Source organism: Streptomyces sp. NPDC097617, from assembly GCF_044761485.1.
Classification (GTDB): Bacteria; Actinomycetota; Actinomycetes; order Streptomycetales; family Streptomycetaceae; genus Streptomyces.
This window is the reverse complement of sequence record NZ_JBIWCL010000010.1, coordinates 55427-111015: the sequence shown is the minus strand read 5'-3', so window position 1 is coordinate 111015 and position 55589 is coordinate 55427. Positions and strand designations below refer to the sequence as shown.

General features: G+C 72.5%; 53 protein-coding genes, 1 tRNA gene and 3 pseudogenes (2 of these 57 running past the window's edge). 29 read left to right on the top strand and 28 right to left on the bottom strand.

Annotated elements, in window-relative coordinates:
• Positions 1–563 carry the 5' portion of a Pls/PosA family non-ribosomal peptide synthetase gene (locus tag ACIQZO_RS18470; RefSeq protein ID WP_403627224.1) on the bottom strand. Its footprint begins 3349 nt before the window's first position, so 563 of the gene's 3912 nt are visible here — the first part of the coding sequence; its start codon is at positions 561–563; its stop codon lies off the left edge, out of view.
• A gap of 250 nt (positions 564–813) precedes the next feature.
• The gene (locus ACIQZO_RS18465; protein WP_403627223.1) at positions 814–1224 is read right to left on the bottom strand and encodes a Fur family transcriptional regulator; all 411 of its coding nucleotides are present in this window, start codon (positions 1222–1224) and stop codon (positions 814–816) included.
• 259 nt (positions 1225–1483) lie between these two features.
• Between ACIQZO_RS18465 and ACIQZO_RS18460 the strand changes: the two genes are divergently transcribed.
• Together ACIQZO_RS18460 and katG are read left to right on the top strand one after the other, a co-directional pair.
• Positions 1484–1666, top strand: a complete 183-nt coding sequence (locus tag ACIQZO_RS18460) for a hypothetical protein (RefSeq protein ID WP_403627221.1) — start codon at positions 1484–1486, stop codon at positions 1664–1666.
• Positions 1659–3890 carry a catalase/peroxidase HPI gene (gene katG, locus ACIQZO_RS18455; RefSeq protein WP_403627219.1) on the top strand — a complete coding sequence of 744 codons (2232 nt, stop codon included), beginning with the start codon at positions 1659–1661 and terminating at the stop codon, positions 3888–3890. Before ACIQZO_RS18460 ends, katG begins: the two co-directional genes overlap by 8 nt.
• 122 nt (positions 3891–4012) lie before the next feature.
• Here the strand turns inward: katG and ACIQZO_RS18450 are convergent, their stop codons facing one another.
• The 3 genes and pseudogenes from ACIQZO_RS18450 to ACIQZO_RS18440 form a co-directional block, all read right to left on the bottom strand.
• Positions 4013–4354, bottom strand: a complete 342-nt coding sequence (locus ACIQZO_RS18450; RefSeq protein ID WP_403627217.1) for a hypothetical protein — start codon at positions 4352–4354, stop codon at positions 4013–4015.
• Between the two features lie 41 nt (positions 4355–4395).
• Positions 4396–4791, bottom strand: coding sequence for a hypothetical protein (locus ACIQZO_RS18445; protein ID WP_403627216.1), 396 nt, complete (start codon positions 4789–4791; stop codon positions 4396–4398).
• A 126-nt stretch (positions 4792–4917) separates the two neighbouring features.
• Positions 4918–5162 (bottom strand): annotated as a pseudogene (locus tag ACIQZO_RS18440) (YjbQ family protein); the annotation flags it as partial.
• 117 nt (positions 5163–5279) lie between these two features.
• Between ACIQZO_RS18440 and ACIQZO_RS18435 the strand changes: the two are divergent.
• Both ACIQZO_RS18435 and ACIQZO_RS18430 read left to right on the top strand, forming a co-directional pair.
• Positions 5280–6095 (top strand): hypothetical protein, encoded by an 816-nt coding sequence (locus ACIQZO_RS18435; protein WP_403627215.1) that lies wholly within the window; start codon positions 5280–5282, stop codon positions 6093–6095.
• 37 nt (positions 6096–6132) lie between these two features.
• Complete coding sequence (locus tag ACIQZO_RS18430) at positions 6133–6309, top strand: hypothetical protein (protein WP_403627213.1); 177 nt, start codon at positions 6133–6135, stop codon at positions 6307–6309.
• A gap of 6 nt (positions 6310–6315) precedes the next feature.
• Here ACIQZO_RS18430 and ACIQZO_RS18425 read toward each other — a convergent pair whose 3' ends face one another.
• Positions 6316–7155 (bottom strand): PaaX family transcriptional regulator C-terminal domain-containing protein, encoded by an 840-nt coding sequence (locus ACIQZO_RS18425; protein WP_403627211.1) that lies wholly within the window; start codon positions 7153–7155, stop codon positions 6316–6318.
• 84 nt (positions 7156–7239) lie between these two features.
• Positions 7240–8583, bottom strand: coding sequence for a phytase (locus ACIQZO_RS18420; protein ID WP_403627209.1), 1344 nt, complete (start codon positions 8581–8583; stop codon positions 7240–7242).
• Positions 8584–8909: 326 nt separating this feature from the next.
• On the opposite strand from ACIQZO_RS18420, the gene ACIQZO_RS18415 reads away from it, so the two are divergent.
• The 3 genes from ACIQZO_RS18415 to ACIQZO_RS18405 all read left to right on the top strand — a co-directional run bounded on the left by ACIQZO_RS18415 (position 8910) and on the right by ACIQZO_RS18405 (position 12537).
• On the top strand, positions 8910–10304 hold the full coding sequence (locus ACIQZO_RS18415) for an MFS transporter (RefSeq protein ID WP_403627430.1): 1395 nt from the start codon (positions 8910–8912) through the stop codon (positions 10302–10304).
• A gap of 101 nt (positions 10305–10405) precedes the next feature.
• A complete protein-coding gene (locus ACIQZO_RS18410) occupies positions 10406–11119 on the top strand; it encodes a response regulator transcription factor (RefSeq protein ID WP_403627207.1) in 714 nt (237 codons plus the stop codon).
• A complete protein-coding gene (locus ACIQZO_RS18405) occupies positions 11116–12537 on the top strand; it encodes an ATP-binding protein (protein WP_403627205.1) in 1422 nt (473 codons plus the stop codon). The genes ACIQZO_RS18410 and ACIQZO_RS18405 overlap by 4 nt, the downstream gene beginning before the upstream one ends.
• A 5-nt stretch (positions 12538–12542) precedes the next feature.
• Here the strand turns inward: ACIQZO_RS18405 and ACIQZO_RS18400 are convergent, their stop codons facing one another.
• Entirely contained in the window at positions 12543–13553 is a 1011-nt protein-coding gene (locus ACIQZO_RS18400) for a TAXI family TRAP transporter solute-binding subunit (RefSeq protein WP_403627203.1), read from the bottom strand.
• 24 nt (positions 13554–13577) lie between these two features.
• A pseudogene (locus ACIQZO_RS18395) lies at positions 13578–13805 on the bottom strand (DUF4389 domain-containing protein); the annotation flags it as partial.
• Positions 13806–14665: 860 nt separating this feature from the next.
• Here ACIQZO_RS18395 and ACIQZO_RS18390 point away from each other — a divergent pair.
• The 7 genes from ACIQZO_RS18390 to ACIQZO_RS18360 all read left to right on the top strand — a co-directional run bounded on the left by ACIQZO_RS18390 (position 14666) and on the right by ACIQZO_RS18360 (position 21025).
• Positions 14666–15490, top strand: a complete 825-nt coding sequence (locus ACIQZO_RS18390) for a hypothetical protein (protein WP_403627201.1) — start codon at positions 14666–14668, stop codon at positions 15488–15490.
• On the top strand, positions 15487–16209 hold the full coding sequence (locus ACIQZO_RS18385; protein WP_403627199.1) for a class F sortase: 723 nt from the start codon (positions 15487–15489) through the stop codon (positions 16207–16209). The genes ACIQZO_RS18390 and ACIQZO_RS18385 overlap by 4 nt, the downstream gene beginning before the upstream one ends.
• Positions 16210–16326: 117 nt before the next feature.
• Positions 16327–16935, top strand: coding sequence for a hypothetical protein (locus tag ACIQZO_RS18380; protein ID WP_403627198.1), 609 nt, complete (start codon positions 16327–16329; stop codon positions 16933–16935).
• Between the two features lie 31 nt (positions 16936–16966).
• Positions 16967–17476: a PhzF family phenazine biosynthesis protein gene (locus ACIQZO_RS18375; protein ID WP_403627196.1), complete on the top strand. Its 510-nt coding sequence runs from the start codon at positions 16967–16969 to the stop codon at positions 17474–17476.
• Positions 17477–17592: 116 nt separating this feature from the next.
• The gene (locus tag ACIQZO_RS18370; RefSeq protein WP_403627194.1) at positions 17593–18852 is read left to right on the top strand and encodes a serine hydrolase domain-containing protein; all 1260 of its coding nucleotides are present in this window, start codon (positions 17593–17595) and stop codon (positions 18850–18852) included.
• A gap of 258 nt (positions 18853–19110) precedes the next feature.
• A complete protein-coding gene (locus tag ACIQZO_RS18365; RefSeq protein WP_403627192.1) occupies positions 19111–19851 on the top strand; it encodes a tRNA-dependent cyclodipeptide synthase in 741 nt (246 codons plus the stop codon).
• Positions 19841–21025: a cytochrome P450 gene (locus tag ACIQZO_RS18360; RefSeq protein ID WP_403627190.1), complete on the top strand. Its 1185-nt coding sequence runs from the start codon at positions 19841–19843 to the stop codon at positions 21023–21025. The genes ACIQZO_RS18365 and ACIQZO_RS18360 overlap by 11 nt, the downstream gene beginning before the upstream one ends.
• A 117-nt stretch (positions 21026–21142) precedes the next feature.
• On the opposite strand, the gene ACIQZO_RS18355 is transcribed toward ACIQZO_RS18360, so the two are convergent.
• On the bottom strand, positions 21143–21997 hold the full coding sequence (locus ACIQZO_RS18355; RefSeq protein ID WP_403627188.1) for an alpha/beta fold hydrolase: 855 nt from the start codon (positions 21995–21997) through the stop codon (positions 21143–21145).
• A 57-nt stretch (positions 21998–22054) separates the two neighbouring features.
• On the opposite strand from ACIQZO_RS18355, the gene ACIQZO_RS18350 reads away from it, so the two are divergent.
• The 3 genes from ACIQZO_RS18350 to ACIQZO_RS18340 all read left to right on the top strand — a co-directional run bounded on the left by ACIQZO_RS18350 (position 22055) and on the right by ACIQZO_RS18340 (position 24739).
• Complete coding sequence (locus ACIQZO_RS18350; protein WP_403627186.1) at positions 22055–22699, top strand: sigma-70 family RNA polymerase sigma factor; 645 nt, start codon at positions 22055–22057, stop codon at positions 22697–22699.
• A 219-nt stretch (positions 22700–22918) separates the two neighbouring features.
• Complete coding sequence (locus ACIQZO_RS18345) at positions 22919–23473, top strand: hypothetical protein (RefSeq protein ID WP_403627185.1); 555 nt, start codon at positions 22919–22921, stop codon at positions 23471–23473.
• Between the two features lie 348 nt (positions 23474–23821).
• Positions 23822–24739 (top strand): hypothetical protein, encoded by a 918-nt coding sequence (locus ACIQZO_RS18340; protein WP_403627183.1) that lies wholly within the window; start codon positions 23822–23824, stop codon positions 24737–24739.
• A gap of 115 nt (positions 24740–24854) precedes the next feature.
• Here the strand turns inward: ACIQZO_RS18340 and ACIQZO_RS18335 are convergent, their stop codons facing one another.
• The 6 genes from ACIQZO_RS18335 to ACIQZO_RS18310 form a co-directional block, all read right to left on the bottom strand.
• Positions 24855–26171 (bottom strand): hypothetical protein, encoded by a 1317-nt coding sequence (locus ACIQZO_RS18335; protein ID WP_403627181.1) that lies wholly within the window; start codon positions 26169–26171, stop codon positions 24855–24857.
• A gap of 276 nt (positions 26172–26447) precedes the next feature.
• Positions 26448–26849 (bottom strand): DUF4440 domain-containing protein, encoded by a 402-nt coding sequence (locus ACIQZO_RS18330; protein WP_403627179.1) that lies wholly within the window; start codon positions 26847–26849, stop codon positions 26448–26450.
• A gap of 9 nt (positions 26850–26858) precedes the next feature.
• Positions 26859–27677, bottom strand: a complete 819-nt coding sequence (locus ACIQZO_RS18325) for a class I SAM-dependent methyltransferase (protein ID WP_403627177.1) — start codon at positions 27675–27677, stop codon at positions 26859–26861.
• A gap of 62 nt (positions 27678–27739) precedes the next feature.
• Entirely contained in the window at positions 27740–28264 is a 525-nt protein-coding gene (locus ACIQZO_RS18320) for a GNAT family N-acetyltransferase (protein WP_403627175.1), read from the bottom strand.
• A 59-nt stretch (positions 28265–28323) separates the two neighbouring features.
• Complete coding sequence (locus tag ACIQZO_RS18315) at positions 28324–29127, bottom strand: methyltransferase domain-containing protein (protein ID WP_403627173.1); 804 nt, start codon at positions 29125–29127, stop codon at positions 28324–28326.
• A 135-nt stretch (positions 29128–29262) separates the two neighbouring features.
• On the bottom strand, positions 29263–31371 hold the full coding sequence (locus tag ACIQZO_RS18310) for a SpoIIE family protein phosphatase (protein WP_403627171.1): 2109 nt from the start codon (positions 31369–31371) through the stop codon (positions 29263–29265).
• Here ACIQZO_RS18310 and ACIQZO_RS18305 point away from each other — a divergent pair.
• A pseudogene (locus ACIQZO_RS18305) lies at positions 31325–32245 on the top strand (phosphatase PAP2 family protein); the annotation flags it as partial. The gene ACIQZO_RS18310 and the pseudogene ACIQZO_RS18305 sit on opposite strands and share 47 nt — an antisense overlap.
• A 48-nt stretch (positions 32246–32293) precedes the next feature.
• On the opposite strand, the gene ACIQZO_RS18300 reads toward ACIQZO_RS18305, so the two are convergent.
• Positions 32294–32968 (bottom strand): response regulator, encoded by a 675-nt coding sequence (locus tag ACIQZO_RS18300; RefSeq protein ID WP_403627169.1) that lies wholly within the window; start codon positions 32966–32968, stop codon positions 32294–32296.
• Positions 32965–34440 carry a sensor histidine kinase gene (locus ACIQZO_RS18295; protein WP_403627167.1) on the bottom strand — a complete coding sequence of 492 codons (1476 nt, stop codon included), beginning with the start codon at positions 34438–34440 and terminating at the stop codon, positions 32965–32967. The genes ACIQZO_RS18300 and ACIQZO_RS18295 overlap by 4 nt, the downstream gene beginning before the upstream one ends.
• 138 nt (positions 34441–34578) lie before the next feature.
• Between ACIQZO_RS18295 and ACIQZO_RS18290 the strand changes: the two genes are divergently transcribed.
• Positions 34579–35199, top strand: a complete 621-nt coding sequence (locus tag ACIQZO_RS18290; RefSeq protein WP_052871472.1) for an L-threonylcarbamoyladenylate synthase — start codon at positions 34579–34581, stop codon at positions 35197–35199.
• Here ACIQZO_RS18290 and ACIQZO_RS18285 read toward each other — a convergent pair whose 3' ends face one another.
• The 4 genes from ACIQZO_RS18285 to ACIQZO_RS18270 form a co-directional block, all read right to left on the bottom strand.
• A complete protein-coding gene (locus ACIQZO_RS18285; protein WP_403627165.1) occupies positions 35200–37362 on the bottom strand; it encodes a bifunctional serine/threonine-protein kinase/ABC transporter substrate-binding protein in 2163 nt (720 codons plus the stop codon). It abuts the gene before it with no gap.
• Positions 37363–37368: 6 nt separating this feature from the next.
• Positions 37369–39525, bottom strand: coding sequence for a bifunctional serine/threonine-protein kinase/ABC transporter substrate-binding protein (locus tag ACIQZO_RS18280; RefSeq protein ID WP_403627163.1), 2157 nt, complete (start codon positions 39523–39525; stop codon positions 37369–37371).
• Entirely contained in the window at positions 39525–40379 is an 855-nt protein-coding gene (locus tag ACIQZO_RS18275) for a hypothetical protein (protein WP_403627161.1), read from the bottom strand. Before ACIQZO_RS18275 ends, ACIQZO_RS18280 begins: the two co-directional genes overlap by 1 nt.
• A 71-nt stretch (positions 40380–40450) precedes the next feature.
• Entirely contained in the window at positions 40451–40858 is a 408-nt protein-coding gene (locus tag ACIQZO_RS18270; protein WP_403627159.1) for a GNAT family N-acetyltransferase, read from the bottom strand.
• Positions 40859–41062: 204 nt separating this feature from the next.
• On the opposite strand from ACIQZO_RS18270, the gene ACIQZO_RS18265 reads away from it, so the two are divergent.
• Positions 41063–41794, top strand: a complete 732-nt coding sequence (locus tag ACIQZO_RS18265; RefSeq protein ID WP_403627158.1) for a beta-glucanase — start codon at positions 41063–41065, stop codon at positions 41792–41794.
• Here the strand turns inward: ACIQZO_RS18265 and ACIQZO_RS18260 are convergent.
• Genes ACIQZO_RS18260 through ACIQZO_RS18250 form a run of 3 tightly spaced genes read right to left on the bottom strand, consistent with a single transcriptional unit; the run spans position 41774 to position 43174 of the window.
• Complete coding sequence (locus ACIQZO_RS18260; protein WP_403627157.1) at positions 41774–42481, bottom strand: ribonuclease H; 708 nt, start codon at positions 42479–42481, stop codon at positions 41774–41776. The two genes, ACIQZO_RS18265 and ACIQZO_RS18260, sit on opposite strands and share 21 nt — an antisense overlap.
• A 39-nt stretch (positions 42482–42520) precedes the next feature.
• The gene (locus ACIQZO_RS18255) at positions 42521–42748 is read right to left on the bottom strand and encodes a hypothetical protein (RefSeq protein ID WP_403627155.1); all 228 of its coding nucleotides are present in this window, start codon (positions 42746–42748) and stop codon (positions 42521–42523) included.
• A 33-nt stretch (positions 42749–42781) separates the two neighbouring features.
• Positions 42782–43174 carry a MerR family transcriptional regulator gene (locus tag ACIQZO_RS18250; RefSeq protein WP_403627153.1) on the bottom strand — a complete coding sequence of 131 codons (393 nt, stop codon included), beginning with the start codon at positions 43172–43174 and terminating at the stop codon, positions 42782–42784.
• Between the two features lie 50 nt (positions 43175–43224).
• Here ACIQZO_RS18250 and ACIQZO_RS18245 point away from each other — a divergent pair, with 50 nt between their 5' ends.
• Positions 43225–44526: an MFS transporter gene (locus ACIQZO_RS18245; protein ID WP_403627151.1), complete on the top strand. Its 1302-nt coding sequence runs from the start codon at positions 43225–43227 to the stop codon at positions 44524–44526.
• A gap of 188 nt (positions 44527–44714) precedes the next feature.
• On the opposite strand, the gene ACIQZO_RS18240 is transcribed toward ACIQZO_RS18245, so the two are convergent.
• A complete protein-coding gene (locus tag ACIQZO_RS18240; RefSeq protein ID WP_030384970.1) occupies positions 44715–44918 on the bottom strand; it encodes a cold-shock protein in 204 nt (67 codons plus the stop codon).
• Positions 44919–45206: 288 nt separating this feature from the next.
• Between ACIQZO_RS18240 and ACIQZO_RS18235 the strand changes: the two genes are divergently transcribed.
• The 7 genes from ACIQZO_RS18235 to ACIQZO_RS18205 all read left to right on the top strand — a co-directional run bounded on the left by ACIQZO_RS18235 (position 45207) and on the right by ACIQZO_RS18205 (position 50487).
• Positions 45207–45283 (top strand) — tRNA-Met (locus ACIQZO_RS18235).
• A gap of 326 nt (positions 45284–45609) precedes the next feature.
• Positions 45610–46107, top strand: coding sequence for a SigE family RNA polymerase sigma factor (locus ACIQZO_RS18230; protein ID WP_403627149.1), 498 nt, complete (start codon positions 45610–45612; stop codon positions 46105–46107).
• The gene (locus tag ACIQZO_RS18225) at positions 46100–46564 is read left to right on the top strand and encodes a hypothetical protein (RefSeq protein WP_403627147.1); all 465 of its coding nucleotides are present in this window, start codon (positions 46100–46102) and stop codon (positions 46562–46564) included. Before ACIQZO_RS18230 ends, ACIQZO_RS18225 begins: the two co-directional genes overlap by 8 nt.
• Before the next feature lie 118 nt (positions 46565–46682).
• Entirely contained in the window at positions 46683–47921 is a 1239-nt protein-coding gene (locus tag ACIQZO_RS18220) for a mannosyltransferase family protein (protein ID WP_403627145.1), read from the top strand.
• Between the two features lie 120 nt (positions 47922–48041).
• On the top strand, positions 48042–49277 hold the full coding sequence (locus ACIQZO_RS18215) for a serine hydrolase domain-containing protein (protein WP_403627143.1): 1236 nt from the start codon (positions 48042–48044) through the stop codon (positions 49275–49277).
• 70 nt (positions 49278–49347) lie between these two features.
• Positions 49348–49578, top strand: coding sequence for an antitoxin MazE7 (locus ACIQZO_RS18210; protein ID WP_403627141.1), 231 nt, complete (start codon positions 49348–49350; stop codon positions 49576–49578).
• Positions 49579–49656: 78 nt separating this feature from the next.
• Positions 49657–50487 (top strand): class I SAM-dependent methyltransferase, encoded by an 831-nt coding sequence (locus ACIQZO_RS18205; protein ID WP_403627139.1) that lies wholly within the window; start codon positions 49657–49659, stop codon positions 50485–50487.
• Between the two features lie 91 nt (positions 50488–50578).
• Here the strand turns inward: ACIQZO_RS18205 and ACIQZO_RS18200 are convergent, their stop codons facing one another.
• A complete protein-coding gene (locus ACIQZO_RS18200) occupies positions 50579–51538 on the bottom strand; it encodes a LysR family transcriptional regulator (RefSeq protein WP_403627137.1) in 960 nt (319 codons plus the stop codon).
• A gap of 184 nt (positions 51539–51722) precedes the next feature.
• On the opposite strand from ACIQZO_RS18200, the gene ACIQZO_RS18195 reads away from it, so the two are divergent.
• Positions 51723–55196 carry a M28 family peptidase gene (locus ACIQZO_RS18195; RefSeq protein ID WP_403627428.1) on the top strand — a complete coding sequence of 1158 codons (3474 nt, stop codon included), beginning with the start codon at positions 51723–51725 and terminating at the stop codon, positions 55194–55196.
• 115 nt (positions 55197–55311) lie between these two features.
• Here ACIQZO_RS18195 and ACIQZO_RS18190 read toward each other — a convergent pair whose 3' ends face one another.
• Positions 55312–55589 carry the 3' portion of a serine hydrolase domain-containing protein gene (locus ACIQZO_RS18190; RefSeq protein ID WP_403627135.1) on the bottom strand. The gene runs 850 nt beyond the window's last position, so 278 of the gene's 1128 nt are visible here — the last part of the coding sequence; the start codon falls outside the window, past its right edge; its stop codon occupies positions 55312–55314.

Here is a 55589-nt window from a genome sequence, read left to right as displayed (position 1 = left end):
TGGCTGACGGCGACGCCCTTGGGCCTGCCGGTCGAGCCGGAGGTGAAGATGATCCACGCGTCGTGCTCGGGGCCGGGCCGCGAGGCGGCCGCGCGGGCACCGGGCTCCGCGGCCAGGCCGGAGAGGATGCGCTGTCCGCCGCCGAGCACCGCCCGCACCCCGGCCTCGCCGAAGACCAGGTCGGCGCGCTCGTCCGGGTCCTCGGCATCCACCGGTACGTAGGCGGCGCCCGCGGCGAGCACGGCGAGGATGGCGACGTACAGCTCGTTGGTCCCGGACGGCACGCGTACGCCGACCCGGTCGCCGAGGCCCACTCCGGCGTCCGCGAGGGCCCGCCGCCGGCGCTCGACCTCGGTGGCCAGCGCGCGGTAGGTCAATCGGGTGGTGCCGTCGTCGAGGGCGAGCTCTTCGGGGTACTCCCGTACGGTGGCCTCGAAGATGTCGACGAGGGTGCGGGTGGGGGCGGCCGGCCCGGCGGTGAAGCGGGCGTACTTGCCCGGCTCCTCCTGCATCTCCCCGTCGTCGAGCAGAGTGAGTTCACTGCGCTCAGGTGTGACTGCCATCGGCCCTCACGTCTCGTTCCCGGCAAGGTCCGGGTCGCCGGCGGAGCCCGGGTCTGCCCAGGTTGTTCCGGCTCAGCGCCAAACAACCCACCAGTCTAGTGCGCCATCAAGGGTTTTCTTGTTGAAGCCTTGCGCGTGGCTGGGAAAGGACGGTAATGAGGCCGCGGATCGCGGGGCCGTCACGGGCGGTCGCGGGCCGTCCCGGCGACCGGGGGCGGCGCGGCTTCGACAGCTTCGGCGGGGCCCTGGGTTACGCGCAGTCCGGGCACACGCCGCGGTAGGTGACCTCGACCCCGGACACCGTGAAGCCGAAGCGCTCGCCCACCGGGAGGCCGGTCAGCGGGTCGCCGGTCGGGTGGACGTCGCGGATGACACCGCAGGCGGAGCACACCAGGTGCTGGTGCGGGTGGTGCGCGTTGGGGTCGTAGCGCTTCGCCCGGCCGTCGGTGGTGACCTCCGCGACCTCGCCGAGGGCGACCAGCTCGCCCAGTGCGTTGTAGACGGTCGCCCGGGAGATCTCCGGCAGCCGCTGCACCGCGCGGGCGTGCACCTCGTCCGCCGTGAGGTGCACGTGGTCGCCGTCGAGTACCTCCGCGACCACCCGCCGCTGCGACGTCATCCGCCAGCCACGACCGCGCAAACGCTCCAGCAGGTCACTCATATCGGCCCACCATTTCAGGTTCGACGGGGTGCCCCGAAGTATGTCGACGGACATCCGGGATCCGATCGAATGTGGACCTGGTGTCCTTCTTGACTTGGACTCTGTCCATCGTAGGATCGGATTCGTAGATAGCCAAGAGACAGGACGACCCCAGAGCGGCAGGTGACGAGGACGTGACCGACCACCACCAGGCAGCCGCGCGGTGCAGACACGCGCACACCGGCCGCCGGCGTCCCCCTGCTCGCAACCGTCCAGGACGGTGACCCTCGACCTCGTGACCCTCGGCCTCGTGACCCTCGACCTCGTGGCGATCGACGGGGGCGATCGACGAGGCCGAGCCCTTGCACGTGGGGCCCTGCGCCCCGGCTGCTCCATCGCATTCAGCCGCATTCAGTTCCTGAACACCGTGATCCGCCTGGTACGGAAGGATTCCCATGTCTGAGAACCATGATGCAATCGTCACGGACTCCAAGTCGGAGGGCGCGGGGGGCTGTCCCGTCGCCCACGGGCGCGCCCCGCACCCGACTCAGGGCGGTGGAAACCGCCAGTGGTGGCCCGAACGGCTCAATCTGAAGATCCTGGCCAAGAACCCCGCTGTGGCCAATCCGCTCGGCGAGGAGTTCGACTACGCCGCGGCGTTCCAGACCCTCGACCTCCCCGCCGTGAAGCGGGACATCGCGCAGGTGCTGACCACCTCGCAGGACTGGTGGCCCGCCGACTTCGGCCACTACGGCCCCTTCATGATCCGGATGGCCTGGCACAGCGCCGGCACCTACCGGATCAGCGACGGCCGCGGCGGCGCGGGAGCCGGCCAGCAGCGATTCGCCCCGCTCAACAGCTGGCCGGACAACGGCAACCTCGACAAGGCCCGCCGGCTGCTGTGGCCGGTGAAGAAGAAGTACGGCAAGAGCCTCTCGTGGGCCGACCTCATGGTCCTCACCGGCAATGTGGCCCTCGAGGCGATGGGCTTCGATACCTTCGGCTTCGGCGGCGGCCGTCCGGACGTCTGGGAGCCCGACGAGGACGTCTACTGGGGCCCCGAGACCACGTGGCTCGACGACGAGCGCTACTCCGGCGACCGCGAGCTGGAGAACCCCCTCGGCGCCGTCCAGATGGGCCTCATCTACGTCAACCCGGAGGGCCCGAACGGCACCCCCGACCCGATCGCCGCGGCCCGCGACATCCGTGAGACGTTCCGCCGGATGGCGATGAACGACGAGGAGACGGTGGCCCTGATCGCGGGCGGCCACACCTTCGGCAAGACCCATGGCGCGGGGCCGGCGGAGAGCGTCGGCGCCGACCCCGAGGCCGCCCCGCTGGAGGCGCAGGGTCTGGGCTGGAGCAACTCCTTCGGGACCGGCAAGGGTGGCGACGCGATCACCAGCGGTCTTGAGGGCATCTGGACCAACACCCCGACCACCTGGGACAACAGCTTCTTCGAGATCCTTTTCGGCTACGAGTGGGAGCTGTTCAAGAGCCCCGCCGGGGCGCACCAGTGGCGGCCGAAGGACGGCGCCGGCGCGGGCACCGTGCCCGATGCCCACGACGCGTCGAAGACCCACGCCCCGACGATGCTCACGACCGACCTGTCCCTGCGGATCGACCCGGCCTACGAGCAGATCTCGCGGCGCTTCCTGGCGAACCCCGCCGAATTCGCCGACGCCTTCGCGCGTGCCTGGTTCAAGCTGACCCACCGTGACATGGGCCCGATCGTGCGCTACCTCGGCCCGGAGGTACCGTCCGAGACGCTGCTGTGGCAGGACCCGGTCCCCGCGGTGACGCACGAGCTCGTCGACGCCGCTGACGTCGCCGCTCTCAAGCGGCAGGTCCTCGACTCGGACCTGTCGGTGTCCCAGCTCGTCTCCGCCGCGTGGGCCTCGGCCTCGTCCTTCCGCGGCAGCGACAAGCGCGGCGGTGCCAACGGCGGACGCATCCGCCTCCAGCCGCAGAGCGGGTGGGAGGTCAACGAGCCCGACCAGCTGGCCGGGGTACTGCGCACCCTGACCGGGATCCAGGAGTCCTTCAACTCCGCCCAGAGCGGCGGCAAGCGGATCTCGCTCGCCGACCTGATCGTGCTGGCCGGTGCGGCCGCCGTCGAACAGGGTGCCGAGGACGCCGGGTTCGTCGTCCAGGTCCCCTTCACCCCGGGCCGCGCGGACGCGACGCAGGAGCAGACGGACGTGGAGTCGTTCGCGGCCCTGGAGCCGGCCGCCGACGGTTTCCGCAACTACCTCGGGAAGGGCAACCGGCTGCCGGCCGAGTACCTGCTGCTCGACCGGGCGAACCTGCTGACTTTGAGCGCCCCCGAGATGACGGTCCTGGTCGGTGGCCTGCGCGTCCTGGGCGCGAACCACCAGCAGACGCCGCTCGGCGTCCTCACCACGACCCCCGGGTCCCTCACCAACGACTTCTTCGTCAACCTGCTCGATCTGGGCACGACGTGGACGGCGACGTCCGGGGACGCGAACGCGTTCGAGGGACGCGACGCGGCCACGGGCCGGGTCAAGTGGACCGGCAGCCGGGCCGACCTCGTCTTCGGCTCGAACTCGGAACTGCGCGCGCTCGCCGAGGTCTACGCGAGCGACGACGCGAAGGAGAAGTTCGTGAAGGACTTCGTCGCGGCCTGGGACAAGGTCATGGACCTCGACCGGTTCGACCTCACCTGATCCTGACGTGACGTGACCTTACGAGACGTGAGGTGAGGTGATGTGATGTCCAGGCAGGCCGGCCCGAACCGGCCTGCCTGGACTGCTGTCCGCAGGGCGCCGGGAAGAGTCCTGGCGCCCTTTCAGCCGGGCAGCTGCTCGACCCTGCTGGTGCCCCTGCCCTCCTGGGACTCCCACGTCCAGCTCTCCTCCAGGCGCAGGCGGCCGTCCGCGAGTTCCCTCAGGACCGAGGTGCAGTGCCCGGACGCGGTCGTGCCGTCGAGGCGGAGCTGCACGTAGCGGAAGTCGAGCGTGTCATCGACCCGGGTGCCGACGAGATGCCCCCTGACCACGTCCCCGCCCCGGTACTCGGCCCAGATTCGGCCGTCCCGCTCGTGGTACTCGAACCGGGTCCGCCGACCGACCTGGCCGGGCGCCTGGTCGGCCACCGGGACGAAGACGAGGCCGTCGAGCGAGCGCGCCACCGATAACTCCTGGGGAAGGGAAGGCGATCCGGGCCACCACCCTAGACGGGGCCCTGTCGACCGGATGCCACGAGGGCCATCTCCCGGTCCACCGCGCCGAGTTCCTCCTCCCGCCCCATGAGCTCCAACTGCTGCCGGTAGCGGTTCAGCGCGCCGATCAGCAGGGTTTCCCTCGTCGGCTCCATGGCGTACATGCGGCGCGCGGCCGCGACCGCCTCGGCCCGCAGGGCCAGTGCGGTCTCGGGCAGGTGGGCGAAGTCCTGGCGGCTGTACTCGTACAACGCGGCGGTCAGCAGCGGCAGATACGCCAGCGGGCTCACCTGGGCGAGCACACGGTAGGCGGCGACCTCGTGGCGGATCGGCAGGATCTGCGATCCGAGGAGGGCGACTCGGGCTCGGAGTACCGCGTCGTGGGTGGCGTGCGCTGAGAAGGTCATGACGGTGATTCTGAAAGCCGCACAGGGGTCTGAACAAGGGCAATTCACTGTGCCCTTGGTCCTACGAAAACCGCCTCTGACCTGTCATGATTGATACGTGTTCACCCCTGTGACCCGCAGCGAGGGTCAGCAGCCGAGGAAGGACAGCCGGACCCGACGCCGCGGGTTGTCCCGGTTGGTGTCCACGAGGGTGACGGACTGCCAGGTTCCGAGCTCCAGCACTCCGTCGACCACCGGCAGCGTCGCGTGGGGCGGGACGATCGCGGGCAGTACGTGGTCCCGCCCGTGCCCGGGCGACCCGTGCCGGTGCCGCCAGCGTCGTCGGCCGGCAGGAGGGACTCCAGGGCCTTCAGGAGGTCGTCGTCACTGCCTACGATGATCACAGGGGGGCGCGTGCTGACGGAGGCGGAGAGCTGACGGAGGCGGAGATCAGGGCCCTGGCGCGGGAGCTCGTCGGGCTCGATGTGGCGGCCGGGGCGCGGTGGGCGGTGGGAGCGGCACTGGAGGCGGTGCGGACGGTCGGCGACGCCCGGACGCTGCCGCAGGACGGTGGGGAACGGGCCGCGCGGGCCGAGTTGTTCCAGGTCGCCGCCTGGATCGCCTTCGACGCCGAGCGGCACGGTGTCTCCCGGCGGCTCCACCTGCGGGCTCTGGGACTGGCCCGGGAGGGCGGAGCTCCCACCCTGGAACCGCTCGTCCTGGCAGTGTTGGCCATGCAGGAGGAGCACCTGAGGCGGCCCCTGACATCCTTGCGGATCGCCTCCTCCGTGCTGGCCCGCGACGGGCTTCCCGGCCGCGTCGCGGCGATCTTCCACGTGCGCGCCGGGCGCGCCCTGGCCCGCATGGGGAACGCGCCGCGGGCCACGCGCGCCCTGCGGACCGCCGCCGAACTGCTCGCCGACCGGCCAACGGACCAGGACCCGGCCTGGGCCTGGTGGTTCGACCGGCACGAACTGGACGGCCACCACGGCCTGGCGCGGGCCGCGCTGGGGGACCTCGACGCGTCCGCCGCCCTCCTCCACGACGCGGCGCGCGCCGGCGGTGACGGCGGCCCCGCCTACCGGGTGCTGTTCGCCGCCGAACTCGCCCGGGTGCAGGCCCGGGCGGGTGACTGGCGCGAGGTCGACACGGCCATGGCCGCCCTGGTGGACGCCGTGCCCGCCGTGGGGTCCGTACGGGCACTGCGGGCCATGGGCGGGGCCACCCGGCTCGTCGAAGGCGGGGGTCGCGTACCGCGCCGTACGCGCGACACCTCCCGCCACCTCGCCCTGGCCCTGCGCGACACCGCTACCGGCGGCGGGTGAGCCAGAGCGGCGGATCCGCGACGGTCTCGCCGCAGCCGTGCACGCGTGCTGGATCTCCTTCATCCGTACCGGAGACCCCAACGGCGGGTCCCTGGCGAACCGGGCCCGCTACGAACGCGCTTCCCGGACCACGATGAGCCTGGACTCGGTCACCGCACGCGTCGACGACCTCGCCGGCCACTGGCGGCGTCTGCGCCGCCCGACGGCCCGGTAGCGCGGCCTACGGCTTCGGCGGCTCCTCGGCCAGGCCGGTGACCTGCTGCACGTGGCGCAGGGCGGGCGGGGCGAGGACATCGTTCAGTTGCTGGAAGATCTGCCGCGCGGCGACCGCGTTCCAGTCGGCGGGGAGCAGTTCGGCGGGCAGTCCGGGGTCGAGGTAGGGCAGGCGGCGCCACTGCGTGAGCATGGGGACGTAGTGGCGGAAGGCCTCGGCGCCGTCGATGGCGGGCTGCCCGGTCAGTCCCGCGGCGACGGGGCCGTAGGTCTCGGTGAACCCGGCGTACTGCTCCTCGATCGCCGGGAAGTCCCACCAGGAGCTGACCGTGCCGGGCAGGTCGCTGAAAGCGGCGTACTCGGCGGCGAACAGGTGCACGTACTCGCTGAGTCCGAGCCGGACGAGCATGTCCCGGGCGTCACCGAGGAGGCGGCCGGGGGCCAGCCACACACCCGGGGCGATGTTCCCGAAGCCCAGCCAGGTCAGCCGGGTGCGCAGCTGGTAGCGGTAGGAGCGCTCGGACTCCGGCACGGAGAAGACGGCCATGGCCCAGCCGTCGCTCAGCCGCGCCGGTTCGAGGCTGCCGAAGATGCGCCGGTCGCCCTCGTCGAAGACGGGTCCCGCGGCCTGGCTGAGCCGGTAGCCGGTGGCGCCCCGGCGCTCCGGTTCGAGGACGCCCTTCTTCTTGAGCCGGGAGATCGCCGAGCGGGCCGCCGGGCCGTCCACGTCCAGCTCGGACATCAGCGTGACCAGGTCGGCGACGGAGATCCAGCCGCCGAGGCGTCGCAGGAACGCCCCGTAGACCGTGTTGATCAACGAGCTGGGCCTGAGGGGACTGTCCGCCATGATCGCCTTCCGTCGTATGCGGTGGCGATCCTACCGACCTGGGCGAACGCGGCGCCGCCCAGGTCACGGTCCCCGGCGGCGGGGTCAGAGGCGGGCGGCCCGCTTCAGTCGGCCCAGGTCCACGAACTTGAAGTCGGTGTCCGTACGGGCCTCCCCGTCGGATCCGGTGGTGGCGGGGGTGTTGTGGCCGTCCTGGACGACGAGCAGGCCGTTCGGGAACTTCTTGCCCAGAGGCGCGGTCGTCACGGCGGCACCGTCGCACTCCTGCGAGCCGTCCGGCGAACCGGGGCCGCCGTCACCGATGCGGAAGCCGCGGACGTACGCGTTCCCGTGCTCGCGGTCGAAGACGGCGAAGGTGTCGTCCCCCTGGCTGGAGGCGAGCAGGTAGCCGCGGCGGCCGGGCTGGCGGGGGTCGCGCCAGATGGTCAGGCCCTCCACGTCCGCGGAGATGTGGCGGCCGCCGAAGCCGGGGTCCGCGCCCGCGTCGCACTCCTCGGTCTCGGGGTTCCAGGTGCCGGGGACGCCGAAGGAGCGGACCTTCTCGATGAGGCGGGCGGGGGAACGCAGGTCGGCGTCGAGCTTCCAGATGCCGATGTCCTCCTGACCGGCGTAGAGGTCACCGGTGTCGGGGTCGACGACCATGCCCTCGATCTGGGGCTCCTCGCCCGGTTCGCCGCACGGCGTCCAGCTCTTGCCGTTCGGCAGAGTGAAGGAGGCGGGCAGCGAGGTGGTGCGGACGGTACGGTAGCCGACCTTCCCCCGGGCGTCGGGGAGGAGTTCGGCCAGGGCCAGGGTGGTGGCGTGGCGCCGGCTGGCGACCGCGTAGGAGCGGCCGCTGCGGCGGTCGGTATAGACGGCCAGGCCGTAGGCGGTCCGCTGTTCGTTGACCTCGTCCTGGCCGGTGGAGAAGACCCGCGGCGCGGCCGCCTCATCGGTGACGTCGACGAGCGGGGCCGTGGGCCGCTTCGGGTCGATCCGGTAGATGCGCAGCTGGTCGCGGCCGCGGTCTGAGACGACGGCCACGTCGTGCCGGCCGTCGGGGAAGCGGAGTCCGGTGATGAGGTCGACGTTGTTGAAGCGTCCGGGCATGTCGCCCTCCCTCGGCGACGCGGGCGCCGGCAGCGACTGCACCTGGCGGCCGTCGAGGTCGTACACGCGCAGGCCGCCCTCCTTGGCGGTGGCGATCACCAGGCTGCGGTCGGGGTCCTTCGCGTTGCGCCAGATCGCCGGGTCGTCGGCGTTCGCGTTGCCACCGGCCTCGTCGTCGAAGAGCGAGGGCGTCTCGACGGAGGCCGACACCCGGGGCAGCGAGGGCGAGGCCGAGGCGTCCCGGTCTCCCTGGGCGTGCGCCGGTACGGCGATCACACCCAGGACCACCATGGCCGCCGCGGCCACGGTCGGGGTCCGCCTGCTCGGGATCACGCGCATCTTGCCTCCTGCTGAGGGGTACGAGGTCCGGCCGGCCGCGGGGTGACCGGGGTCGTCCGGAGCCCTGCGACGGGCCGACCCCACCGTGGGCCACGTTCGGGTGACAACCATGGAGCGAGAATGACGTGCACATGACTGCGTGGTGAAATCCGGCGGCCCCGGGGCCTTCCCGGGCGCTTCCTTAGCGGAACGTTAGATCTGCGTGGCGGACCTTGTCCGGGTACAACGCCCGCCCCATGCTCTGGACACTCCCCGAGCGCCGGGGCAGTTCTCCCGTCCCCCGTCAGGGACTTCCCTCTGGAGCCGCCATGTCCTCGTCCGCCGTCATGCCCGCGTCGCCACCCGCGGACGAGCGCAGGAAGCGCCGACTCGCCCTGGTCGGCGGCTCGCTCGGCAATCTGGTCGAGTGGTACGACTGGTTCGTCTACGCCAGCTTCGCGATCTACTTCGCCGACTCCTTCTTCCCCGGCGACAACCCGACCACGCAGCTGATGAACACGGCGGGGATCTTCGCCGTCGGCTTCCTGATGCGCCCCGTCGGCGGCTGGATCCTGGGCCGCGCCGCCGACCGCCACGGACGCAAGAGCGCCCTCACCCTCACCGTCACCATGATGTCGGTGGCCGCCCTGCTGATCGCCGTCGCCCCGACCTACGGCCAGGCCGGCTACTTCGGCGCCCTGGTGCTGCTGCTCGCGCGGCTGCTCCAGGGAATGAGCATCGGCGGCGAGTACGCGGCCAGCGCCACCTATCTGACCGAGGTATCCGCACGCAACCGGCGCGGCCTGGGCTCGTCCTTCCAGTACGTGTCCATGACCTGCGGCCAGCTGCTCGGTCTGGGCATCCTCATCACGCTCCAGCACACCCTGACCACCGCCCAGTTGGAGAGCTGGGGCTGGCGCCTGCCGTTCGTCCTGGGGGCATTGTTCGCGGTGGTCGTCTTCTGGCTGCGGCGACGGCTCCAGGAGACCGACGCGTTCAAGGAGGAGGCGCAGTCGCCGGAAGCCGGCGGGGACGCCCACGACGACAGCACGCGCGGCACCATCAAGGTCCTGTGGCAGTACCGCCGTCAGGCCGGTCTGGTCATGGCGCTCACCCTCGGCGGCACCGTGGCCTACTACACCTACACCACCTACCTCACCAAGTACCTCATCGGCAGCGCGGGTATGGAGAAGACCACCGCCACGCTCGTCAGCTTCACCGCGCTGACCCTCTTCGCCGTACTGCAGCCCTTCGCCGGCATGCTGTCCGACCGGATCGGCCGCCGGCCCCTGCTGATCACCTTCGCGGTGGGCTGCACGGTGGGCACGTACCCGATCATGACCGCCCTCGGATCGGCGTCGTCGTACTGGTCCGCCCTCGGCCTGTCCCTGCTGGCCCTGGTCACCGTCACCGGCTACACCTCGATCAACGCGGCGGTCAAGGCCGAGCTCTTCCCGACGCGGGTGCGCGCGCTCGGCGTGGCGCTGCCGTACGCGATCGCCAACGCGCTCTTCGGCGGTACGGCGGAGTACGTGGCGCTGTGGTTCAAGAACAGTGGGCACGAAACCATGTTCTTCTGGTACGTCTCCGGGTGCGCGCTGATCTCCCTCGTGACCTACGTCCTCATGCCGGACACCCGCAATGCCGCGCTCAGCCGCGCGGAGGCCGAGGCCGACGGTGGGGGCGGCGACGAGGGCGACCCGGGGCGGTCGGCGGTCGCTCCGGCCGAGGCCGCGCGCTGATCCGTCCCGGTGACCCGGTGCGCCCGCTCCCGTAAGCTGCTGCGCCGGGTCATGGGGATCCGGTGACCCGGGTCCGGTCACAGGCCGCAAGGAAACCGTCTATGCACGCGCTTCTCGTCGAGGACGACGATCGCATGGCCCAGGCACTCGGCACGGCCCTCGCCCTGCGCGGGCACACCGTCCGCCGTGTCGGCCGCGCCCTGGACGCCCTGCGGCACGTCCGTGAGGCCGAATTCGTCCTGCTCGACCTCGGGCTCCCCGACCTCGACGGGCTGGAGCTGCTGCGGAGGCTGCGTACCGTCTGCGCCGCGCCGCTGATCGTGGTGACCGCTCGCTGCGAGGAGCGCGACATCGTGCAGGGGCTGCGGGCGGGCGCCGACGACTACGTGGTCAAGCCGTTCCGCATGGCGGAGCTGATGGCCCGGATCGACTCCGTACGACGCCGGACCGACCCGGCCCCGGGGCGGCCCGACCCCGCGGCGGCCGGCGCCGGGCCCGTGCGCACCGGCGATGTCGCGGTGGACCTGGCGGGCCGGACCGTCACGGTGGCGGGCGCAGAGGTACGCCTGACCCGGCGCGAGTTCGACGTACTCGCCTTCCTGGCCGCCCGCCCCGACGAAGTGCACTCCCGCGAAGTGATCCTGGACCGGATCTGGGGCGACGCCTTCCTGGCGGCCTCCCGTTCGCTGGACGTGCACGTGGCGGGCATCCGCGCCAAGACCGGCCGCTCCGGCCTGGTGCGTACCGTCCGCGGGTTCGGCTACCAGCTCGGCTGCCCGGCGGCGGCGCCCGATGGCGGGGACGGCGAGCGGTGAGACGCCGGCTCCTCGCGGTGCTGATGGTGCTCATGGGAGCAGCGGCCCTGCTGCTCTGCGTCCCCCTGGCGGATGCGTACGCGCGCGGGCGCACCGAGCACCTGCTCCTGCAACGGCGCTCGGAGGCCGTCCGGTTCGCCGATCTCGCCGACCGGATGCGTACCGCCGCCGACCGGGCTGAGCTCTCGGCCGAGATCGGCCGCTACGCCGAGCTGTACGGGGCCGGGGTCGTCGTGGTCGACACCGCGGGAGCGACGGTGGCCCGGGCCGGGACCGGCCCGGCGGCGGAGGCCGCCGACGGCGCGGCCACCGACTCCGATTCCGGCTCGGGCGGTCCCTCCGCCGGGGCGGACGCCCGTGGCCGCGCCTTCACCGGCCGCTCCACCGACCGGCTGCCCACCCTTCGCCCCTGGGGGCCGCGCACCGTCGTGATCGCCGAACCGGTCGGGCGGGACGAGCGGGTGAGCGGGGCGGTCCTGCTGGCCGTTTCGACCGGCGCCGCCCGCCGGGACGTGGCGGTCCGCTGGTCGCTCATCGGCGCCGGGGCGCTCGCCGCCTTCGCGGCGGCCGCCCTGGTCGCCGCCGGGATCGCGCGCTGGCTGATGCGACCGGTGCGGGACCTGGGCCGGGCGGTCGAGCGGCTGACCGCCGGCAGCCTGCACGCCCGGGCCGTGTCCGACACCGGCCCGCCGGAACTGCGCCATCTGCGGCGGCACTTCAACATCATGGCGGAGGCCATGGCCGACTCCATCGGCCGCCAGCGCGACTTCGTCGCCGATGCCTCCCACCAGCTCCGCAACCCTCTGGCCACCCTGGTGCTCCAGCTGGAGAACGTCGAACCGCACATCGCTCCCGGGCCCGGTCTGGCCGAGCACGGCCGCGCGCTGGACGAGGCGGAACGCCTGGAGGAACTCCTCGACGGCCTGCTGGCACTGGCCCGCGTGGAGTCGGGCACGGCCGAGCTGAGCGAGCAGGACGTCGCACGGGCGGTACGGGACCGGGTCACCGCCTGGGCACCGGTCTTCCGCGCCGCGGGGGTGGAACTGGCGGTCACCGGTCCCGCGGAGGGCCTGTGGGCGCGCGCCCTGCCCGACGCGGCGGGCCGGATCCTGGACGCGCTCCTCGACAACGCCGTGAAGTTCGTCCCGCGGGAGCGCCGCGTCGAGGTGCGCACCGCGCACGGCACGGACGGCTGCGCCGTCGTACGGGTCACGGACGACGGCCCGGGCGTACCGGAAGGCCAGCCGGCGCTGCTGCTACGGCGTTTCGCACGCTCACCGGAGCACCAGAACATTCCCGGCAGCGGCCTGGGGCTGGCCATCGCCGACGAGATCGCCCGGATCAGCGGGGGGCGGCTCGCCGTCAGCGGGAACGAACCGCACGGCCTGGTGGTGGAGCTGCGGCTCCCGTCGCCCTGAGCGACTCAGCCGTACACCGACCGGTAGTGCGCGACCGCGCCGGGATGCAGCGGCACCTCACCGGTGGAGATGGCGAAACGAGGCTCCAGCCGGGCCCCCGCCGTCACCTCCCGCAGCAGGTCGCGCCACCGCTCGAAGACCACTTCGAGCAGATCGCGTACGAGGCCCTGCGGTACGTCCGCGCGCGCCATCAGATAGTTGCCGACCCCGACGGTTCCCACCGGCTCCGTCAGCCCGTACACCCCGGCCGGCAGGGTGACCGTCGTGTAGACGGGGGCATAGCGGTCGCGGAGCGGGGCCACGTAGGCGTCGAGCGGCAGGAACCGCAGCGGCCGTTCGCGCGCCAGGGCGGCCAGTGCCGCCGTCGGCACCCCTCCCGACCAGAACAGCGCGTCGACCGAGCCGTCGCGCAGGGCGCTCACCGAGGCGGCGAGGCCCAGCGGGCGCTCGTCCGCCGCCGGTGCGGGGGCGGGGGCGGGGGCAGGTGGGGGTGCGGGGGCAGGGGGTGCGCCGCTCAGGCCGGCAGCCCGCAGGATCCGTTCCGTCACCACCTGCACGCCCGAGCCGGCCGCCCCCGCCGCGACCGGGCGCCCGGCGAGGTCCTGCACCGAGCGCACCGGCCCGTCCGCCGGAACGAGCAGGTGCGTGTAGTTCACGTAGACCCGGGCCAGCGCCGTCAACGGGGTCGGCCGGGGGAACGACTCCCGGCCCAGCACGGCGTCCTCGGCCACGTCCGCCATGGCCAGGGCCAGCTCGACGGAGCCCTCGTCCAGCTTCCGCAGGTTGTTCACACTGGCCGCGGTGCTCACCGGGACTATCTCGATCCGTCGGCCGCTCGCGGTGACGGCCTGCGCAAGGGCCCGGCCGAACGCGTTGTACGGCCCGCCCTCCGGTCCCGTCGCGAGCCGTAGCCGCCGTACCGGACCCGAGTCCCCCGAGCAGCCGGCCAGCGCCCCCGCCAGGGCGCCGAGGCCGCCGCCCATCACCCGCCGCCGGGTCACTTCCGCGCTGGTCACAGCGGAAGCCTAGACGGTCCCGCCTCACTCGGCGGGGGCCGGTTCCCACGACCCGGCCGCGGGCTCGCTCCCTCCCGTGTCCAACCGGAACGGCGGGTACTCGTCGGTCATGAGGGCCGCGTAGACGAGTACCCGCAGCATCCACCGCAGCAGGCCCGTGAGCAGGTCGAACAGGCCACGCGGGTAGGTCCCGGTAAACGTCAGGATCACCACGGCGACGAGGGAGAGCACACCGAAAAGCCCGGAGGAGAACCGCGACCATCATAACCGCCGCTTTCATCGCGGCCGGCACGAGCAGTGCCTATATTCGCCACGCCTCGGCCGTCAGTCCGGACCGGCACATACCCCTGGTCTTCCACAGGCTCGCGCACGTTCCGCTCCGGGTCGACCTGCTCTGCCACCCGGCCCGGTGCGCGAGCGCGATACTGCTCGGATTCGCACTGCCGCTGCGCCACCTGCCCGGCCTCATCCGCGCCAACAGAGTGCTCCCCACCTGACCGCGACCCGGCAACGCCTCGGCAACAGCCCGGGCGGACGCGCGGACTTGCAGCGAGGGAAACATCCGCCGGGCCGAGGCCAGTCCGCACTCCGCGCGCCCGACCGGCCGGCTCCCACGGCTGCGTCCCGGACGCACATCGCGCCCCTGCCACCACCTGACGGCATTTCTTAGCATCAGAGGCCAACTATTCGCCCGATGATCTCCGGGACGACTACAAAGGTCGGGACCGAGCCGGACCCGACGATGGGGAGGAAGATGCCACCCGTCGTCGATCAGAACGATATCGAAGGCGGTGGGTGTGCGTGCGTTGGTGCGGCCGGATCGAATTGATTGCGGTCAGATTCCCTTGCCTGCCCCGACGCGTTCGGCCGCGAGGTCTGTTGATCGCACTCCGCATCGAACTCTGGCTCGGAGAAGGCTCTGACGTGCACCGTTCGGCGATCTCGCCAGGCTCGCAGCGGGAGTGGCGCAGCAGCCGCCAGAATATTTTCAAATAGCCACCAATCCACAGGCGTTGCGGCGCCGAATGAGGAGCGAGGGCCTCTCCTGGGGCTCGTTCCATACGGTACGAACTGCGATTCCCGTCCTGGGGATCCACGGAACAGGAGCGAATGTGATAGTCAAGCGCGCCGGTCGCCTCGTGGTTGTCGCCGCCATACCCGCTGCCGTGTTCCTGACGCTGGGCCTTTCCGGACCAGCTCTCGCCGAGGGCGGAAAGGCGTACCAGATCGACCTGGCTCAGCTGAACAACTCGGGTTCCAGCGGCACGGTGATGCTCAACCTCAAGGGCAATCAACTCACCGTGCAGATCGAGTCCGAGGGCATGGTGCCGGGGCAGCCATCGGCACAGCACCTGCACGGTTCGACGAAGGGGCACGACTTCCACTGCCCGGACGCGACCGACGACACCGACGGCGACGGGGTCCTCAGCAACACCGAGGCCACACACGACTACGGCGACATCAACATTTCGCTCACCACGGGCGGGGACACCAAGCCCACCAGCGGCCTCGATGTGCTGCGCATGCCCGTCGCCGACGCAAAGGGCACGATCCGCTACAAGCGGACGATCACCGTCGGCCAGGACGTGGTCGACCACATCAAGGACCTGCACGTCGTTCAGCACGGAATCGACCGCAACAAGAACAAGAAGTACGACTTCGAGGGTGCGGGCAAGAGCGAACTCGACCCGAAGCTGCCCCAGGAGGCCACCGCTCCGACCAACTGCGGAGAGGTCAAGGGCGCGGCCGTCGGGTCCGTTCCGGTCGGCGGCATCGAGACCGGCGGCAGCGGGCCGGAGCACACGGCGGTGACGGTTTCGGTGCCCGAGGGTGTCGCCATCACCGTACTCGCGGCCGTGGCCGGTGCGATCATCCTCGGACGGAAGCGGGCCACTGTCGTCCCCGGCCGCGGGGAGACCACCGGAGGCGGCGCGTGAAGCCCACTCCCGTGCCCGCCGCGACCGTCGCGTCGACCGGGCCGCGGCGCCGCCGCCGGACCGCCGCTCCCCTGGCGGCCGCCGCCGCCCTCGTCGGGCTGCTCCTCGCGGGGTGCGGCGGCCAGAACGCGGCGCAGTCCCCCGCACCGGCCGGACAGGCCGTCCCGGGCGGGGCACCGGCCGCCACGGGCGCCGCTCCGACCGGGAAGGCGCCCGCCGCCGGCAAGTCCGGGCCTCCCGCTGAAGGCCGGGCCGCGCCCGCCCTGGCCCGGTCGGAGCCGCAGAAGATCTCGATCCCCTCGCTCAACCTGTCCAGCTCCCTGGAGACGCTGAAGCAGAACACGGACGGCACCATGCAGACCCCGAAGGACCCCGCGCTGGCCGGCTGGTACGAGCCGGGGCCGACCCCCGGCTCCCAGGGGCCGGCCGTGATCGCCGGGCATGTCACATGGAACGGAGCCGCCGCCGTGTTCGAGAAGCTGAAGACGATGAAGGGCGGTGACACCATCAAGGTGACCCGGCGGGACGGGAAGACGGTCACGTTCACGGTGGACCGGGTCGCCGAGTACCCGAAGGCCGAGTTCCCCACGCTGGAGGTCTACAAGAACCTCGACCACGCCGGCCTTCGCCTGGTCACCTGCGGCGGCAGCTTCGACTCCGCGAAGCACTACTACGACAGCAACGTCGTGGTGTTCGCCCGGATGACGGGCGCCGCGTAGCCGGGACGGCAGGGCCGGATGTCCGTCCGTCAGCCGCAGAGCCCCGCTGCGGCTGACGGGCACCCCGCCGAAAACCCCCCGCTCCCTCCCGCGCACGTGCATGGCAGAGTCGTCCTCATGCTGACTTCGACGGCCCCTGGCCCGCGCCGGCACCGCATCGCGGCCGCTCTGCTCCTGTCCACGCCCCTGGCCCTGCCCGCTTGCGGCGAACGACGTGCCACGAACGCGGCGCCCAACGCCACCGCCTCCACGCCGAGTACGAGTACGAGTGCCAGTGCCAGTACGGGCGCCGGCCCGAGCCCCACCTCGGCCGGCGCCTCCCCGTACGTGGAGCCCGGAGTGGGCGACGGCGCCCCGCACCAAGGGGAGAACAACGCCCACCGCAGCGCCGGCGAGATGTCCCCCGCCGGCGCGAAGGTGGCACAGCAGGAGGCCGACCGCATCAAACCGATCCTCAAGCAGCTCTGGGAACAGGGGAAGTGGGACCCGACCAGCGTCCGTACGGCACTGCGCCCGCTCGGCTACAAGGAGGGGCGGCTCGATGTGCGCGAGATGGAACCGCGCTATCGGGACGGCGGCTACGTCACGCCCGAAGGTGCCCGGATCGGTCTCACCGTCGGGGACGACGCGTGCGTCACGGCGTTCGTTCAGAAGACCAACTACGAGGTGAGGACGAACGGCCCGTTCATGGAGACCGGCTGCTTCGAACCGCCCTTCGGTCACTGATCAGCGCCCGCGCGCCGGTAGCGTCGCCGCCATGCGCTACCACCACGTGGACGTCTTCACCGACCGTCCCTTCCACGGCAACAGCCTTGCGGTGTTCCCCGACGCCGATTCGCTGACCGGCACTCAGATGCTTGCCATCACGCGGGAACTGCGGCACTTCGAGTCCGTATTCCTCATGGGCGACGGCACGTCCGGGCCGCGCACCCGGCGGGCGCGCGTCTTCGACCTCACGGGGGAGCTGGACTTCGCCGGTCACCCCCTCATCGGCGCCGCCGCGGTCCTGCACGCCCTCCACGGCGCCGCGGACCACGAGGCCTGGACCCTGCGCCTGCCGGCCCGACCGGTGGAGGTGACCACCGACCGCCGCGGCCGCATCGGCGCCGGTGAGCCGGGGCTGCTGCGCCAGGGCCGCTTCACCGGGCGGACCGGCGAGATGACCGTCAGCGCCGACGGTGACGGCCGGAACATCCGCTCGGTACGCGTCGGAGGCGGCGTCGCCCTCGTCGCGGAGGGGCGCCTGCACGAGCTCCCGCCGGCCTGAGCCGTCCGACGGCGCACGGCCCGCCGCGGCTCCACCGGGGCTCACCTCGCGACCGGGGTGGCGCGGACCTACGCTGATGGTGTTGCCCGGGTCCTCGGACGACAGGAGAGCCTGCCGTGAAGCCTTCCCACATCCGGCTGCGCCGGGCCTGCGCGGCCACCGCCGCGGCAGGGGTCCTCATCGCCCCGGCGGTCGCGGGATCCGCCTACGCGGCGCCCGCCCCGGGGCGGTCCGCCCCCGTGTTTGCCGCCCCGACCCCGACCCCGACACCCACTCCTTCCGCGGACAGCGACACGGTGTTCCGGCGGATCACACCCGTGGTCGCCGCGCAACTCGACGCCGCCGTGCAGAAGGTCATGCGCGAGGCTCAGGTGCCAGGGGTGACGGTCGGGCTGTGGGCCCCCGGCAAGGGGAGCTACGTACGGTCCTTCGGCGTGGCGGACAAGGCGACGGGCGCGCCCATGAAGCCCGACCTCCATGTGCGCATCGGCAGTGAGACCAAGACGTTCACCGTCACGGCCCTGCTCCAGCTCGTCGACCAGGGGAAGGTCGCCCTGGACGACCACATCGGCGACTACATCACGGGGGTTCCGAACGGTGACCGGATCACCCTGCGCCAACTGGCGGGCATGCGCAGCGGGCTGTTCAACTACAGCATGGACGGGGACTTCATCACGAGGCTCGAGGAGCATCCCGATCAGCCCATGTCGCCGCGGCAGTTGCTCGACTACTCCTTCCGGCACCCCGTCATGTTCGAGCCGGGCGCGCAGTTCTACTACAGCAACACCAACCTGATCCTGCTCGGCCTGGTGGTGGAGAAGATCACCGGCCGCCCGCTCCACGAGGTCATCGACGAGGGCGTGGTGGGACCGGCAGGGCTGCGAAGCACGGTCTTCCCCACGAACGCGGCCATTGCGGCCCCCTACGCGCACGGCTACACCGACCAGACGGCATCGGGCAAGGTCGAGGACTCGACGCACTGGAATCCCTCCTGGGGCTGGGCCGCCGGAGCGATGATCTCCGACCTTCAGGACCTGCGCAGTTGGGCCCGCACCCTCGCCGTCGGCACTCTGCTGAAGCCCGCGACCCAGGCCGAGCGCCTGAAGACCACGCCCATGGACATTCCGGGGGCGGGCTACGGGCTGGGCATCTTCAACGTCCAGGGCTGGATCGGCCACAACGGCTCGATCCCCGGGTACGAGGTGCTGCCGGTCTACCTGCCGGAAGCGGACGCGACGATGGTGATCGTCCTCAACACCGACAGCCAGCACAAGGGCCAGGAGCCCAGCACGCTGTTCGGCGAGGCGGTCACCGGCATCGTGACGCCCGAGCACGTCTACCCCGGCCACAAGCCGGTGGTGCCCAGGACGGGCTGACACCTCCTCATCCGCGCCCGCAATCGGCGCCGGCAATTCCGGTCGGCCGACCGATCGCGGGAAGGCGCCCTTTTTCGGGAAACAGCCGACAAAACGCGGCCGCCGGCCCCCGAACACGGGCCGATCGGCCGTACCGAAAGGTGCCCGGGTCAACCGTGTTGTCCGACAGATGAGTTACTACCCAGAAGACATGGAAGGTCGCACACAGTTCGGGTAGCTTTCCATCACGTCGCCGCCACACCCGGGGCACAGGGCCCCATGGGACTTGCGGCGCAAAGGACCCGACCCCTGTTGACGACAGCAACCGAAGTCTTCACAGTCCGGCCGTACACCCCGCATTGCCAGGTGATCAGCACCGAAGGCGATCATGCCGTGATAGGAATTTCTCCGGGGAACAGTTACTTCTCGGCCCAACGTGTCATTGACCTCGCCCATTGGGGCATGCGCAACTTCGAGCAGGTCGACCTCATCTACACCGACCTGCACGTGGCCGAGATGTACGAGGCCCTCGGATACGGCGAGGACGAAGCCCGACGCAAGGCGGTCAAGAACCTTCGCGGAGTCCGCGCCAAGGTCAACAACGCCGCCGCCGAAGCCGACCCCACCGGCGTCCGCCTCCGTGCCCGCCCGATGTCGTCCCTCACCGACATCCCGGCGTACCGCACGCTCCACAATCACCTGAACAACCTGCTCGACATCGACCCGGAGTTCCGCGAGACCTGCAACTCCCTGGTCGACGCGTTCCTCTCCTCCAAGGTGCTGGGCGGCCGGGCCGCCACCACCCGGCAGCGGGACGTGTGCCTGGAGTACGTCTGCGCCGAAGCACCGCTCTTCCTCGACACGCCGGCCATCCTCGGCGTGCCCTCCTCCCTCAACTGCTACCACCAGCTCCTGCCCATGGCGGAACTGCTCTACTCACGCGGCTCCGGCCTGCGCGCCTCGCGCAACCAGGGTCACGCGATCATCACCCCCGCCGAAGGAGTACCCGATGCCGACTGAGACCCTGCTCGACTTTCCGTTCTCCGCGCGCGGCGACCAGCTCCCGCCCGAGATCGAGGAGCTGCGCAGCGAACCGGTGAAGCGGGTTCGCACCATAGCCGGGGACGAGGCCTGGCTCGTCTCCTCCTATCCGCTGGCCAAGCAGGTCCTCGAGGACCCCCGGTTCAGTCTGAAGGACACCTCGGCACCCGGTGTTCCCCGCCAGTACGCGCTGACGATCCCGCCCGAGGTCGTCAACAACATGGGCAACATCACCGGCGCGGGACTGCGCAAGGCCGTCCTGAAGTCGATCAATCCCAAGACCGACGGCCTCACCGACTGGATGCGCGCCCAGGCCACCACCCTGGTCGACAGCCTGCTCAGCCACGGGGCGCCGGTCGATCTGCGCGGCCAGTTCACCAACCCGTACGCCGAGAACCTGCACTGCCGCATCCTCGGCATTCCCGAGTCCGACGCGCCGCGCCTGGCCGCCAGCCTCGACATCGCGTTCATGAACTCGGCGTGCCCCGTCACCGGCGCCAAGCTCAACTGGGACCGGGACATCGCCTACATGGTGGAGCGCCTCGACGACCCGACCACCACGGGTCTCATCGCCGAGCTCGCCGCCCTGCGCAACGACCCCGACTACGACCACCTGACGGACGAGATGCTCGCCACCGTGGGCGTCACGCTGTTCGGTGCGGGAGTCATCTCCACCATGGGCTTCCTGACCATGGCGATCGTCTCGCTCCTCCAGCACCCCGAGATGTGGGAGCGGCTGCGCAAGGAGCCGGAGAAGATCCCGGCCGCCGTGGACGAACTCCTGCGCATCAACCTGTCGATCGCCGACGGTCTGCCCCGGCTCGCCCTGGAGGACGTCACCCTCGGCGACGTCGAGGTGAAGAAGGGCGAGCTCATGCTCGTCCTGGTCGAGGCCGCCAACACCGACCCGGACGTGTACCCCGACCCCCACGTCGCGGACATCGACCGGCCGAACGCCGCGACGCACCTCTCCTTCGGCGGCGGGCAGCACTACTGCCCGGCCACCGCCCTCGGCAAGCGGCACACCGAGATCGCCATCGAGGTGCTCCTGGAGAAGATGCCGAACCTCGCACTCGCCGTGCCGGTCGACCAGCTGGTGTGGCGTACCCGCTTCATGAAGCGCCTGCCGGAGCGCCTGCCCGTGCTCTGGTGACCGTGTCGGCGCGCGCGAGCGTGCCGGCTCGATGATGGCCCCGGCCGGGGGGAAACGGCCGGGGCCGTCGCCCTGCCCGCACCGCCGTGCGCCTGTACGTGACCTCCGTACGGGCGGCTACGCCAGGAACGCGGCGGTGGTCTCCACGAAGCGGCCGGCGTCGTCGAGCCACGGGTAGTGCCCGGCGCCCCGCTGTACGACGAACGCGGCCTCGGGGAACAGCGCGGCGGACTCGGCCACCGACCGAGGGGGACTGTTCACGTCGAACTCCCCCGCGAGCAGCAGGACGGGCGTCCCGCAGATGGCCAGGGCGGCGCGCGTGGCCGGCGGGTCGAAGGCTCCCGCGGCCCCGAAGAGGGTGACGGCTTCGGGGTTGTCCGGCCGGGCCGCCGCCTGGTGCCGCTGGGCGTCGACGTCCCACCGGCCGTGGAAGAAGGGGCTGATGGCCTCCCAGTCGGTGCCGACGCCCTCGGTGATCGCCTCCAGCGCGGCGAACGCCGCCGGGAACCACGGCTCGTCCTTCCGACGGCGCGCGACCTCGCGCCGGGCGTCACCGGTGACGGCGATGCCGACGGCACGGGTGCCGGGGGTGATCAGGGCGAGCCTGCGGACGCGGTCCGGGTACCGCGCCAGGTACTGCGTCGCGGGGTTGGCGCCGGCCGAGTGGGCGAGCAGATCGGTCCGGGCGAGGCCGAGATGCTCACGGAGGGCTTCGATGTCCTCCACGAGGCGGTCGCATCGGTAGGTGGAGGTGTCCCGCGGGAGGGCGGACCGGCCGGTGCCGCGGAGGTCGAGCACGATCAGTCGGCGGTGCGCGGCGAGACCGCCCAGGTCGCCGAGGTAGGCGGAGTCCGCGGGCCCTCCGGGGACGCAGAGGAGCGGGTCGCCGTCGCCGTCTCCGTGGACGCGGTAGGCGAGCCGGGTTCCGTCAGGTGCGGTGAAAGTGGGCACGAGGCGGATCCTGACAGTCATAACCTGGTTGTACAACCCGGTTATGACGCAGGGGCTCAGGCGGTGTATAACCGAGTGGTGGAAGGCTCAGAGAGTGCGCGCCAGAAGCCCGGGAGGCCCGCGGCGCCGGAGACACTGACCGAGGAACAGGCCGGACGGATGCTCGCCGGCATGAACGAGGTCATCCGCGCGGGCGAGGAGATGCGGAAGCTGCGCGCCGAGATGATCAAGCTGTTCGCCGGCTTCGGCTGGACCCAGGACCGGATCGCCCGGATCGCCGACATGAGTCAGCCCGCCGTGTCCAAGCAGGTGGCGAAGTACGCGCGCGACGCCCCCGCACCTGCGATGGGGCTCGCCCTCGCCCAGTACGACGGCCCGTGGCTCGAAGGACGCCTGTGGGCGCTCGCGGAGGCGGTCGCCGAGACGCTCGACGGCGCGCGCTGCGCCCGCTGCGTCGACGCCCTCGCCCGGGGTCGCAAACGCTTCACGCCCCGGAGCGTCGACGAGCTGCGGCGTCTGCTCGAAGCGGACCTGATGCTCCATCGGGCGGAGCTGCCCGCGGGCTTCCGGGCCGCGTACGACGAGATCGGCCGCGCGCTCGACGACCCGCCGAAGGCCCCGTCCGAGGCTCCGGCGCCCGCTTCAGCCTCCGTCCGCCGCACCCTCGCCCACCAACTGCAACGCGACCGGCTGCGGGAATTCCGGCTGGCGGGCGAAGGCTGACCCACCGGCCGGGAGCAAGCGCTCAGGAGTACTTGCTATCAGCCCTCTTCCCTTCCGGTGGAGCGCGCGCCGGACGCCCATGCCGCCACGGCATCGCCGTCGACGCCTTCCTCCGGGATCCCCCGCAGTTGCTCGATCGCCGCCCGCCCACCGGGTCAAACCTTTTCCCCCGATACTGGGCTCCCTGCGTACATGCCATCGAGGCCGAGGAGCCGATCCGTGTCCGACCTGGACTTCTACGCCCATGTCGTCACCCGTTGCGAGGTGCTCGGGTCCCGGATCGGATCCGGCCCCGGGAGCTGGGAGGAGGCGCTGGGACCGGACTACGTCGATGTACCCGGCGGCGGGCTCCTGCGGCGGGACCACGGGCTCGTAGAGATCACCTTCTCGCCCCGGTCACCCGACTCGGGGGAGCCGGCGGGGCGTCAGGAAGCCATGTCCTGCGTCGCCTTCGCGGTGCAGGTCCACCGCATGCGTCACGAAGGTGCGCCGCCCGCCGCGCCGGCACCCCTCTCCCGGCGGTACGGGGCTTTCATGCCCCGGGCCCGGATCGGCGAACTGCGGGCCGCCGTCGAGGCCCTGGGCCACACGGTCGAGCTCGAAGACGCCTCGGGCGACATCCACCGCTACCGCGTCCCGGAGTCCGGCGCCCGCATCCTCGTCATCGCGGACCCCGACCCCTACGGACACGGCGACCACGATCCCGACGACCCGCACGAACCCCAGGTAGACGACCTCTGGTCCCTCGATGTCGCACCCGGCTGGTGGCCGTAGGGGATCTCGCCCCCGGACGCGGTCGGTTCCGCGCCGTGCCGTTGCCCGACCGGGGTCGTGATCGTTTGGGTGGCTGACGGGACATTCGGGGCATGCGGTGACGGACGGGGCGAGTGGTCGGGACGCGGGTTGCGCGAAGGACGGTTCTGCGGGCGGCTTCGGTGGGCGCCCTGGCGGCGCTGCTCGGCCGCGCGTCCGCGGCGTCGGCCGCCCCCGGCGCCCCGGCCGCCGCGGCCGGGGACCTGGTCGGCCTGCGCTTCACCCGCGCCACCAACGGCGCCGCGACCGCCGTCGGGGACCGGGTCGTCGCCGAGGTGCAGGGCGTGCTCTGGTCACTACCTCCGAGCGGTGGCCCGGCGACGCCGCTCACCCCGCCCGACCTGGAACCCGGCCGCCCGGTGCTCTCCCCCGACGGCCGCCGCGTGGCGACGCGGCACCCCCACCGGGGACACCCTGACCGCCCGGACCATCGCCTCCGTGGCCGCCGGGCCCGACGGCGACGGGACGGTCCGTATCGAACACAGCGTCGCCGAGGGAAGGCTGCTGGCCCCCGCGCTCTCGCCGTCCGGACGCATCGCCTGGCTGTCCGCCGCCCCCGGCCCGCGAAAGGCCGAGCGCCTCTCCCTGTACGCCGACGGGCGGCCGGTCCCCCTCGACGGGGATCTCGCGCCCGCTCCCCCGCGCTGGATCGGCGACGACCGGCTGCTGATCACCCTCGACGGCCGGTTCCGGGTGATCCGCCCCCACCGGGACGGGGACGCGGGCCACGACATCCCTCTCGACGCCACCCTCGAAGTGCCCCGCCCCCGCTACCGGCTCAAGGAGTACGTACTCGAGGCTGAACGAAGCGGCTCCGACTGGCTCTTCCGCATGCCGTCGCTGCACCTCGCCCAGGCCCAGAGCGCCGGCGGCGGCCTTGCCCACGTCTACGAGCTGACCTGGTCCGCCCCGGGCATGGGCGGCGTCCTCGGTGCCTGCCACGGCCTGGACGTGCCACTGGTCTTCGGCAACCTGGAGCGCGGCCGGCCCGCCGCGCTCATCGGCGAAACCCCGTCCCCGGAGGCGCAGGAGCTGTCGGCGCGCATGCGGGATGCGTGGACGGGGTTCGCCGCCCACGGCGACCCGGGCTGGCCCGCGTACGACACCGGGCAGCGCCTCGTCCGGCTCTTCGGCACCGGCCCGGCCCTCGCCGCGTATCCGGAGGAGGCCTCCCGCCTGATCTGGCAGGACCACGCCTTCACCGCCCTGCCGCTGCTCGGCCCTTAGGTTCCGCGCGGCCCACCCCGGGGTGTGCGGCACGGCCGAGGAGTGGCTCTTGCGACTTCGCACCGCACTGGCCCCGGCCCCGTCAGCCCGATAACGGCTCGGCCGGGGCGGCGTATCAGGATTCCGCGCCGGCGGTGCGCCAGCGGCGGAGCCCGATGGCGGAGAGTTCGATCAGTTCGCCGCGGGCGAGGTCGTGGTGCGTGGGCCGGAACCCCGCGAGAGCGCCGAGGCGGACGCCCGTGGCCGGGTTCCAGATCTCGAACCCGGATTCCGAGGAGGAGAACAGCAGCCCGTCCGCGGCGAAGAAGCGGCCCTTGGGCCCGGCGAAGGTCGCGGTCTCGGCGGGCTCGTCCGCCGGCTTCGATCCGTCCGGTCCCCGGCTGCCGAGGTCGAAGACCCGCGCCCCGGGCACCAGTTCCTGCTCGTCGTCGCCCAGCCCCTCCAGGACGAGGCGGTCCTCGTCGAGCCAGACGAGCGAGCGGTCCCAGTAGTACCCGCAACTCGGCAGTCCGGCCCAGCCGATGGTGTCCTCGCTCCAGGCGCGTTCGCCCTCGCTGAGCCACCGGTCCAGGCTCCAGGCCACGGGCCGGCCCGCGGGGTGCCACACCCAGGCGTCCGACGCGCACCGGGTTCCCGCCGGGCTGAGGTGCAGGGCGCCGTGGAAGTGGCCCGACCAGGTCGAGGAGCCGCCCTCCTCCTGCGGCATGCGGGCCACCGGGACGCCCGTCGCGGCGTCCGTTGCTTCGACGAGGTTCCACTGACGGCGGTGCAGGACGACCACGCGTCCGGCGTGCTCGGTGAACGCCAGCGAGAAGGGCACCGTGTCGCTGTGGTGCCCGTCGTTCTCCAGCGGGACGGTCACGGCTCCGGTGGTCAGGTCGATGACCTCCCCCGTGCGGCCGTAGTCGATGACGACGGCAGCGAAGGCGCCGTCCCGTGAGGCGTGCAGCCGCAGGGCCTGGTTACGGTCGCACCAGGCCTCGGCCTCCGCCGGCACGGCGATCGTGGTGCGGGCGACTTCGGTGCAGCGCCCCGAGTCGATGTCCCAGCGCAGGATCCGTCCGTCGTCGCACAGCAGCACGATCCCGTCACCGGTGGGAGCGACGTCCACCACCTTCCCGGCTTCCTCGGGGAGCGCGTTGGTCTCCACCATGCCGCGTACGGGCCGGGCCTCGTCCAGTGTCTCGGGGTGCCCGAAGACGCCGATCAGGCTGCCCCCGGTCGCGTCGAAGCAGTCCTCGCACACGGCCGCGGCCGCCATCGTGGCGGCCGGCGCGGGCTCCTCGCGGCAGATGACGCAGATGCGCTGCCGCTCCAGGCCGCGGCCGGTGTAGTGGAGGTAGTGGTCGAGCGGTTCCGTAGCCGCGTTCCGGATGTGCTCGCACAGCGGCAGACCGTGGGCGGGGGCGTCGTGGCCGCAGATGAGGGCCATGCTGGGGTGTCTCCTCGTCGCAAGGGTGGGAGCCGGTCCGCTGCGGTGGCCGGCCTCGGCCGCGGCCTGCACCGGAGGTGGTCGGGCAGCGGAGGTGGTCGGGCAGCGGTCGTCCGGCACAGCCGGCTCCGTGGTGATCCCCATGCTGACGCCCGGTCCTTGGCGCCGGCTTGGCGTCTCCTTGGCAACCCGAGCCGGACGCGCGCGTCGGATGCCCGCGGCAGTCGGTCACCCGGGCAGCGGCCGCGCGCCCCCTCCGGGGCCGGGCGCCGCCGATCAGGGCTGGTCGTACCAGGCGAAGGCGGCGATCCGCCAGCCCTCAGCGGTGCGGACGAACTGGATGGTCTTGGTCCCGCCGCCCTCGAACGGTGTGCCGTCCAGGACTCCGGACTTGCGGTATTCGCCGAACCGCGAGGCGATGTCGACCGCGATATCGGTGCGTTCGGTTGTCTCCCACTCGGAGAACTCGACCAGCCGGCCCTCGGCCAGCAGACGCCGGCGGGGCTCGATGAACTCGTCCACGGTGTACACCGTGAACTGCGGGCCGGTCATCGTGATCACCCCGCCCGGCAGCACCAGCCGGCGGATCCGGTCCAGATCGGCGCCCCGGCCCCCGCGGTTGTCGAAAGCGCCGAAGAACTCGGCGGTCACCACGTCTATTTCGGCCTTGGACGACATGGCGGGACCCTAACACCGCTCCCGTCCGCAGGGGGTTCGGTCCGCCGACGCCGTCGTGATGACCAGGGGCGGTCGCGCGCGCTCCGCCGTCCACGGGCGCCCCGCCGCGAAGTCCGTGTCGGCCACGGTCAGCGCCTCCGCCACGGTGGGGCGGTGCTGCGCGGCGTCCCGGAAGCCCGCACGCTCCAGCAGGTCCGGGAGGAGGCCGACCGGCCACGCGTGGTTGCGTACCTCCTGCCAGGATCCGTCCGTGCGCCGCAGCCGTACGGTCAGCTCGTCGCCCGGCCCGTACTCCTGCCCCGGGTCGCCGATCCGCAGCGAGGCGTACTCCGTTCCGCTGCAGGCGGGGTCGGTGGTCAGCAGCACGAACGGGGCGCCCGGCCGCAGCAGGCGGCGGATCTCGGAGAACACGCCGAGCAGTGCCGCCTCGGTCGGCAGCGACGCCAGCACGTGATTGCACATCACGGCGTCCGCGCAGGCGTCCGGCAGGCCGGTCGCCCGGCCGTCCTCGACCAGGTGGAACCCGGCCACCGCGGTCGCCGAGCCGCGGGCCAGAGCCAGCATCTCCGGGGAGGTGTCCACCCCGAGCACCCGGGCCCCGAGCAGCCGGGCCGCCTGATCGGCCACCTTGCCCGGCCCGCAGCCGTAGTCCACCAGGACCTGGCCGGGGCCGATCCGGCGGGAGAGGGCCCGGAAGACGAACGGGTAGCCGAGCAGCCGGTCCGTGGCCGCCTCCACGGCCGCGAACGCCTGCGCCCCCGCATGTCCGGACCAGGTCGTACGGTCTGCGGGGCCGCCCGTTCCGGCTGCTTCCTGCCTGTCGCTCACCACCCCACTATCGGCCCACCCGGGCCGTGCCCGGGTGTTGCGACACGGGGATCGCCGGTCGGCTACAGGTCGATCCAGTAGCGGCGCTTGGGACCGATCAGGGTGTCGCGGACGTCCTCCAGCACCCCGCCGTTGCCCTCGATCGTCCGGATCGACGCCTCGTTGTCCGGGTCGCAGGTCACCAGGACCCGGTCCATGCCCATGACGCGCGCCTCGTGCAGCACGCCGGCCAGGGCCCAGGTGGCCAGGCCCCGGCGGCGTGCCGAGGGCCTGACGCTGTAGCCGATGTGGCCGCCGGCGTCGAGGAGGAAGCCGTTCAGGTAGTGCCGCAGGTCGATCGCGCCCAGGTAGGTGTCGCCCTCGGCGATCCACCAGTACGTGGCGTGGACGCGGCCGTGGTCGACCGGCGCCGTGCGGTCCGCGTACCGGCCCAGTCGCTCCACCCAGGCCGCGAAGCCTTCGGGGGTGTCCACGTCGTCGTCGGAGCCCAGCCCGGCGCCGTCCATGTGGGCGTCGGGTCCCCATTCCTGCTGCGCGGCGAGCCAGGAGGTGTGCAGGCGGGAGGTGGGGGCTATGAGCTCGGGCATACCTCGGACGATAACAGCCGCCCGGCCCCGCCCGGCCCCGGCGAAGCGCCGCCCGCCCGTCAGCGGAACGCGGCCCCGGCACGCCGCGCCCAGGCGACCGTCGTGCGCTGGAAGGTCGCGTGGAAGGCCCCGGACTCCGACAGCTCCTGCTGCTCGCGCAGCAGTGCCTCGGCGCGCCCGCGCGCGATCGCGGCGCCGCTCCACGCGGCCTGCGCGGCCCGTTCGAGGGAGATGACGTGGGACAGCTCCGCGATCGACGCGTAGGCGACGGTCTCGACCTCGACGCGTACATCGGTGAAGCCGGTCCGGATCAGCAGCCGGCGCAGGTCACGGCCCATCCGGCGGTGCGGGACGCGGGCGCCGACCGCGTCGGCCACGATGCGCGCCGCCTCCGGGTCGTCCGAGGCCAGGACGAGGGAGCCCCAGTCCGGCTCCAGGACGGCGAGCTGCCCGCCCTGTCTCAGCACCCGGTGCGCCTGCGCCAGGACGGCGGCGGGATCGGCCACGTGCTGGAGGACCCGCTCGATACGGCAGCCCGCGAAGGCTCCGTCGGCGTAGGGCAGGCGCTGGGCGTCGGCGCGCACGAGCCGGACCGGGAGTCCGAGGCGCTCCAGCCGGCGGCGGCTCGCGTCCAGCATCACGCGGCTGGAGTCCGCTCCGAAGGCGCGCAGACCGGCGCGCTCCAGTTCGACCAGCTCGTGGCCCGCGCCGCAGCCCAGGTCCAGGACGCTGTGCCCCGCCGGTACGGTCAGGCCCGCGCGCATGACGCGCTTGGGTGCAGCCAGTCCCCGGTGCGCGTCATCGAGGTAGTCGAGGAGTTCCGGCCCGCGACCGCTGCGGTCGACGTCGGCGAAAGCGTTCATGGCGGCACCCGCGCGGCAGCCCAGGCGGTCGGCTCCCGCGAGTGTGCTTCCCGATGGTCGATTCCATCTCCGGGCCGCCAGTCGCTCGAACCCGCATTCTGGCACACGGGACGGGAGGGGCCCGGGCTTACGGGGCTACGGGGCCTTCGGGGCGGCGGTCGGCAGCGCCCTGGCGCGGGCGATGACCAGGGCGACGTCGTCGTGGTCGTCGGTGCGGCGCAGGGAGTCCAGGAGGCGGTCGCAGGTCTCCTCCAGCGGACGTCCGGTGTCGGCGAGCAGGGCCAGCAACAGGTCGAGGCGTTCGTCGATCGGCTGATCCCGGGTCTCGACCAGTCCGTCGGTGTAGAGGACCAGTTGGTCGCCCGGGTCCATGGCGATGGCGGTGGACTCGAAGGGGATGCCGCCCACACCGAGCGGGGCGCCGGTGGGCAGGTCGAGCAGTCGGGGGCTCTGGCCGGAGCGGATGAGGACGGGGGGCAGGTGTCCGGCCACGGCGACCCGGCATTGGGCGGCGTGCGGGTCGTAGACGACGTAGACGCACGTGGCGATGGTCTCCTCGAGCGCAGCGGTGGTGCGGTCCAGCTGCTGGAGCACCTGGGGCGGTTCGAGGGCCAGTTCGGCGAGGGTGCGGGTCGCGGTGCGCAGTTGTCCCATGCTGGCGGCGGCGTTGATGCCGCTGCCCATGACGTCGCCGACCACGAGGACGGTGGTGTCGTCCGGTCCGGCGATGGCGTCGAACCAGTCGCCGCCGATCTCGCTGCTGGCCGCGGCGGGCCGGTACCGGTAGGCGACTTCCAGGCCGGGAGTGGGCGGGGGGTTGTGCGGGAGGAGGTGGTGCTGGAGGGCGAGGGCGGTGTGGTGTGCGTTGCGGTACCAGCGGGCGTTGTCGATGCACACGGCGGCGCGGGCGGCGAGTTCGCCGGCGAGCACGATGTCGTCGTCGTTGAAGGGCAGCGGGTTGCGCGTGCGTTTGAGGTCGAGGGCGCCGAGGACCTCGCCGCGGGCGATGAGCGGCACGGCCAGGTAGGAGCGCAGTCCCGCGCGGGTCAGCAGGTTGGCGGCGGTGCTGTCGCGGGCGATGCGGGAGATGTCCCGGGCCTGGACGTGGGCGACGAGGACCGGGTGGCCGGTCGTCACGGACTGGGTGACCAGCCGGTCGGCGGCGTAGCGGGCGATGTCCCCGGGCGGGTCGGCGGCGCGGACGGCGTCGCTGGGGTAGGCGGCCGCGAGGGCCAGGGCGCGGAACACCGCGGGCTCGTGGGCGGAGGACCTCAGGGTCGGCCGGCCTTCGAGCACGGAGTCGAGGATGTCGACGGCGGCGATGTCCGCGAGCTCGGGCACGACGACGTCGGCGAGCTCGCGGGCGGTCTGGTCGAGGTCGAGGGTGGTGCCGATGCGCACGGTGGCGTCCGCGATGAGGGCGAGGCGGCGGCGGCTGCGGGCGATCTCCAGGGCCGCCTGGTGACTCTGGGTGACGTCCACCACGGAGGTGGCCAGGCCGAGGACCCGGCCCGTGGCGTCCTCCAGCCGGTAGTACGACACCGACCAGGCGTGTTCGGTGCGCTCCTCGCCGTGGGTGCGGCCGGCCGTGAACTGTTCGAGCAGCGGCCTTCCCGTCGCCAGGACCTGGCGCATCGCCGACTCGGCGGCCTCCGTGTCGTCGAGGAAGGCCAGGGCCTCGCGGACGCCCCGGCCGATGTGCTCCTCGGCGGGGAGTCCGTTGATCCGCTCCAGCGTCGGGTTGACGAGTACGTACCGCAGTTCGGTGTCCAGGACGGCGAGTCCGATCGGCGACTGGGCCACCAGGCGCGCGGACAGGGCGAGGTCCCGCTCGAGCTGGCGCAGCCTCGTACGGTCGGTGGCGATGCCCAGGGCGTACATGTCTCCGTGCTCGTCGAGCAGCCGCATGTTGCGGAACTCGACCAGGCGCGTGGTGCCGTCCCTGCGCCGGACCGGGAAGGCCCCCGCCCAGTCCCCCGCCCCGCCCATGACGCGCGCGAACAGTTCCGTGACCAGGCCCACGTGCTCCTTGGCGGCCAGCAGCCCGGCGGCGGGGCGGCCGAGTGCCTCCGCCGCCGTCCATCCGAACAGCTGCTCGGCCTGCGGGCTCCACAGGGCGACCCGCCCTTCGGCGTCGAGTACGACCGCCGCGACGTTCAGTACGTCGAGCAGCCCGCTCGGCGGGGTGACCCCGGTCATGCCGGGCCTGATCCCGCCCGTCCCCGACCCGTCGATCGCACTCATCGGCGACGCTCCTTCCGGCATCGTCGGCCCGACCGCCGCCCGCCCTCGCCCGCCCCGGGGCGGGCGCAGGCGCACGGCTACCTCTCATCGTGCCCCCGAACCCGCCCGACAGCGTCCCGAGCGCCGGTCCCGGTACCGCCGTGCACGGCTGGGGGGAACCCGCAACCCCGACCTTCGTCGGGGTCCGGGGCAGCCATTCGGCCGGGGCGCGTGGGCCCCCCGCTTCCTACGGTCGGGCCCCATGAAATCGAAAGCGCGATACGGATGGGGACGGCGGGCGGCGCTCGCCGGGGCGACGGCCGGGGCGGGCGCCGCGGCGCTCGTCCTGGCGTCGCCCGGCGGCGCACTGGGCACGAACGAGCCGGTACGGGTCACGGAGGGCGCTTCCGCGACGGTCTACCGGTCGTTGACCCGGAACGTGGCGGACGACTGGCCGGCCCGGGCCGGGCAGGTGCTGGAGGCGGCGAGCGAGGGCACCCTGCTGCTCCTGGGCCTGCTGCTGGCCTGGGCGGGATGGAGCGCCCTGCGACGCCGTGACGCGACGGGCCTGGCCGGCGTGACCCTGGCGGGGGCCGGGACCGTGGTCGCCTACGCGCTCAGCGAAGCACTGAAACTCCTCGTGGACGAGGAACGGCCGTGCCGGGCCCTGGCCGGGGCGCCGGCGATCGCGCCGTGCCCCGCCGCGGGCGACTGGTCGTTCCCGAGCCATCACGCCACCCTCGCCGTCGCGCTCGCGGTCGGGGTGACGCTCGTACGGCCCCGGCTCGCCGCCGTCGCCCTGCCGGTGGGCGCGGCCGCCGCCCTGCTGCGCGTGCTGGTGGGCGTGCACTATCCGCACGACGTCCTCGCGGGCGCGGCGCTCGGCGCGGCCACCGTGGTGACCGTACGGATCCTCCTCCTGCCCGTCGCCCGGCGACCGCTGTCAGCGCTCCTCGGCGGACGCCGCGCCGGCCTCGTGCGCGACCACCGCCGCCGCGGCCCGGTTGTCGACGCCGAGGCGCGCGAGGATCGAGCTGACGTGCGCCTTCACCGTCCCTTCGGCCACGTGCAGGCGGCGCGCGATCCGAGCGTTGGACAGCCCGCCGCCGAGGAGGCCGAGCACGTCCCGTTCGCGGTCGGTCAGGGCGTCGACGCGGGCGCGGGCCGCGGAGCGGCGGGCCGCCCGGGCGCCCGCGCCGTCGGCCGCGAGATGGGCGACGACCCGGGCCGCGACCTTCGGTGACAGGTAGGCGGCCCCGTCGGCGACGGCCCGCACACCTGCCACCAGTTCCTCCGGCTCGCCGGACTTGATCAGGAAGCCGGTGGCTCCCTCGCCGAGCGCGCGCAGGATGTACGCGTCCTCGCCGAAGGTCGTCAGCATCACGACTCCCGTCGCCGGTACGGTCCTTCGTATCTCGGCGGCGGCCTCGATGCCGTCCGTCCCCGGCATCCGGATGTCCAGGACGGCCACGTCCGGACGGTGGCTCTGCACGAGCCGTACTGCCTCGTGGCCGTCGGCGGCCTCGGCGACGACGGTGATGCCGGGGTCGGTGGCGAGGACGGCGCGGACGCCCGCGCGGATCATCGGCTCGTCGTCGGCGATCAGGATCCGGATCATCGGACTTCCCTCCCGGTGAAGGTGTCGGTGGAGACGAGGCGGCCGGCCCTGAAGCAGAGGCGGTAGAGGTCCCCCGAGCGGTCGTCGAAGGGGTCGGCGGTCTGTACGTAGAACTCGCAGGCGGCGTCCCGTGGTTCGGGTGCCGGAACGGCCGGCCGGCGGGTGGACTGCCGCTGCGGCAGGTACGGCGCCACCTCTTCGCGGGGCTGTCCGAGGCGCAGCCGGGCGTGGTCCTGCGGGGCCAGTACGGACTGCCGCGCGGTGACGGTGTCCCAGGTCCGCACCCCGACGATGAGGACGGCCGCGGTGCACAACGGCACCAGCAGGGCCGCGGCGGCGGTTCGGCGCAGTCGGCGGCGGGCGCTGCGGTGCTCCGCGGGGAGTGCGGCGGCGGGGCGCGCCGGGGCTGCGTCGGGACGGTGCGGGAGCGTGGCGCGGACGGCGAATCCGTCGCCCTCGGGGCCGGCGGCGAAGGACCCGCCGACCAGTCGGACCCGCTCGTCGAGGCCGATGAGGCCCAGTGACCCGACCGGTGCCCGGGCCGGGGCCGGTGCGGGGCCCGGGTCCGCGGGTCCTGGTTCGACCGGGCAGCTCGTCACGGCGACCTCGGTCCGTCCCTCCGTGTGGCGGACGGCGACGGTGGCGCGGTGCGTGGCCGCGTGCTTGGCCACGTTCGTCAGTGCCTCCTGGACCACGCGGTGCAGGGCCCGGTCGACGGCCCGCGGCAGCTCGGCGGCCTCCGGTCCGCCCGCCACGCGCAGCCGGACGTCGAGTCCCGCCGAGGCGGCCCGGTCGACCAGGCTCTCGATCCCCTCCAGCCCGGGGGCCGGGCCGGAGTCGGAGCCGGGGTTCGGCGCCGGGTCAGGGTCCGAGGGCTCGCGCAGGACGCCGATCACCTCTCCGAGCCGCTCCACCGCGGCTCCCGCCCTGGCCCGGATGTCCTGGGCGGCCGCGCGGTGGGCCTCGGGAAGGCTTGGGGCCAGTTTCAGGGCTCCCGCCGACAGGGCGATGAGGTTGAGGTCGTGGCCGAGGAGGTCGTGCATGTCCTGAGCGATCCTGGTCCGTTCGCGCAGGCGGGCCTGTTCGGCGAGCAGTCGCTGCTCCCGCTCCAGCCGGGCGGCCCGCTCCCACCCGGCGCGCACCAGTTCCCGGTACTGGCGCAGGAACCGGCCCACGAACCACGGAAGCATCACCGCCGCGAACAGCATCAGCACGAACCGGCTCGACCACCCCAGCCACACGGGCACCAGGGCCACGGCCGGTACGGCGGCCGCGAGCACAACGGCCAGGGCCACCGCGGCGCCCCGGCCGGGGCCCGGCCCGCGGCCGGCGAGAAAGGCGCAGACCGCCGCCGCGACACCCCACCACGCGCCGGCCGCGCTTGCACCGACGGCGGCGGCGAGCGCTGCGGCGAACAGCCCCGAGGACACGACCGGTTCCGGCACCCGGGTCTTGATGATCACTGATCTCACGCACGCGACCCTACGGAACTCCCCGAGCGCGCGGCACTGCCGAAAGTCCACCCTCGCTCCCGCCCGCCCGTCGGCTGGCGGGCGGGCGGTGGGAGCGGCCGTACCGGCGCAGGGGGCCCGAGCGCGTAGGCTCGGCGGATGGCGAAATACTTCGACGTTCACCCCGAGAATCCCCAGCGGCGCACCATCGACAGCGTGGTCGACATGATCCGCGGCGGGAAGCTCGTCGCGTACCCGACGGACTCCTGCTTCGCGCTGGGCTGCCAGCTCGGCAACCGCGACGGCATCAACCGGATCCGCTCCATCAGGAACCTGGACGACCGCCACCACTTCACCCTGGTGTGCCAGAACTTCGCGCAGCTGGGTCAGTTCGTCCAGATCGATAATGACGTGTTCCGTGCCATCAAGGCGGCGACGCCCGGCAGTTACACGTTCATCCTCCCCGCGACGTCGGAGGTGCCGCGCCAGCTGCTGCACCCGAAGAAGAAGACGGTCGGGGTCCGGATTCCTGACCACGTCGTCACCCAGGCGCTGCTCGCCGAGCTCGGCGAGCCGCTGCTCTCCAGCACCCTGCTGCTGCCCGACGAGGCCGAGCCGCTGACGCAGGGCTGGGAGATCAAGGAGCGCCTCGACCACCAGGTGGACGCCGTCCTGGACTCAGGTGACTGCGGCACCGAGCCGACCACCGTCATCGACTTCTCCGGTGGTGACGTCGAGATCGTGCGCCGCGGAGCGGGCGACACCTCGCGGTTCGAATAGTCACTGCGCGGACGCCGGCTTCACGTCCGTGTAGCGGCCCAGGTACCGGAACGCGCCGGAGGCGACCTGGTACAGGTGGGCGGTGCCGACCCTGGTCAGCACGTGGGTGTTCGAGTCGAAGGACAGCGGCTTGGCCAGGCCCTGGTGGGCCGTACGGAAGATCCGGCGGGTCAGGCCCGCGCGGTCCCGCCCGTCCGCCTCCAGGCCGGTCAGGGCTTCGGCCACCAGCCCCACGGCGTCGTAGGCCTCGGTGGCCCAGCGGGCGGGCGGCTGCCCGTACGCGGCGCGGTGGGCGGCGACGAACTCGGCGGCCGCGGGAACGGCCGCCGGGTCGGTGAACAGGGCGCTGAACAGCCAGCCGTCGGCGTCGGGACCGGCGGCCGTGAGGAAGGCCGGTTCCATGGCGTGCTGGATGCCCATCCTCGGTCCCAGGAAGCCGGCCTCCGTCAGGGCGCGGGCCATCCGGGCCGCCCGCTGCGGTGAGGTGCCCGCGTAGACGACGGCCTCGGCCCCCGCCTCGTTCAGCGCGCGGGCGACGCCGGCGAAGTCGGAGCCGCCCACCGGGATCCGGTGGACGCTGACCGTGCCGTTCGAGGGCGCGGTCTGCTGGAGGGTCCGCACCAGCGGATAGGCGGGCTCGCCACCCTCGGCGTCCTCCACCAGGCCCGTGCGCCGGACGGGCCGGATACGGCTGAAGTAGTCGATCACCGGGAGGGCGAGCTGGTCAGCCGCCGGGCGGGTGGCGACCACCGTTCGCCAGGCCGGCTGAGAGGTGGCGCCCTCGGCGCTGTCGGCGGACACCAGCAGCAGGGCGAGATCGGCCGCTTGGCAGGCAGGGGCCAGCTCGGGCAAGGCCGCGTCCCAGGTCGGGCCGATGAGCGCGACCACCGCGGGGTCGGCGGCCAGTTCCTTGACCACCTGCGCGGCGCGCGCGGCGTCCCCGCCGTCGTCGGCGACGCGCAGGGCCAGCCGGAACGCGGCGTCCGCCCGGCTGTTGTGCCGGTCCACGGCCAGCTTCATCCCGTGCTCGTGCGCCTGGCCCGTCTCCTTGCCGGGCCCGGTCAGATCGCCCTGCAGGGCGAGGGTGAGGGTGGCGAGTTCGCGGGCCGGGGACGCGGAGGTGCCGCGGCCCCGCCCGCGGGTGGTGAACCAGGCGACCGGGGCGCCGACGGCCGCCAGGCCCGCGCCGGCCGCGAGCAGCCGCCTGCGCGTGATGCCCCGTACGGCAGCAGCCTCCGGCGGCCTGTCGATCCGGGTCGGCTCCGGTACGGGCAGGTCCAGGGCCCTGGTGGAGCGTTCGGCGATGAGGCGGGGCAGCGGGGGCGGCAGCCAGTCCTCGCTGTCCGGGCCGCCGGGCAGGTCCGCGCCGAGTACGGTGCGCAGCTGCTCCGGGGTCGGCCGGGCCGCCGGGTCCTTCGCCAGGCAGGCCAGCACCGGGGCGAGCAACTCCGTCGGCAGACCATCGAGTTCGGGCTCGTCGTGCACGGTGCGGTACACCACGGCGGCGGCGTGCCCACCGCCGAAGGGCCCGCGCCCGGTCGCCGCGTACGCCAGGACGCAGCCGAGGGAGAACACGTCGCTCGGGGCGCCGGCCGCGGCGCCGTCCGTCCGGGCCTGCTCCGGTGCCAGGTATCCCGGGGTGCCGAGGACGGCGTCCACTGCCGTCAGGGTGGCCGCGCCCTCGGCGCGGGCGATCCCGAAGTCGATCAGGCGGGGGCCGTCCGGGGCGAGCAGGATGTTGCCGGGTTTGACGTCGCGGTGGACCAGCCCGGCGGCGTGCACCTGCGTCAGCGCCTCGGCGAGCCGCACGCCGAGGGTCCGTACCGCCCGCGCGGGCAGCGGTCCGTACCCGCCCACGGCCTCGGCCAGGGAGGGGCCGGGGACGAAGGGGGTGGCCAGCCAGGGCTCCCGCGCCTGCGGGTCGGCGGCGACGACCGGGACCACCCAGCGCCCGGTGAGCTGCCCGGCGGCTTCCACCTCGCGCCGGAACCGGGCGCGGAAGTCCGGGTTCGCGGCGTGGTCGGCGCGGATGACCTTGACCGCGACCAGGGTGCCCGCGGCGGACCGGGCGAGGTACACGGTGCCCATGCCGCCCGAACCGAGGCGTCCCAGCAGCCGGTTGCCGCCGATCGCGGCCGGATCGGCAGAGGTGAGGGGGCGCATGCGGGGCTATCCCGCTGCGGGCTGGTTGGCCGGGCCGACGTAGCGCAACCGGCCGCCCTCCACCTTGTGCCTGAAGTAGATGTTGCCCTTGACCTGGCGCCGCTCGTCGAAGGTGTACTCCTTGGTCAGGCCGCGGAAGGTGCCCTGAGGAAGGGCGGTCAGCAGCCCGGCGCGGGACGGGCGTGCGCCGCCGGCCGCCGCGGTGACCAGCCGGTCGATGACCAGGCGGGTGGCGTCGTAGGCCTCGGCGGTCCAGATGTCGGGGGCCGATCCGTAGGCCGTCCGGTGCGCGCGGGTGATCTCCGCGACCTCGGGGGCTTCCGGGCCGGTGTACGGCGTGAAGAACTGCCAGCCCTCGGCCGCCTGGCCGGCGGCGGCGAGGAACTCGGGGCCGGCGATGGTGTAGTCGGCCGCCCGGGGGCCCTTGAAGCCGGCGGCGGCCAGCAGCCCGGCGACCTTGGCCCCGCCGGCCGGGGTGCCTGTATAGAAGAGTCCGTCGACGCCGTGCGCGAGCATGTCGGTGACCACCGGGGCCAGGTCCTGCACTCCGCGCGGGACGACCCGTCCGTAGAAGGTGGCCTCGGGTGAGAAGTAGTTGATGGTGCGGCCGACCAGCAGGGAGGCCTGCCAGGTGTCGGTGTCGCCGCCGCGGTCGCTGAGGATGCCCATCCTGCGGACGCCTTGCTTTCCGGCGAGCTGCAGATTGACCACGGCGGCCTGGGCCGAGGAGATCGGGCAGCTCTGGAAGAAGCTGCGCCGGTCGGTGATGCTGAAGGTGGTCGCCAGGGCGGATACGGTCACCAGCGGGACGGAGGCCTCGCCGTAGAGTTCGAGGCAGGGGATGACGGACTCGTTGCCGGTGGGGCCGATCACCGCGAACAGATCGCGGTCGGCGATGAGTTCGGTGGCCGCGGCCGCCGAGCGGTCGGCCTTCCCGGCATCGTCCGCGCTGGCCACGGTGAGGGTGAAGGGCTTGTCCTTGTGGGAGTTGAAGGCGGCGACGGCGAGGCGCACCCCGCGTTCCTGGGCCTGTCCGGCGGCCTTCTGCGGGCCGGAGAGGTCGGCGTGCACACCGATCGTCCACTGTCGCGGGGCGTCCCCGTTCGGGGACTTGGGCCGGTCCCGGTCGCGCAGGGCCAGCCAAGCGGCCAGGCCGCCACCGGCGGCGAGGACGGCGCCGCCGGAGGTGAGGGCGAGGAACCGCCTGCGGCTGGGCCCGGCGGCACCGGGCGCGGGGGCGGCGTCCGGGTCGGCCACGGTCTCGTCGATGCCCGGCAGGGCGAGCAGCGCGGCGGCGCGTTCGGCGATGGTGGCGACGACCGGGTCGGGCAGCCAGTCGGTGCCCTCCCCGGGGGTGTCCTCGGTGAGGGCACCGTCCAGCTCGCGCGCGGTGGGGCGGATGTCGGGGTGTTTGGCGAGGCACGTGCGCAGCAGTGCGGTGAGGTCGGGGTCGGCGAGGATCTCCGGGCCGAAGTCGGGCTCGTCGTGGACCGTGCGGTAGAGCACCGCGTCCACGGTGCCGGTCCCGAAGGGCAGCCGGCCGGTGGCGGCGTAGGCGAGGAGGCAGCCGAGCGAGAAGACATCGCCGGCCGGTTCGACGGGGCGCCCCTCGGCCTGTTCGGGCGGGAGGAACCCGGGGGTGCCCAGTACGGCGTCCGCCGAGGTCAAGGCGGTGTGCTCACCACCGCGGGCGATCCCGAAGTCGATGAGCCGGGGCCGGTCCATGCCGAGGAGGACGTTCCCGGGTTTGACGTCGCGGTGTACGAGGCCCTGCTCGTGCATCACCCCGAGGGCCCTGGCCATGGCCTTGCCGAGGATCCGTACGGCGCGCAGCGGGAGCGGACCGTGGGCCGCGACGGCCTCGGCGAGCGAGGGTCCGGCGACGAAGGAGGTGGCGAGCCACGGTTCGGGGGCGTCCGGGTCGGCGCCGGTGATCCGGACGGCCCACGGGCTGTCCACTTGCGCGGCGATCTCGGCCTCGCGCCGGAAGCGGGCCCGGAAGTCGGCCTCTTCGGCGTACTCCTCGCGGATCACCTTGACGGCGGCGAGCGCGCCGTCCTCGGTGCGGCCGAGGTAGACGACGCCCATGCCGCCCGCGCCGAGCCGCCCGAGGAGCCGGTGGCCGCCGATCCGGGAGGGGTCCGAGGGGTGGAGCGGCTCCATCAGCCCGCCGCCTTTCCGAGCTCCTGCTTGGCGTGCAACATCATCCGGCTGGTGCCCTGGACCACGAAGGCGCTGACGGCCTCCTCGGTGATGCCCTCCGCGCCCCTGGCGGCGATGGCCACCGTGACGGGTCCGTACTGGGCCTGGGACCAGGTGTAGCGGTAGGGCCCGCCGTCCTGTGCGCCGACGTACTCACCGGTTTCGGTGAAGGCGTCCTCGGTCCAGCCATTCATCTGCTCGCCGAGGTAGAAGGAGCCGCCCCAGAGGTTCTTGAGCTCCTCGCCCTCACGGAGTCTCTGGCGCGGGCACCTCAGCACCTCTTCCATCGAGCGGGCGGTCTCCCAGCCGGATTCCTCGCGGTTGTGGTGGACGGTGACCGTGGCGCTGATCCGCACCCGGCCGCGGCCGTCCCCGGCCGGGATGTGGAAGTAGCGGGTGCTCGTGGCGAGCACGTCGGCCGGCAGGCCCGCGGTCTGCCAGACGCAGCCCTCGTCGAGCACGGGCCAGCGGCTCGGATCGCTCTCGAACGGGGTGCTGCGCACGACCTCGGGCCCGAGGGCCTGCTCGGCGATGATGATCCGGCCGAGCAGGTCGCGGGCCTCGGCGACCGTCCTCGGCTGCTTGGACTCGTCGAGCGCGGGCATCGGGAGCAGGGTGGAGCCACTGGGCTCGGCGGCCGGGGGGCTCGCGCCGGGGCTGCCCGTACCCGAGGGCGTGCCCGGGGGGCTGCTCGCCGCGCCGCCCTTCGGCGTGCCGTCGGCCGTGCATCCGGCGATGAGGAACAGGCCCGCCAGCGCGCAACCGCACGCGCGCAGGACGGCGTTCCCTCTGCTGCGATCTACCAGTCCCCCCACGGCACGGATGGTACCCCGCCGTGCGGGCGGATAACTGGCTTATGGAAAAGGGAAGTTGACACCCCGTCGCACTACTTTAGGCGGTCGAGGGTCCAGGCGGACTCGTGGCGGGTGAAACCGACGTGCGGGTAGTAGTCGACCGCGGCCGGCGCGGCGAGCAGGACCAGCTTCGCCTCGGGCGCGGCTTCCCGCGTGAGGCGGATCAGGTCGCGCCCCACGCCCTTGCCCTGGTAGGCCGCGTCGACGGCGAGATCGCCGACGTAAGTGGAGTAGGCGCCGTCGGTGATCGACCGGGCGATGCCGATGAGGCGGCCGCCCTCGGCCCGGGCGACCACGACGAGGTTGGCCCCGGCCAGCATCCGGGCGAAGCGCTCCACATCGGCGACGGGGCGGCGCTCGGCGAGGGTGGACGCACGGTAGACACCGATGACCTCCTCGACGTCCAGGTCGGCGCCGATGACACGTTCACACTTCCACATACGGGTGCAACCCCTCGCTCAGCTCTTCGATTCGAAAGCCCGGACCTGGGCGATTCCCGCGGACCCGACCCTCACATGTAAGCGTCTTATCCGCTTAGTGATTATTACATGCCGGACTCGACGAAAGACAAACCGGTCCACCGGTATGTACTGCACCGCGGCCGGGCATGCTCCGGGGGCGTTCACTCAGGGGAAGGAGCCGTCGTGCTCACTCAGGTTCTCACTTGGTTCCGAGGACTCACAGGACGCTTCACCGGCGCGCCCGACCGCGCCGCGCCGACGGCCGCCCGGGCTCCCGTCTTCACCGCGGACTTCGCATCGACCACGCAGTGGGTCGCGGGCCGGTCCTGGGCGTATCCGAACGGCGGCCCCACCAACCCCGGTGACAACAAACTCGACCATCTGGTGGCCGACCCCTCCTACAGCCGCACCGGCACGTTCCGGGCCACCCGCCGCCCGGACGGCAAGTGGAACGCGGGACTGCTGACCACCGAGGGCAGCAACGAGGGGTTCATGGTCCGCACCGGCGACGTGCTGGAGTCCCGGGTACGGCTGCCCGCCGAGCTCGGGGCCTGGCCGGCGATCTGGACCTGGCGGGACGGCGGGAACGAGATCGACGTCTTCGAGTACCACCCCGACAACGCCGACCTCCTCGAACTCTCCAACCACGTCAGGGGCGGCTCGCGCTACCACCGCGACTCGTCCATCACCCCCGGCGGATGGGTGGACCTCAAGGTCGAATTCGGCACACGCTCGGTCGTGTGGTGGGTCAACGGCACCCGGGTCTTCGCCGACCGCCGGGGAGTCGGGCGCAACTGGCGGGCGTACCTCATCGTCAACCTGTCGGTGTGCGCCGGGCGCTACCACCCGGCGCCCGATGCGGCCGTGTCCCAGATGTCCTACGAGGTGGAGTACCTACGCGTCCACCGACCCTAGGGAACCGCAGGCCTGGTGACCCCAGCGGCTGCCGTTCTTGGTGATCAACTCCCCGGCGGCGTAGGGCTTCCCGCAGGCGCAGCTGCCGGGGAACTTCGCCTTGATGGCCCGCGATCCGCCGCCGGTGGCCGTACCTGCGGACGTACGCTTCTTCGGCGCGGCCGCCTTGCGGCGCGCGGGCGAGGCCGCGGCCGGAGCCGGTACCGGCAGGTCCGGACTGCCGAGGGCCGTACCGGCCGCCGCCTGGCTCACGGCGGCGTCGCTGGCGGCCTGGTCGGCGATCGCGTTCAGGTGGTCGCCGTCCTCGCGGTGCGCGGGAACGTACTGGAAGGTGACGTCGCGGTCGGCCAGCAGCCGGTCGATCGCCTCGACGAGTTCACGGTTGGCGACCGGCTGGCCGGAGGCGGTCCTCCACCCGTTGCGCTTCCAGCCCGGGAGCCACTGGGTCACGGCCTTCATGGCGTACTGGGAGTCCATCCGCACCTCGACGGGCGTCCCCGGACCCACCGCCTCCAACAGCCGCTGGAGCGCGGTCAGCTCCCCGACGTTGTTGGTGGCCCGTCCCAGCGGACCGGCCTCCCAGCGCTCGGGGCGTCCCTGGGAGTCGGCGATGACCCAACCCCAGCCGGCGGGTCCGGGATTACCTTTGGCCGCTCCGTCACAGGCGGCGATGATGCGATCAGACATCCCCCGATCATGCCTCATCCACCGGGGCTCTCCGATCGGTCAGCCCGGCAGCACGTCCTTGGCCGCCAGGCGGGAGCCCTCGTAGCAGAGCCGGTAGACGTCGGCCTGGTCCAGGAGGTTGCCGTTCGAACGGTAGTACTCGCACACGGTGCCGTCGGGTACGGGCAGCGCCCGGACGGCGTCCGGTACGTACCGCAGCTGCCGCTCCGGAAGGACCCGGGCCACCTCGGCGCGGTCCTGGCCCGTTCGTACTGCGGCGAAGTCCACGGGGCCCCTCACCTCCCCGCCCCGCCCCGCCGGTCAGGACCCGGGGCCGTCGGCGGCGAGCAGCTCGCACTTCTCGAAGTTCATGCAGCCGCAGGCCAGGCAGTCGGCAACGGCGTCCCGCAGGAGCCGCGTCTGCTCGATGAACCGGTCCAACTCGGGCAGCTTGCTCTCGGCGAGGGCCCGCCACTGCCGGGTGGCGCCGCGCTCGGCATCGGAGTCGAGCAGGCGGCGGATCTCGGCGAGGGTGAAACCGGCCCGCTGGGCCATCTTGATCAGCGCGATCCGCCGCACGACGCCGGCCGGGTAGACGCGGCGGCCTGCGGCCCGTTCGGCGGCGGGCAGCAGGCCGACGCTCTCGTAGTAGCGCAGCGCCGAGGGTCTCATCCCTACCTGCCGCGCGAGTTCGCCGATTCCGAGCTGTCGCACCCGTCACTCCCCCTTGACCTCAAGTGCGCTTGAACCAAGAGTCTGACCCGGTGACTCCCGCACAGACAACTCGCCTCCTGCCCCAGACCTATCGACCGCTGTTCGCCCACGCCGACTTCCGGCGGCTGCTGCCCGCACTGGCGGCCTCCGACGTCGGTGACGGGATGAGCATGGTCGCGGTGGCATGGCTGGCCATCGAGATCGCGCCTCCGGGGCAGTCCGGGATGCTCCTGGGGGCCGCGCTCGCCGCGTACGCGCTTCCGGGAGCCGCCGGCGCCCTGCTCCTCGGGCGATGGCTGCGCCGGCTCCCGGCCGGCCGCCTGCTGGTGGCCGACAGCCGGATCCGCGCGGTGCTCCTGGGGTGTGTGCCGCTGGCCTGGGCCGCGGGGGCGCTCCACCCGGTGCTGTACGTGGCCCTGCTGGCGGGTTCGTCCGTCCTGCACGCCTGGGGCAACGCGGGCAGGTACTCCCTGATCGCGCAGATAGTTCCGCCCGACCAGCGGTTGGCAGCCAACGCGCTGGTCAGTTCCAGCGCCTCGGCCTCCATCGTTGTCGGCCCCGCCCTCGCCGGGTTCCTGGCGGCGGTGATCAGTCCCGCCTGGCTGATCGGCCTCGACGCGCTGTCGTTCGCCGTGCTCGCCGTCCGGGCCGGGCGGCTGCGGGGCGCCTCGACCGGAACGGGCGGCAAGAAGAAGGAGAAGGAAAGGGAAGAGGCGCAGGACGCGGCGGGGCCGGTCGGGGCGGGCCGGTCGGCCGCCGGGCTGCATCGGTTGCGCAAGCAGCCCGAACTCCTCGGAGTCCTCGCCCTGACCTGGTTCTTCAACTTCCTCTACGGACCGGCGGAGGTTGCCCTCCCGTTGCACGTCACCGACGACCTGCACGCCGGCGCGGGCCTGCTGGGGCTGTACTGGGCGCTCTTCGGGGCGGGCGCGGTGCTGGGCGGGCTGGCCGCCGGGGCCCTGCGGCGGTTCCCGCTCTGGCCGGTCACCCTGGGGATCGTCGCGGGCTGGGGGCTGACCCTCGTACCTTTCGGCCTCGGCGCGTCCGCGCCCGTCACCCTGGCCTGCTTCACCCTCGGCGGCCTGATCTACGGGCCCTTCACGGCGCTGTCCTACACCCTCTTCCAGGAGCGCACCCCGGCCGCCTGGCTGACCACTGTCCTGGCCGCCCGCAGCGCCGCCCTGCTCACCGCCGGGCCGGTGGGCACCGCGCTCGGCGGGCCGCTGATCGCGCTCCTCGGGCCCCGGCAGGTACTGGCGGCGTCCGGGATCGCGACCGTCGTCCTCGCCGCGATCGGGGCCGCGGTCCGGGTGTGGGGGATGCGGGGCGTCAGAGCCCCTTCGCCCGGGTGACCGCCGGCCGGACCCCGGCCGCGCGCATCCGGACCGCGTCCGCCGGCATCCGTCGCACCGTGCAGGAACGGCTCAGGGCCGCGCGGCAGTCGCCGCGCGGCCCTGAGCTTTTCCACGACCCGTTCGATGACGGGGCAGTGAAACGGTTCTCCGGAGCCCGGCGGTCAGGCCGGGCCGTCGTCCGGGAATCAGGCGGGGGTGATGTTCTCCGCCTGCGGGCCCTTCTGGCCCTGCGTGATGTCGAAGGTCACGGCCTGACCCTCCTGGAGCTCACGGTAGCCCGACGCGTTGATCGCCGAGTAGTGGGCGAAGACGTCCGGGCCGCCGCCGTCCTGGGCGATGAAGCCGAAGCCCTTCTCCGAGTTGAACCACTTCACAGTTCCCGTAGCCATGTTCATGCCTTCCCGTTGACGTACGTCTTCCACACGGCGTGGAAGACGGAGGTGATCGCCCTGGTCCTACGGCACAACACAGCAAAACTGCCCACACCAAAGGGCACGGGCAAGGCACTTGGAACCACGACAGCTACCCGTGAAGGTACACGCCTGCACGCACTGTCACCAGGGGGAATGATCTCGCCTTGGAGGCGAGATTCAGCCCTTTCACCCACACTCCGGGCGCGGCCGCCGGCAAATGCGTCGAGTACAGCCCCCGGGATGCCGTAGGGTGAGGTCTACCGACGCGGGGTGGAGCAGCTCGGTAGCTCGCTGGGCTCATAACCCAGAGGTCGCAGGTTCAAATCCTGTCCCCGCTACCACTCGGAAGGGCCCGGATCCTCATGGATCCGGGCCCTTCTGCTGTGCCCGGCCCACCGACCGCCGGCCGGCATCCCGGACCCCACGACGCGACGACACGACGACGCGACGACGCAACCGCCCGGTGCCACAGCCGCCCGGGACCGGAACCGCGTCACCCGGTGGCCCGTGGCGCCGCCGCCCTTCCCCGTCGCGGCCGCCGCGACGATGAGTACCCCACCGGCCGTGTGACGGCACTCACACGGTGATCTGTCGTCCGATGTCGACCGGATGCGGTGCGGCGGGCGTATGCCCGGTGAGAGGGACACATGGATTCAGGAGCGATTCTTTGACCATCGAGGAGTTCGAGGAGTTCTACGCGCAAGCGGCAGGACGACTCACAGGACAGCTCTACGTGATGCTCGGCGATCACCACGAGGCACAGGACGTGGTGCAGGAGGCCTTCGTCAGAGGGTGGGGCCGCCGACGTGAGCTGGACCGCGACGGGCGACCCGAGGCGTGGATCCGCACCGTCGCGTGGCGGCTCGCCGTGAGCCGCTGGCGCGGGCGGCGGCGCACCGCCGACGCCTGGCAGCGCACCGCCGCCGCCGGCCATGTGGAGGGGCCGGGTCCTGAGGCGGTGGCACTCGTCGAGGCCCTGCGGCAGCTGCCCCTGAAGCAGCGCCGGACCATGGCGCTGCACTACCTGTGCGATCTGACAGTCGAACAGATCGCCGCCGAGACCTCGCTGTCCGCGAGCACGGTCAAAACCCACCTCTCCCGGGGCCGGGTCACACTCTCCCGCCATCTGCAGGACCCCCGCATTGAGGAGGCGCCCGATGCCTGAGTCCCACGACCCGCTGCGCTCCCTCTTCCGGGAGGCGGCCGACGCCGGACAGTCCGCGACCACGTCCCCGCCCGTAGCCGTCATCGAGCGGCGCGGCGAGCGGCACCGTCGCCGCCGGATCGTCAGCATCGCCGCCGGCTGCTTCCTCGTCCTCGCCGGGTCCGGCGCGGCCCTGTCGGCGTTCCTCCCGGGGGACTCGGCCCCGACCCTCCCCGCGACCACCCCCTCCCCCGCGGCGCCGTCCCCGACTTCCGCACCGCCCCCTGCCAGCAACACGACCACGCCGCTCACCTCCATGTCGCCCTCGTCCAGCAGCACTCCGACATCGCCCGACCTCGGGTCGCCGCCGCCCAGCAGGACGCCGCCGCGCAACACCACGGCGCCGGCGGGCAATCGCACCGGGACCGTGAACCCGAGCAGCTCCATGTCCCTCACTCCCCCGCAGCACACCCAGTAGCCCCACGGCACCTCCTCCTCTCCCCTCTCCCCTCTCCCCGCAGCACACCGCCCGCGGACACCGACCCGAACCAGGGCCGGCGACCCCGCACGCCTTCAGACGGCCAGGAGATCCCGATATGCCCGTTTCCACCCCCCGCCGGCCCGCCGAAGCTCCCGCCTCGCCCACCACCTGGCCGCCCGCGCCCGACACCGGTCGCCGCCCTCGCCGCACCCTCCCGGCGTTCCTGCGGCTGGGCCCGGGCGACCGCGAGGTGCTGTGGCTGTACGTGCTGACCCGCGTAGGCATCTGGGCCACCGCCGGCGCCGTGGGGTGGCTCTTCCCCCGCGACGGCGAGAGCCGCCGGCCCGCCTCGCCGCTCTCGTCGTGGCAGCAGTGGGACTGGTGGCACTACCTCCACATAGCCGAGGAGGGCTACTTCCCCACCCAGGCCGGACCCTGGACGGCCGGCTGGGACAACCGGGAGGCGTTCCTGCCCGGCTTCCCCCTCGCCCTGCGCGCCGTCCACACCGTCGTCCCCGACTGGGCCGCGGCCGGGGCGCTGATCTCGTTCGTCTCCGGAGGCGTAGCCGTCCTGGCTCTCGCCCGCATCGCCCGCCATCACCTGGCCGACCTCGAGACGGGCCGCCGTGCGGTGGCGTTCCTGCTCCTGTCGCCGTGCGCCGTGTTCCTCGCCGCGGGCTACACCGAGGCGCTGTTCCTCGCCCTGGCCCTGCCCGCCTGGCTGGCGGCGCAGCGCCAGAACTGGCCGACAGCCGCGATACTCGCCTGTCTCGCCTGCTCCGTGCGCATCACGGGGCTGTTCCTCGCGGCCGCGCTGGCCCTCCACTTCGTCCTCACCGCCCGCGGTCTGCGCGCCTGGCGCGCGGCCCCGTGGCTGCTCCTGCCCGCTCTCGCCCCGGCCCTTTACAGCTGGTTCCTGCAGACGCGGACCGGGGACTGGATGGCCTGGAAGCACTCCCAGGAACGTGGCTGGTACCGGGACTTCCATGCGCCGTGGGAGGCCTGGGCGAACACCTGGGAGGCCGCCTTCGGGCACACCCAGGCCACCGGTTACGCGTTCATGTGGCAGGCCGAGCTCCTGGCCATGGTCATCGGCCTCGTACTCCTGGTCCTGCTGGTCCGGGCCCGCCGCTGGCCCGAGGCCCTGTACATCGGCCTCACCCTGTGGGCCCTGGGCACCTCGTACTGGTACACCTCCGTACCCCGCTCCACCCTGCTGTGGTGGCCGCTGTGGATCGGCCTGGCGTCCTGGAGCATGCGGCGCCCCCGGATCCAGTCCGCCTACCTGTACGTCGCGGGTCCGCTCTCCGCGGTGGTCGCCATCACCTTCCTCTCGGGCCGCTGGGCCGGCTAGCTCGTCCCCGGGCTCCCGGTACCCGCGCCTACGCTCCACCGACTGGCCCATCCCCCACAGTGGGCGTTCCATCGAAGGGTGGGCCTTGTCCCGAGGGGCTCTTCGCGGCAGGAGGTCGCCATGACCGCAGTCATGACCGCGCACCCGGGCCGCGCCCGGACGGCGGTGCTGTGCGCCACCGCGCTGCTCGCCACGGCCCTGCCGGCCGGCGGCGCCTGGGCGGCGACCGGCGCGGGGTCGGCGCCGGCGTCGTGCGTGGCGTCCCCCGAACCCTCGGGCGGCGAGGCCGCGAAGATCATGGACATCGCCAAGGCGGCGCAGAAGGAACTGGACCTGAACGCCGTCGTCCTGCGGGTCACGCGGGGCGGCCAGGAAGTCGTCACGGGCGCACTCGGCGAGTCCATGACGGGGGTCCCGGCCACGGCGGACATGCACTTCCGGGCCGGTTCGGTGGCCATCGTCTACATGGGCATCGCCATGCTGCAACTGGTCGAGGACGGCAAGGCCGGCCTCGACGACCCGATCTCTCGCTGGCTCCCCGACGCACCGCACGCCGACGAGATCACCCTGCGGATGCTCGGCGCCTCCACCTCGGGCCTGCGCGACTACGTGCCGGACTCGAAGTTCCTCGCGGCCCTGTACGCCGACCCGTTCCGGCAGTGGACACCCGACGAGCTGGTGGGCATCTCCGCCGACCATCCCCTCTGGTACGAGCCCGGGACGAGCTGGAGCTACTCGCACGCGAACTTCGTACTCCTCGGGCAGGCCCTGGAGAAGATCTCCGGCAAGCCGCTGGCCGAGGTGATGAAGCAGCAGATCACGGGGCCCGCCGGGCTGGACAACACGGTCAACAGCTTCACGCCCCAGATCGAGGAGCCCGTCCTGCACTCCTTCGACGCGGAGCGCGGCAAGTACGAGGAGTCCACCTTCTGGAATCCCTCCTGGACCACCGCTCCCGGCGCGGTCCTGACCACCCACATCTGCGACCTGGCCCGATCGGCCGAGGCCGTGGGTACGGGTGAGCTCCTCTCGCCGCAGAGCTTCAAGGTCCAGCTCGACCCCGGCACCGTGGGCCTCGGCGGCAACACCCCCGGCTGTCCGGCCAAGGACTGCTTCCGTCAGCTTCCGGCCCGGCACTTCGGCTACGGCGTGATCGTCCAGAACGGCTGGATCCAGTCGAACCCCTCGTTCGCGGGATACGCGGCGATCCAGGCCTACCTTCCGAGCGAGCACCTCGCCATCGCGGTCTCGACCACCGTGGGGCCCAAGGCCCCCGAGGACAACACGGCGCAGACCATCGCCGGGCGCATCGCCGAGGTCCTGGCGCCCGGGAACTCCCTGATGGGGAAGAACTGACGTTCCCCGCAGGCAGCGCGCCTGCGCCGAACGGGCCCCCGCCCGGTCACCGGGCGCGCATACTCGGAGCATGGCCGACACCACCACCGTCGAGGTCGACACCGATGTGCACGACCGCCTCGCCGCGCTCGCCGCGGACCGCGGACTGAGCCTGCGCGCGTACCTCGCCGAACTCGCCACCACCCAGGAGAACGAGGGCGCACGCGCACGCGCCGCACGCGCCTTCGAGCGGGCCCTGGACCGGCCCGGTTTCCGCGAGGGCTTCGCGCGTGACTTCGGCGGCCCGGCGGGGCGCGACTGACTCCGCCGACGGGCCGGGATCACGAAACGTCCCTATGCTCGGACAAGGGGCTGCCCCGAGCCCTGGAGGACGGCGGTCATGACCGAGGCGAGCGACGCGGCCCAGGCGGACCGCACCCTGAAGGCCCGGCACCGCGCGATGTGGGCACTGGGTGATTACCAGTCGGTGGCTTCCCACGTCATTCCGGATCTGGGTGCCGTGCTCGTGAAGGAGTGCGGCGTCCAGCGCGGCGACCGGGTGCTCGACATCGCGGCGGGCTCGGGCAACGCCGCCATTCCGGCCGCCCTCGCCGGGGCCGACGTGATCGCGTCCGACCTCACCCCCGAGCTGCTGGAGATCGGCCGGCACCTGGCCGCGGTACGGGACGCCCGCCTGGAGTGGCGGGAGGCGGACGCCGAGCACCTGCCCTTCGTGGACGGCGAGTTCGACGTGGTGATGTCCTGCGTCGGCATCATGTTCGCCCCGCACCACGGGCCCGCCGCCGCGGAGATGCTGCGCGTCTGCCGTTCGGGCGGCACGGTCGGGCTGATCAACTGGACCCCGCAGGGGTTCGTGGGCAAGCTGTTCGCCGCGATGAAGCCCTACGCTCCCCCGCCGCCGCCCGGCGCCCAGCCGCCCCCGCTGTGGGGCGACGAGGAACATGCGCACGAGCTGCTGGGTGAGGCGGTGACCGACGTGGAGGCCCGCCGCCGGACGGTTCGCGTGGACCGCTTCACGCGGCCCACGGACTTCCGGGAATTCTTCAAGGCCTGCTACGGGCCCACCGTCGCCGTCTACCGCGCCGTCGGCGACGATCCGGAGCGGGTCGCCGAGCTGGACGCGGCGCTCGACGCGCTCGCCGCCGAGCACACCGTGGACGGGGTCATGGAGTGGGAGTACCTGCTGCTGACGGCCCACCGCCGCGGCTGATCCCCCGTTTCCCCGTTACCCCGACCCATCCGTCGGTCCATCTGCCCATCAATCCGCAGGCCGCAGTCCGTACCGCGACGTGCTCCGGCGGTCAGTCCAGGACCGGATGCACCTCCGGGTGGGAGTCCCACCACTCCTTGTGGAAGGGGTTGTTGTCCACATTGGCCAGGTAGGCGCGGGCCGCGGCCCGGAAGAGCAGTTCCGCCTGCCCGGCGGAGAGCGCCGCACGGCTCCAGGCGAGGCGGATGCGGCCCATGATCGGGGTGCCGACGAGCGGGCGCATCACCGTCCCCTCCCCCGGCGGGGCCGTCGGCTGGGTGAGCGCGACCGCGCGCCCCGCGGCGATCAGGTCGTGCTGCATCTTGCGGTCGGTGATCCGGTAGCGCAGTGAGGGGCTGAATCCGGCCTTCGCGCAGGCCGCGACGAGCGCCTCGGGGCCGCCGTCGTCGTCCTCCACCAGGGTCATCCACGACTCCCCGGCCAGGTCGGCCAGTTCTATGCGGTCCAGATCCGCGAGGGGATGTCCCGCGGACAGCCGGATGCAGAACGGCTCCTTCGGGATCAGCGTCCTGGCCAGGGTCCCTTCCGGCAGCGGGACCTCGTGGTCGTTGACCTCCCCGTACACGATGGCGTCGTAGCGCCCGGCGCCGAGCATCCGCGCGAGCACGGTGACGGAGTCCTCCAGGTCCACGGCGATCTCCCGGCCCGACATGGACAGGTCGGTCTGGGCGAGGAGGCCGTCGAGCAGCACGAGCATGATGCAGCCCAGCCGCAGCGGGCTGCCGGCCGCTATGGTGCGCGCCTCCGCGCCCAGCGCGTCCATCTCGCTGAGCACGCGACGCGCCTTGGCCAGCACGAACTGGCCCAGTGCCGTGGGTTCCACCCCGCTGCGTCCCCTGAAGAACAGCTCGCCCCCGGTGACCCGTTCGATGCGGCGCAGCTGGGCGGAGAGTGCGGGCTGGGACACCCCGAGCCGCCGCGCCGCGCCCCCCAGGCTGCCCGCCTCCGCTATCCGGCAGACGGCTTGCAGATGCCTCAACTCCAGCTGCATCCGGGCAGCGTACGAGTCGGGCCGCCGCCGCACCATAACGCGGACCTTATGCCTGCCGGGATGTCCCAATCTCGTCATGTTCACGCTCATACTCGGCCGCGAACGAGCACTCATCCCCACCCCCCACCCCCCACGATCGGAGTGGACGTTGCATCCCAGCAGATGGACGGCGGCCGTGGCAGCGATGGCGCTGACCGCGAGCCTCGCCGGCGCCCTGGCCGGGACGGCATCGGCTGCGCAGCAGGCGCAGCCCTCCCCGTCCCAGAAGGACACACCGGCGGCACGTGCGGTCGCGGCCGCCGACCAGGCCGTCGACAGCGGCCTCGACTCCCTGGTCAACTCCGCCCAGGAACAGTACGAACGACGCCTGGTCACCCCCTGGGTGAAGGACCTGTACTCCGTCTCGTACGAGCGCAGCTACCGCGGCCTGCCGGTCGTCGGCGGCGACGCGGTCGTCCTCGCGGACGGCACCGGCAAGGTACGTGCGCTCCAGTCCGCCTCCTCCGTGCGCATCGATGTCTCCACCAGGGCGTCGGTCTCCGCGAAGGACGCCGAGACCACCTCGCGGGCCAAGCTGGTCTCGGTCGACAAGGTCGAGACCAGCCGGCTCGTCGTCCGCCTCAAGGACGACAAGCCGGTGCTGGCCTGGGAGACCGTGCTCAGCGGCCGTACGAAGACCGCTCCCAGCAGGCTCCACGTCTTCGTGGACGCGCGGACCGGCGCCTTCGTCGACAGCTACGACGAGGTGGTCGCGGGTACCGGCAACAGCAAGTGGAACGGGCCGGGCCCGATCACCATCGACACCACCAACTCGGGCTCCACGTACACGCTGCGCGACCCGAACCGTACCGGCCTCAGCTGTGCGGACTACAGCACGGGCACGGTCTTCACGAAGTCCTCCGACTCCTGGGGCACCGGTAACCCCACGAGCAAGGAGACCGGCTGCGTCGACCTGATGTTCGCGGCGCAGAAGCAGTGGGACATGCTCTCCCAGTGGCTGGGGCGCAACGGCGTCAGCGGCAACGGCCGCAGCTTCCCCGCCAAGGTGGGTCTGAGCGACCTCAACGCCTACTGGGACGGCAGCTCGGTCACCATCGGACGCAACAGCGCCAATGAGTGGATCTCCGGCATCGACGTGGTGGCCCACGAGTACGGGCACGCCATCGACTCCAACACTCCGGGTGGCACCAGTGGCCAGGAGTCCGGGCTCGGCGAGGGCACCGGCGACATCTTCGGCGCACTGACCGAGGCCTTCGCCAACGAGCCCGCTCCGTACGACACTCCGGACTACACGGTCGGCGAGGTCATCAACCTCCAGGGCCGGGGACCGATCCGGAACATGTACAACCCGCCGGCCGTCAACAACGACCCGGCCTGCTACAGCTCCGCGATACCCGGCACCGAGGTGCACGCGGCCGCCGGTCCCCTGAACCACTGGTTCTACCTGCTGGCCGAGGGCACCAGCCCGGGCGGCGGCAAGCCCAACAGCAGCACCTGCAACGGAACCACGCTGACCGGTGCGGGCGTGCAGAACGCCGGCAAGATCTTCTACGGCGGCATGCTGCTCAAGACCAGCAGCATGTCCTACAAGAAGTACCGTACGGCGACGCTGACTTCCGCCAAGTCGCTGGACACCACCTGTGACCTCTTCAACAAGACCAAGGCCGCCTGGGACGGCATCAGCGTGCCCGCCCAGACCGCCGACCCGACCTGCACCCCGAGCGGGCAGAACAACGACTTCTCGATGTCACTGAACCCGTCCTCGGGGACCGTCCAGCAGGGCGCTTCCGTCACCACCACCGTCGGCACCGCGGTCACCACCGGTACCGCCCAGTCGGTGACGCTGACCGCGTCCGGGCTGCCGGCCGGAGTGAGCGCCTCCTTCAACCCGGCCACCGTGCAGTCCGGCCAGTCCTCGGTACTGACCCTGACCGCCACCGCCAACGCGGCGCCGGGTGCCTCCACCGTCGTCGTCAAGGGCCAGGGCACGACCCTCTCCCACACGGTCGACTACTCGCTCAACGTGGGCGGTACCCAGCCCGGCAACGACCCGCCGGACATCAACGTCGCCAACGTGCAGGCGCACCTGACCCAGTTCAACACCATAGCGGGCCAAAGCGGCGGCAACCGCCGTGCGGGCAGCGCCGGATACACCCAGTCGCTGGCCTATGTGAAGGGCAAGCTGCAGGCGGCCGGTTACACGGTCACCGAGCAGAACTGCTCCTCCTGCACCTACCCGTCGAACAACCTGATCGCCGACTGGCCGGGCGGCCCCGCCGACCAGACCGTCATGTTCGGCGCCCACCTCGACAGCGTCTCGGCCGGCCCCGGCATCAACGACAACGGCTCGGGCTCCGCGACCCTGCTGGAGAACGCCCTCGTCCTGGCCGAGAAGAACCCGACGATGACCAAGCACGTGCGCTTCGCCTGGTGGACCGACGAGGAACAGGGCCTCAACGGCTCCCGCTTCTACGTCAACCAGCTGAGCAGCGCGCAGCGCAGCGCCATCAAGGGCTACTACAACTTCGACATGGTCGGCTCGACCAACGGCGGCTACTTCATCAACAACGTCAACTCCGCCACCGCCACCCCGCTCAAGGCGTACTGGACCTCGCTGAACCTGGCGCCCGAGGAGAACACCGAGGGCCAGGGCCGCAGCGACGACTACTCCTTCCAGCAGGCCGGCATCCCCACCTCCGGCTACGCGGCCGGCGCCAGCGCCCGTAAGACCTCGGCGCAGGCCACGAAGTGGGGCGGCACCGCGAACGCCGCCTACGATCCCTGCTACCACAGCTCCTGCGACACCACGAACAACATCAACGCCACGGTGCTGAACCGCAGCGCCGACGGTGTGGCCTACGCCGTCTGGAAGCAGGCGGTCGGCGGTGAGACGCCCGCGCAGGACTTCTCCATCGGCGTCAGCCCGTCCGCGGGCAGTGCGGCACCCGGCGGTTCCGCCTCCGCGACGGTGGGCACCACGACCGTGAGCGGCGCCGCCCAGACCGTCGCCCTCTCCGTCTCCGGCGCGCCGGCCGGGGTGACCGCGACGCTCAACCCGACGTCCGTCCAGTCCGGCAGCTCCTCGGCGCTGTCCGTCCAGGTCGGCGCGAGCACCGCGCCCGGCACCTACACCCTGACGATCACCGGCTCCGGGACCGTCAGCCACACCACCACCTACACGCTCACCGTCACCGGCGGCGGCACCTGCACCCCGCGCCAGCTGGTGGTCAACGGCGGCTTCGAGAGCGGCGCCACCCCGTGGACCGCGACCGCGGGCGTCATCACCAACCAGTCCGGGCAGACCCCGCACGGCGGCAGCTACAAGGCCTGGCTGAACGGGTACGGGTCCACCCACACGGACAGCGCCTCCCAGGCGCTGGCCATCCCGTCGGGCTGCTCCACGTACCGGCTCGGCTTCTTCCTCCACATCGACACGGACGAGGACGAGAGCGTCGTCTACGACCGCTTCACCGTCTCGGTGGGCGGCCAGACGCTGGAGACCCTGTCGAACCTGAACGCGAACTCCGGCTACGTGGAGAAGTCCTACGACCTCTCGCAGTTCGCCGGCCAGAGCGTCACCCTGAAGTTCAACGGGACGGAGGACCAGTCCCTCCAGACCTCCTTCGTCGTGGACGACGTCACCCTCCAGGTGAGCTGACCTCCATCTGACACCTCCCCGAAACAGGCCCGGCCCGGTCCCCGCACCACGGGGGACCGGGCCGGGCCCGTCGCTTCCGGTCACCGGACTCCCGTCCGGGGAAGGTGAGTCCGCGTCAGGCGGGTGCGTCCGTTGCGTCCGGTGCGAACTCCGCCCTGAGGACCTCGGTGAAGACCTCGATCGGGTTGTTCCAGTCGGCGTTGATGCTCTGGGAGACGATGTGCCCCCCGTCCCGGCTGCCGTAGGTGTAGCAGAAGGAGCCGTGGAAGGCCCCGCCCATGCCCCAGACCGTCACGCCCGGGGACACGTCGATCGAGGAGATGCCCAGGCCGTAAGCGGTGTGGGGGATCCACTTGCCCTCGGGGGTGGGACGGACGGCGAACATCTCGCGCT

What these genes read in the sequence shown, in the direction of transcription:
- ACIQZO_RS18210 (WP_403627141.1), top strand. Translation starts at nt 49,348, where the DNA reads ATGGCCGACACCACCACCGTCGAGGTCGACACCGATGTGCACGACCGC.
- ACIQZO_RS18285 (WP_403627165.1), bottom strand. Translation starts at nt 37,362, where the DNA reads ATGCGCCCCCTCACCTCTGCCGATCCGGCCGCGATCGGCGGCAACCGG.
- ACIQZO_RS18215 (WP_403627143.1), top strand. Translation starts at nt 48,042, where the DNA reads ATGACCGCAGTCATGACCGCGCACCCGGGCCGCGCCCGGACGGCGGTG.
- ACIQZO_RS18260 (WP_403627157.1), bottom strand. Translation starts at nt 42,481, where the DNA reads ATGTCTGATCGCATCATCGCCGCCTGTGACGGAGCGGCCAAAGGTAAT.
- ACIQZO_RS18280 (WP_403627163.1), bottom strand. Translation starts at nt 39,525, where the DNA reads ATGGAGCCGCTCCACCCCTCGGACCCCTCCCGGATCGGCGGCCACCGG.
- ACIQZO_RS18300 (WP_403627169.1), bottom strand. Translation starts at nt 32,968, where the DNA reads ATGATCCGGATCCTGATCGCCGACGACGAGCCGATGATCCGCGCGGGC.
- ACIQZO_RS18445 (WP_403627216.1), bottom strand. Translation starts at nt 4,791, where the DNA reads ATGACCTTCTCAGCGCACGCCACCCACGACGCGGTACTCCGAGCCCGA.
- ACIQZO_RS18410 (WP_403627207.1), top strand. Translation starts at nt 10,406, where the DNA reads ATGCACGCGCTTCTCGTCGAGGACGACGATCGCATGGCCCAGGCACTC.
- ACIQZO_RS18380 (WP_403627198.1), top strand. Translation starts at nt 16,327, where the DNA reads ATGCTGACTTCGACGGCCCCTGGCCCGCGCCGGCACCGCATCGCGGCC.
- ACIQZO_RS18205 (WP_403627139.1), top strand. Translation starts at nt 49,657, where the DNA reads ATGACCGAGGCGAGCGACGCGGCCCAGGCGGACCGCACCCTGAAGGCC.
- ACIQZO_RS18375 (WP_403627196.1), top strand. Translation starts at nt 16,967, where the DNA reads ATGCGCTACCACCACGTGGACGTCTTCACCGACCGTCCCTTCCACGGC.
- ACIQZO_RS18315 (WP_403627173.1), bottom strand. Translation starts at nt 29,127, where the DNA reads ATGAACGCTTTCGCCGACGTCGACCGCAGCGGTCGCGGGCCGGAACTC.
- ACIQZO_RS18270 (WP_403627159.1), bottom strand. Translation starts at nt 40,858, where the DNA reads ATGTGGAAGTGTGAACGTGTCATCGGCGCCGACCTGGACGTCGAGGAG.
- ACIQZO_RS18365 (WP_403627192.1), top strand. Translation starts at nt 19,111, where the DNA reads ATGGGACTTGCGGCGCAAAGGACCCGACCCCTGTTGACGACAGCAACC.
- ACIQZO_RS18360 (WP_403627190.1), top strand. Translation starts at nt 19,841, where the DNA reads ATGCCGACTGAGACCCTGCTCGACTTTCCGTTCTCCGCGCGCGGCGAC.
- ACIQZO_RS18195 (WP_403627428.1), top strand. Translation starts at nt 51,723, where the DNA reads ATGGCGCTGACCGCGAGCCTCGCCGGCGCCCTGGCCGGGACGGCATCG.
- ACIQZO_RS18330 (WP_403627179.1), bottom strand. Translation starts at nt 26,849, where the DNA reads ATGTCGTCCAAGGCCGAAATAGACGTGGTGACCGCCGAGTTCTTCGGC.
- ACIQZO_RS18240 (WP_030384970.1), bottom strand. Translation starts at nt 44,918, where the DNA reads ATGGCTACGGGAACTGTGAAGTGGTTCAACTCGGAGAAGGGCTTCGGC.
- ACIQZO_RS18225 (WP_403627147.1), top strand. Translation starts at nt 46,100, where the DNA reads ATGCCTGAGTCCCACGACCCGCTGCGCTCCCTCTTCCGGGAGGCGGCC.
- ACIQZO_RS18425 (WP_403627211.1), bottom strand. Translation starts at nt 7,155, where the DNA reads ATGGCGGACAGTCCCCTCAGGCCCAGCTCGTTGATCAACACGGTCTAC.
- ACIQZO_RS18290 (WP_052871472.1), top strand. Translation starts at nt 34,579, where the DNA reads ATGGCGAAATACTTCGACGTTCACCCCGAGAATCCCCAGCGGCGCACC.
- ACIQZO_RS18420 (WP_403627209.1), bottom strand. Translation starts at nt 8,583, where the DNA reads ATGCGCGTGATCCCGAGCAGGCGGACCCCGACCGTGGCCGCGGCGGCC.
- ACIQZO_RS18335 (WP_403627181.1), bottom strand. Translation starts at nt 26,171, where the DNA reads ATGGCCCTCATCTGCGGCCACGACGCCCCCGCCCACGGTCTGCCGCTG.
- ACIQZO_RS18320 (WP_403627175.1), bottom strand. Translation starts at nt 28,264, where the DNA reads ATGCCCGAGCTCATAGCCCCCACCTCCCGCCTGCACACCTCCTGGCTC.
- ACIQZO_RS18200 (WP_403627137.1), bottom strand. Translation starts at nt 51,538, where the DNA reads ATGCAGCTGGAGTTGAGGCATCTGCAAGCCGTCTGCCGGATAGCGGAG.
- ACIQZO_RS18355 (WP_403627188.1), bottom strand. Translation starts at nt 21,997, where the DNA reads ATGACTGTCAGGATCCGCCTCGTGCCCACTTTCACCGCACCTGACGGA.
- ACIQZO_RS18465 (WP_403627223.1), bottom strand. Translation starts at nt 1,224, where the DNA reads ATGAGTGACCTGCTGGAGCGTTTGCGCGGTCGTGGCTGGCGGATGACG.
- ACIQZO_RS18220 (WP_403627145.1), top strand. Translation starts at nt 46,683, where the DNA reads ATGCCCGTTTCCACCCCCCGCCGGCCCGCCGAAGCTCCCGCCTCGCCC.
- ACIQZO_RS18415 (WP_403627430.1), top strand. Translation starts at nt 8,910, where the DNA reads ATGCCCGCGTCGCCACCCGCGGACGAGCGCAGGAAGCGCCGACTCGCC.
- ACIQZO_RS18310 (WP_403627171.1), bottom strand. Translation starts at nt 31,371, where the DNA reads ATGAGTGCGATCGACGGGTCGGGGACGGGCGGGATCAGGCCCGGCATG.
- katG (WP_403627219.1), top strand. Translation starts at nt 1,659, where the DNA reads ATGTCTGAGAACCATGATGCAATCGTCACGGACTCCAAGTCGGAGGGC.